The sequence below is a fragment of the Streptococcus sp. FSL L8-0526 genome, assembly GCF_038007145.1.
Taxonomy (GTDB): domain Bacteria; phylum Bacillota; class Bacilli; order Lactobacillales; family Streptococcaceae; genus Streptococcus; species Streptococcus thermophilus.
The window spans coordinates 230,685-288,355 of sequence record NZ_JBBOWP010000001.1 but is presented as its reverse complement, the minus strand read 5'-3'; the positions used below and the strand labels follow the sequence as shown (position 1 = coordinate 288,355).

Sequence of the window (57,671 nt, the reverse complement as noted above, 5' to 3'; positions counted from 1 at the left end):
CCTTCCTTTGATTGGTATTGCTATTTTTTTCATTTTTATGATGAATCAAGGTGGTAACCCCGGTGCCATGAACTTTGGCCGTAATCGTGCTAAAATTCAGTCAAAAGAAAATATTAAAGTTCGTTTTACAGATGTAGCCGGTGCAGAAGAAGAAAAAGAAGAACTTGTAGAAATAGTAGATTTCCTCAAAAATCCACGTAAATATAAAGCTTTGGGTGCACGTATTCCTAAAGGAGTCCTCCTCGAAGGCCCTCCAGGAACAGGTAAAACCCTCCTTGCTAAAGCTGTGGCTGGTGAAGCTGATGTACCATTCTTTAGCATCTCAGGTTCTGATTTTGTTGAAATGTTTGTCGGTGTCGGAGCTAGCCGTGTACGTAGTCTGTTTGAAGATGCTAAAAAGGCAGAGCGTGCTATTATCTTTATTGATGAAATTGATGCTGTTGGTCGTCGTCGTGGTACCGGAATGGGAGGTGGCAATGATGAGCGTGAACAAACCCTTAACCAATTGTTGATAGAGATGGATGGGTTTGATGGTAATGAGAATATTGTTGTCATTGCTGCAACTAACCGTAGTGATATTCTTGATCCAGCTCTTCTACGTCCGGGACGTTTTGACCGCAAAGTTCTTGTTGGACGCCCTGATGTAAAAGGTCGTGAAGCCATCTTGAAAGTACATGCTAAGAATAAACCATTGGCTGAAGATGTCAACCTTAAGGTTGTTGCTCAGCAAACTCCAGGTTTTGTTGGAGCTGACTTAGAGAATGTCTTGAATGAGGCTGCTTTAGTTGCGGCACGACGTGGTAAGACTAAGATTGATGCTAGTGATATTGATGAAGCAGAGGATCGTGTCATTGCTGGACCAGCTAAGAAAGATCGCCAAGTTTCGGAACATGAACGTAAAGTTGTTGCCTACCATGAGGCTGGTCACACGATTGTTGGATTAATACTCTCTAGTGCTCGTGATGTTCACAAAGTTACTATTGTTCCCCGAGGTCGTGCGGGTGGCTATATGATTTCTTTACCAAAAGAAGATCAAATGTTGTCATCTAAAGATGAACTGAAAGAACAATTAGCGGGCTTGATGGGAGGACGCGTTGCAGAAGAAATTATTTTTAATCTTCAAACTTCTGGTGCTTCCAACGACTTTGAGCAGGCAACACAGTTAGCACGTGCAATGGTTACTGAATATGGTATGAGTGAAAAACTTGGACCAGTCCAATATGAGGGTAACCACGCGATGACCCCAGGTCAATTTACGCCAGACAAGTCTTACTCAGCTCATACAGCTCAACTCATCGACGAAGAAATTCGATCACTTTTAGTTGAGGCACACGACAGAGCGGCTGAAATTATCAATGCGAACCGAGACACACATGCTCTTATTGCAGAAGCTTTGCTTAAGTATGAAACACTTGATGCTGCACAAATTAAATCAATTTATGAGACTGGTAAGATGCCGGTAGATTCAGAAGAAGATAACCATGCTTTATCTTTTAATGAAGTTAAAAAGAGACTTGAAAACAAAAATAAAGATGACGAAGAGTAGAATTTTTCGGCTCTTTGTCAACTGTAGTGGGTTGATGAAAAGTTACAACCTGGAGAGGACCAAATTGGTTCTCCCCTTTTTGATGTTCAAAACAATTAAAATTCTAGTTTTAAAGTTGTCAAAGTTCCGGAAGCTAAAAGCATTTCGCTTGATGACTTTGATGAGGTTAATGGTAGCTTCTATTTTTGCGTTTGAGTGGGGAAGTTCCAGTGCATTCATAATCTTGTCCTTATCTTTCAAAAAGGTCTTAAAAAGAGTTTGAAAAATAGGATTTACAGAAGAAATTGTTTCTTCAATAAGACTAAAGAAATGTTCCGTTTGTTTCTCTTGAAAATGAAAGAGTAGGAGTTGATAGAGATTGTAGTGCTGTCTAAGTTCTTGTGAGTATGAAAGGAGCTTTTCTAGAACCTTTTTATTGGTCAAGTGTGATCGAAAAGTTGGTTGATAAAATCGTTTATCACTGAGTTTACGGCTATCCTGTTGGATGGGTTTCCAGTAACGTTTCAGTGCTTTATATTCGTGCAATCTCCGATCAAACTGATTCATAATTTGTATGCATACGTGATTCATTGCTCGATTGAGATGCTGGACAATGTGAAAGCGGTCGAGAACGATTTTTGCATTTGAAAAAAGTTTTTTAGCAATATCGTAGTAGGGACTAAACATGTCTATGGTAATAACTTTCACACGACATCTCACCTGTCTAGAATAATGAAGTAAATGATTGCGAATAGTTGCTTGAGTCCGTCTATCTAGGATAGCTACGATCTTTCTTGTATCGTAGTCCTGTGCAATAAAGCTCATCTTACCTTTCTTGAAGCAGTACTCATCCCAGCTCATGTGTTCTGGAAGGTGGTTAAGATCAGACTTTAACTCGAACTCTTTAAAATTATGGATGACTGTCGAAGTAGAGACCGATAAAGTTTCGGTGATAGCCGTCATAGAGACTTTCTCGATTAATTTTTGAGTGATTTTATGGTTGACGATCGTTGAAATTTGGTGGTTCTTTTTGAACTAAGGAAGTCTCTGCGACAGCCATTTTTCCGTATACTTTACAACGAAAGCGGCGTTTTCTCAATCGAATAAGAGTTTTGTAGACCGCACACTCTAGATAGGGAATTTTAAATTCTTTTTGGAAGTCAAATTTAGCCATTTGTCCTTGACAGTCGAGACACATAGGAGCAGGGTAATCTAGCTTAGCAATGATTTTTTTATGTGTTCCAGCATCCAAATAATCCAAGAATATGATGTTCTTGTCTCTAATTCCGAATATGTTTGTTATAAAATCTAATTGTTCCATTAGGTTCTTTCTAATGATGGTTTGAGGTTCTTTCTAATGATGGTTTGGTCACTTTTCATTATAGGTTGAACTGCATCCCAAAAGTTAGATAGAAAAATCTAACTTTTAGGGTGTTTTTATTATGAAATTAACTTATGAAGATAAAGTTCAAATATATGAATTGAGAAAGCAAGGAGAAAGCTTTATCCGACTTTCAAATCAATTTGGGGTGAACATTTCTGGTCTAAAATATATGGTGAAATTAATTGACCGTTATGGAATAAAAATCATCAAAAAGGGAAAGAATCGTTACGATTCACCAGAATAAAAACAAGAAATGATTGATAAAATTCTACTTGAAGGTCGTTCACAAAAAAGTGTAAGTCTTGATTATTGTCTTCCAAGTGGTGGCATGTTGCCTAATTGGATAGCACAATACAAAAATGGGTATACTCTTCTTGAGAAAAGAAGAGGGAAAGTACCTAAAATGGGGCGTAAACCAAAGAAGAAATCCGAAGAGATGACAGAGCTAGAGCGACTTCAAGAGGAGAATGAACGCTTACGTACCGAGGTGGCCTACCTAAAAAAGTTAAAAGAGTTAGAGGAAAGGGACGAAGCCTTACAGCGAGAAAGGCAGAAACAATTAGAGAAATGATTTCAGGAGGATTTCGACTCGATTTACTTCTTGAAACAGCACGTTTAGCTCGCTCGACTTACCATTATCAGTTGAAACAACTAGATGGGCACGACAAAGATAAAGAGACTAAAGGCGAAATTCAAGAAATTTATTATGAGCATAAAGGAAATTATGGCTATCGCCGAATAACTCTTGAATTGAGGAATCGTGGTTTTGTAGTGAACCAGAAGAAGGTCCAACGTCTGATGAAGCTCCTTGGTTTAAGTTCCCAAATTCGTCGTAAATGCAAGTATTCTTCATACCAAGGAGAAGTTGGCAAGAAAGCAGATAACCATAGTGACCAAGGTTGGCAATACAAACATCAGTATTATCATCAATTTTTAGAGGATAAAAGGATCCAATCGTCCATGTCACGTAAGGGGAAATAGTCCAGACAATGGTATGATGGAGTCCTTCTTTGGTATTCTTAAGTCTGAGATGTTTTGTGGTTACGATTAGACATCTCAGTCACTTGAGCAATTGGAACAAGCTATTGTAGACTATATTGATTACTACAACAACAAACGTATTAAGGTAAAAATAAAAAGATTTAGTCCTGTGCAATACAGGACTAAATCCTTTGTATAAATTAGTTGTCTAACTTTTTGGGGTCAGTACAGGTCTTATGGGATTTTTTAATCTTTTTTCTACTTTTAATGAAAAAAGTTCGCTAATAACAAAAAATTATAAAAAAGGTTCTAAAACTTTTAAAAAAGCTATTGACAAGTTTAAGAAGGGATGATATTATAAAAAAGCTGTTTCGCAAGAGACGGCTAGCACGAAGAAGAGAAAAAAACTTCAAAAAAAGTGTTGACAAGCTATTCTATCTTTGCTAGAATATAGAAGTTGTCTCAAGAGAGGCAAAGACCTTTGAGAACTGAATAAGAAACCAAGTGCAGGGTTATGATAGAAGAATTATAACCTGTCAATTTACAAGAATAAATCGTCAGACGACGGTAATGAGTTAACGCTCGAACAATTATTAAAGTATTAATGAGAGTTTGATCCTGGCTCAGGACGAACGCTGGCGGCGTGCCTAATACATGCAAGTAGAACGCTGAAGAGAGGAGCTTGCTCTTCTTGGATGAGTTGCGAACGGGTGAGTAACGCGTAGGTAACCTGCCTTGTAGCGGGGGATAACTATTGGAAACGATAGCTAATACCGCATAACAATGGATGACACATGTCATTTATTTGAAAGGGGCAATTGCTCCACTACAAGATGGACCTGCGTTGTATTAGCTAGTAGGTGAGGTAATGGCTCACCTAGGCGACGATACATAGCCGACCTGAGAGGGTGATCGGCCACACTGGGACTGAGACACGGCCCAGACTCCTACGGGAGGCAGCAGTAGGGAATCTTCGGCAATGGGGGCAACCCTGACCGAGCAACGCCGCGTGAGTGAAGAAGGTTTTCGGATCGTAAAGCTCTGTTGTAAGTCAAGAACGGGTGTGAGAGTGGAAAGTTCACACTGTGACGGTAGCTTACCAGAAAGGGACGGCTAACTACGTGCCAGCAGCCGCGGTAATACGTAGGTCCCGAGCGTTGTCCGGATTTATTGGGCGTAAAGCGAGCGCAGGCGGTTTGATAAGTCTGAAGTTAAAGGCTGTGGCTCAACCATAGTTCGCTTTGGAAACTGTCAAACTTGAGTGCAGAAGGGGAGAGTGGAATTCCATGTGTAGCGGTGAAATGCGTAGATATATGGAGGAACACCGGTGGCGAAAGCGGCTCTCTGGTCTGTAACTGACGCTGAGGCTCGAAAGCGTGGGGAGCGAACAGGATTAGATACCCTGGTAGTCCACGCCGTAAACGATGAGTGCTAGGTGTTGGATCCTTTCCGGGATTCAGTGCCGTAGCTAACGCATTAAGCACTCCGCCTGGGGAGTACGACCGCAAGGTTGAAACTCAAAGGAATTGACGGGGGCCCGCACAAGCGGTGGAGCATGTGGTTTAATTCGAAGCAACGCGAAGAACCTTACCAGGTCTTGACATCCCGATGCTATTTCTAGAGATAGAAAGTTACTTCGGTACATCGGTGACAGGTGGTGCATGGTTGTCGTCAGCTCGTGTCGTGAGATGTTGGGTTAAGTCCCGCAACGAGCGCAACCCTTATTGTTAGTTGCCATCATTCAGTTGGGCACTCTAGCGAGACTGCCGGTAATAAACCGGAGGAAGGTGGGGATGACGTCAAATCATCATGCCCCTTATGACCTGGGCTACACACGTGCTACAATGGTTGGTACAACGAGTTGCGAGTCGGTGACGGCGAGCTAATCTCTTAAAGCCAATCTCAGTTCGGATTGTAGGCTGCAACTCGCCTACATGAAGTCGGAATCGCTAGTAATCGCGGATCAGCACGCCGCGGTGAATACGTTCCCGGGCCTTGTACACACCGCCCGTCACACCACGAGAGTTTGTAACACCCGAAGTCGGTGAGGTAACCTTTTGGAGCCAGCCGCCTAAGGTGGGACAGATGATTGGGGTGAAGTCGTAACAAGGTAGCCGTATCGGAAGGTGCGGCTGGATCACCTCCTTTCTAAGGAAAAACGGAATGTACTTGAGTTTCTTATTTAGTTTTGAGAGGTCTTGTGGGGCCTTAGCTCAGCTGGGAGAGCGCCTGCTTTGCACGCAGGAGGTCAGCGGTTCGATCCCGCTAGGCTCCATTGAATCGAAAGATTCAAGTATTGTCCATTGAAAATTGAATATCTATATCAAATTCCATATGTAAGTAATTACATATAGATAGTAACAAGAAAATAAACCGAAACGCTGTGAATATTTAATGAGTTAGGTCGAAAGGCCAAAAATAAGGTTAAGTTAATAAGGGCGCACGGTGGATGCCTTGGCACTAGAAGCCGATGAAGGACGTGACTAACGACGAAATGCTTTGGGGAGCTGTAAGTGAGCAATGATCCAGAGATGTCCGAATGGGGAAACCCGGCAGGTAATGCCTGTCACTCATTACTGTTAAGGTAATGTAGAGGAAGACGCAGTGAACTGAAACATCTAAGTAGCTGTAGGAAGAGAAAGCAAAAGCGATTGCCTTAGTAGCGGCGAGCGAAACGGCAAGAGGGCAAACCGAAGAGTTTACTCTTCGGGGTTGTAGGACTGCAACGTGGACTTAAAGATTATAGAAGAACTACCTGGGAAGGTAGGCCAAAGAGAGTAATAGCCTCGTATTCGAAATAGTCTTTATACCTAGCAGTATCCTGAGTACGGCGAGACACGAGAAATCTCGTTGGAATCTGGGAGGACCATCTCCCAACCCTAAATACTCTCTAGTGACCGATAGTGAACCAGTACCGTGAGGGAAAGGTGAAAAGCACCCCGGGAGGGGAGTGAAATAGAACCTGAAACCGTGTGCCTACAACAAGTTCGAGCCCGTTAATGGGTGAGAGCGTGCCTTTTGTAGAATGAACCGGCGAGTTACGATATGATGCGAGGTTAAGTTGAAGAGACGGAGCCGTAGGGAAACCGAGTCTTAATAGGGCGCATTAGTATCATGTCGTAGACCCGAAACCATGTGACCTACCCATGAGCAGGTTGAAGGTGAGGTAAAACTCACTGGAGGACCGAACCAGTGCACGTTGAAAAGTGCTTGGATGACTTGTGGGTAGCGGAGAAATTCCAAACGAACTTGGAGATAGCTGGTTCTCTCCGAAATAGCTTTAGGGCTAGCGTCGATGTTAAGTCTCTTGGAGGTAGAGCACTGTTTGGGTGAGGGGTCCATCCCGGATTACCAATCTCAGATAAACTCCGAATGCCAATGAGATATAATCGGCAGTCAGACTGCGAGTGCTAAGATCCGTAGTCGAAAGGGAAACAGCCCAGACCACCAGCTAAGGTCCCAAAATATATGTTAAGTGGAAAAGGATGTGGGGTTGCACAGACAACTAGGATGTTAGCTTAGAAGCAGCTATTCATTCAAAGAGTGCGTAATAGCTCACTAGTCGAGTGACCCTGCGCCGAAAATGTACCGGGGCTAAAACATATTACCGAAGCTGTGGATACCTTTATAGGTATGGTAGGAGAGCGTTCTATGTGCGAAGAAGGTGTACCGTGAGGAGTGCTGGAGCGCATAGAAGTGAGAATGCCGGTATGAGTAGCGAAAGACAGGTGAGAATCCTGTCCACCGTAAGACTAAGGTTTCCAGGGGAAGGCTCGTCCGCCCTGGGTTAGTCGGGACCTAAGGAGAGACCGAAAGGTGTATCCGATGGACAACAGGTTGATATTCCTGTACTAGAGTATATAGTGATGGAGGGACGCAGTAGGCTAACTAAACCAGACGATTGGAAGTGTCTGGCCAAGCAGTGAGGTGTGATATGAGTCAAATGCTTATATCTTTAACATTGAGCTGTGATGGGGAGCGAAGTTTAGTAGCGAAGTTAGTGATGTCACACTGCCGAGAAAAGCTTCTAGCGTTAATTATACTCTACCCGTACCGCAAACCGACACAGGTAGTCGAGGCGAGTAGCCTCAGGTGAGCGAGAGAACTCTCGTTAAGGAACTCGGCAAAATGGCCCCGTAACTTCGGGAGAAGGGGCGCTGACTGATGGTCAGCCGCAGTGAAAAGGCCCAAGCAACTGTTTATCAAAAACACAGCTCTCTGCTAAATCGTAAGATGATGTATAGGGGGTGACGCCTGCCCGGTGCTGGAAGGTTAAGAGGAGTGCTTAGCGTAAGCGAAGGCATGAATTGAAGCCCCAGTAAACGGCGGCCGTAACTATAACGGTCCTAAGGTAGCGAAATTCCTTGTCGGGTAAGTTCCGACCCGCACGAAAGGCGTAATGATTTGGGCACTGTCTCAACGAGAGACTCGGTGAAATTTTAGTACCTGTGAAGATGCAGGTTACCCGCGACAGGACGGAAAGACCCCATGGAGCTTTACTGCAGTTTGATATTGAGTATCTGTACCACATGTACAGGATAGGTAGGAGCCTATGACCTCGGGACGCCAGTTTCGAGTGAGGCGTTGTTGGGATACTACCCTTGTGTTATGGCTACTCTAACCCAGATAGGTTATCCCTATCGGGGACAGTGTCTGACGGGCAGTTTGACTGGGGCGGTCGCCTCCTAAAAGGTAACGGAGGCGCCCAAAGGTTCCCTCAGAATGGTTGGAAATCATTCGCAGAGTGTAAAGGTATAAGGGAGCTTGACTGCGAGAGCTACAACTCGAGCAGGGACGAAAGTCGGGCTTAGTGATCCGGTGGTTCCGTATGGAAGGGCCATCGCTCAACGGATAAAAGCTACCCTGGGGATAACAGGCTTATCTCCCCCAAGAGTTCACATCGACGGGGAGGTTTGGCACCTCGATGTCGGCTCGTCGCATCCTGGGGCTGTAGTCGGTCCCAAGGGTTGGGCTGTTCGCCCATTAAAGCGGCACGCGAGCTGGGTTCAGAACGTCGTGAGACAGTTCGGTCCCTATCCGTCGCGGGCGTAGGAAATTTGAGAGGATCTGCTCCTAGTACGAGAGGACCGGAGTGGACTTACCGCTGGTGTACCAGTTGTTCTGCCAAGAGCATCGCTGGGTAGCTATGTAGGGAAGGGATAAACGCTGAAAGCATCTAAGTGTGAAGCCCACCTCAAGATGAGATTTCCCATGATTTTATATCAGTAAGAGCCCTGAGAGATGATCAGGTTGATAGGTTAGAAGTGGAAGTGTGGTGACACATGTAGCGGACTAATACTAATAGCTCGAGGACTTATCCAACGAAAGTAACTGAGATATATTGACAACGATTTGGTTTCTTGATACAGTATAGATATTCAATTTTGAGTTGAGAATACTCAGAGTTAAGTGACGATAGCCTAGGAGATACACCTGTTCCCATGCCGAACACAGAAGTTAAGCCCTAGTACGCCTGATGTAGTTGGGGGTTTCCCCCTGTTAGATACGGTAGTCGCTTAGCAAAAAGGGAGTTTAGCTCAGCTGGGAGAGCATCTGCCTTACAAGCAGAGGGTCAGCGGTTCGATCCCGTTAACTCCCATAGGTCCCGTGGTGTAGCGGTTATCACGTCGCCCTGTCACGGCGAAGATCGCGGGTTCGATTCCCGTCGGGACCGTTCAAGTAGAAATATTTGAGACTCGTTAGCTCAGTTGGTAGAGCAATTGACTTTTAATCAATGGGTCACTGGTTCGAGCCCAGTACGGGTCATATATGCGGGTGTGGCGGAATTGGCAGACGCACCAGATTTAGGATCTGGCGCTTAACAGCGTGGGGGTTCAAGTCCCTTCACCCGCATTAGAAAAAAAGTTAGCCGGCTTAGCTCAGTTGGTAGAGCATCTGATTTGTAATCAGAGGGTCGCGTGTTCAAGTCATGTAGCCGGCATTAAATGCGAACGTAGTTCAGTGGTAGAACACCACCTTGCCAAGGTGGGGGTCGCGGGTTCGAATCCCGTCGTTCGCTTGAGGAGCCGGGGTGGCGGAACTGGCAGACGCACAGGACTTAAAATCCTGCGAAAGGAAACTTTCGTACCGGTTCGATTCCGGTCCTCGGCATAACTTAATAATGAGCACCCTTAGCTCAACTGGATAGAGTACCTGACTACGAATCAGGCGGTTAGAGGTTCGACTCCTCTAGGGTGCATTTTTATCGGGAAGTAGCTCAGCTTGGTAGAGCACTTGGTTTGGGACCAAGGGGTCGCAGGTTCGAATCCTGTCTTCCCGATTCACGGCGGTGTAGCTCAGCTGGCTAGAGCGTCCGGTTCATACCCGGGAGGTCGGGGGTTCGATCCCCTTCGCCGCTATATATGGATTACTTGGACCTTTAGCTCAACTGGTTAGAGCACTCGGCTCATAACCGAGCGGTCGTAGGTTCGAGTCCTACAAGGTCCATATATTATTTATAATATTGGGAGGATTACCCAAGTCCGGCTGAAGGGAACGGTCTTGAAAACCGTCAGGCGTGTAAAAGCGTGCGTGGGTTCGAATCCCACATCCTCCTTATAATTCTTATAATTAACGCGGGATGGAGCAGCTAGGTAGCTCGTCGGGCTCATAACCCGAAGGTCGTAGGTTCAAATCCTGCTCCCGCAATATGGCTCGGTAGCTCAGTTGGTAGAGCAATGGATTGAAGCTCCATGTGTCGGCGGTTCGATTCCGTCTCGCGCCATTTTGTTGTTAAGCGGGTGTAGTTTAGTGGTAAAACTACAGCCTTCCAAGCTGTTGTCGCGAGTTCGATTCTCGTCACCCGCTTTATTTTGAAACAAATATCCAAGCATCTAGCTTGGGCGCGTAGCTCAGATGGTTAGAGCGCACGCCTGATAAGCGTGAGGTCGGTGGTTCGATTCCACTCGTGCCCATATTGGAGAATTACTCAAGAGGCTGAAGAGGACGGTTTGCTAAATCGTTAGGTCGGGTAACCGACGCGGGGGTTCGAATCCCCCATTCTCCGTATTATGACGAATTATCATTTAGATAATTCGTTTTCTTTTTTATAGAGGTGGCAAAATGAAAAATAGTTTTTATCGATTTCTTCTATACGCGTTTGTTCTTATTCTATTTTTTGTAATGCTTATTTCTTTTGTTTTTAGAAATAATAAATTGTCCAGGGATGTTTCTTCTAATGTCTCGGGAGTTGTGTCTAAAGTAGATTCTGTTATTTCAGTTCCATTTACTGCATTAGCAAAGTCTCATGATATTATTTCTGATTTTTTGTCAACCTATTCTGAGAATCGTGATTTAAAGAAATCATTATCTACTTTAGAAAATCAATCTGCTGTCATCTCTAATTTACAAGAAGAAAATGACTCTTTGAGAGCTTCTTTAAATCTTTCGGATAAACTTAGTCGTTACAATGTAATTACTGCTGAGGTTTCAATGCGTCCATCTGTTACTTGGTTGAAGGAGTTAACGATTAATGTTGGAAAGTCTAAAAGTGTTAGTAAGTCTATGTTGGCGACTTCCAATGGTGGAGTAATTGGTTTTATAACTAAAATTTATGATCATAGTACAACTGTCTCTTTACTCTCTAATAGCTCAAATGATTCTTATATTGCTTCTAGTGTAAAAGGTGAGGATGGAAGTCAGATTTTTGGAATTATATCAAGTTATGATAATAAAAAGAAGCTTTTGGAAATGACTCAGCTAAATTCATCTTCTGATGTTAAAGTTGGTTCTGAAGTGGTAACAAGTGGCCTAGATGAAGTTTCAGTAAAAGATGTCCCAATTGGTAAGGTTGAATCTGTGATTGATTATGAAGGGAATCGTACGATTTTAGTTAAAGCTCATGCTGATTTTGATAAAATTTCTTATGTTACTCTTGTTGGAAAAGGTAAATAATATGAAGTTTTTCAAGTTTTCTGTTACTCCATACTGGTTGAGTATTATTCCTTTTCTCTGGGATGGTCATATTTCGATGCTACTTAACCATTATTTTTCTCCAGAATTATTTCTATCGTCCCACCTCTTTATTATCTATATATCCATCTTAACTCTCAGCCGTCCTTATAATTTTTCACTTCTATACCTTGTTTGTTTAGGATTCCTATATGATACATATTATTTCAAAACACTCGGTATAGTAATTATAACTCTCCCACTTTTATCCTATCTGTTTTCTCAACTATTGCGTTTTGTCAAGAGAAATGCTTATGTTGATTGCTTATTGGCTTTTTTATTCTTATTTCTCTTTGATACTTTAAATTTTGGTTTTGCCTTATATTATGGCTTCACAAATGAGTATATTAGTGATTTTATTATTTATCAACTCTGTCCTAGTCTAGTGTTTAATCTTTTGATTTTTATTTTGATCAAACCTTTTGTCGAAAAATTATTTTTGTATCTTTCAGTTGATAGATTTAAATAAAACTGTAATATTGGCGTAACAAAGTTTGCGCCATTTTTTGATACAATTAAGGAGTCTTATCGAAAAGGAGTAGTATTTTATATTATGAAAAAACGTATTCTTTCAGCAGTGTTGGTAAGTGGTGTAACTTTATCAGCAGCTGCATCAGTACATGCAGAGGATTATGATTCGCAAATCGCTGCTACAAATAACGCAATTAGTAACCTTGCTTCTCAACAAGAGGCTGCACAAGCACAAGTTACTACAATCCAATCTCAAGTATTAACTCTCAGAACACAAAAAACTGAATTGGAAGCTAAAAATGCCGAACTTGAAAAAGTATCTGCAGATTTGGAATATGAAATTCAAGAATTATCAAGTAAGATTGTAGCTCGTCAAGATTCTTTGGCGAAACAAGCTCGTAGTGCTCAACAAAATAACACTGCTACTAGCTACATTAACTCTATCTTGAACTCTAAGTCAATCTCTGAAGCTATTACTCGTATCACAGCTATTTCAAAAGTTGTTACAGCTAATAATGATTTGTTGACTAAACAAGAGTCAGATCAAAAAAAGCTTGCTGCTAAACAAGAAGAAAATCAAGCTGCAATTAATACTATTGCAGCTAATAAGTCAGAACTTGAAACAACAGAAGCTAGTTTGACAACTCAACAAGCAGAACTTGAAGCAGCACAAGTTACTTTGGCTGCTGAATTGGCAACAGCTCAAAATGAGAAGACATCACTTGTCTCTGCTAAATCAACTGCTGAATCTGTAGCAGCCTCGACGGCTGCATCAGTGGCACAGTCTCAAGCAATTGCTGAATCAGAGGCAACTGCACAAGTTGTAGCTTCTTCAGAAGCAGCAGCATCAGTAGCTTCTTCAGAAGTAGCAGCTACTTCTGAAGCTGTAGCTCAGCCTTCAGAGGCATCAGTTTCTGAAACATCGACAGCTTCTGAGGCTGCACAGGAGCCGGCTTCATCAGAAACATCAGAAGCACAACTAGAATCAGCTGCACCAGCTTCTTCAGAAGCTCCTGCTAGAGTAGCACCTGTCGCAACATCTCAAGCTGCACCAGCTTCTTCAGAAGCTCCTGCTAGAGTAGCACCTGTCGCAACATCTCAAGCTGCACCAGCTTCTTCAGAAGCTCCTGCTAGAGTAGCACCTGTCGCAACATCTCAAGCTGCACCAGCCGCTGAAACACATAAAGTGTTAGCAGCATCAAGTCCTAATACATATCCAGTTGGACAATGTACTTGGGGTGCGAAATCATTGGCTTCATGGGTTGGTAATAATTGGGGTAATGCTAAAAACTGGATTGCTAGTGCGCAAGCAGCTGGTCACTCAGTAGGTACAACTCCAGTAGCCGGTGCGATTGCGGTATGGCCCAATGATGGTGGTGGTTATGGTCACGTAGCTTATGTTACATCAGCATCAGGTGTAAATTCAATTCAAGTTATGGAATCGAATTATGCTGGTAACATGTCAATCGGTAACTACCGTGGTACATTTGATCCAACATCATCAGCGCATGGTGGTTCTATATTTTATATTTACCCATAATGAGTACAACAAAAGCGATTCGGCTATTCTCGAATCGCTTTTATTTTATATAAATAATATATTCAGCCTGAGAAAATAATGGTGTTTGAAAAAAATTCTAGACTAAGGGGAAGTATTTTTATCCTTGTTAAGTTCATGTGACACCATTTATTTGGCGTTGAAAATCAACTTAAAAAAAGGTAGAATGGTCTAGTAGATATTTTGGAGGAAATCATGTCTTATACGAATTTAAAGTTATTTGCTTTGTCGTCTAACCAAGAATTAGCAGCAAAAGTTGCTGATAAAATTGGTATTGAACTTGGAAGATCAAGTGTTCGTGAATTTTCAGATGGTGAGATTCAAGTTAATATTGAAGAGTCTATTCGTGGTCATCACGTTTTTATTCTTCAATCTACAAGCTCTCCTGTAAATGATAATTTGATGGAAATCTTGATTATGGTTGATGCGCTAAAACGTGCTAGCGCTGAGACAATCAATGTTGTTATGCCTTATTATGGATATGCACGTCAAGATCGAAAGGCACGTTCACGTGAACCAATCACATCTAAGTTGGTTGCTAATATGCTCGAGGTAGCAGGTGTTGACCGTCTTTTGACAGTTGACCTTCATGCTCCTCAAATTCAAGGATTCTTTGATATCCCGGTGGATCATTTGATGGGAGCGCCTCTTATCGCAGATTATTTTGATCGTGCTGGTCTTACGGGTGATGATGTGGTTGTTGTTTCTCCAGATCATGGTGGTGTTACTCGTGCGCGTAAACTTGCTCAATGTTTGAAAACACCAATCGCTATCATTGATAAACGTCGTAGTGTTGATAAAATGAACACTTCTGAGGTTATGAATATCATTGGTAATGTTGAAGGGAAAACATGTATCTTGATTGATGATATGATTGATACTGCGGGTACCATCTGTCATGCAGCGGATGCACTTGCTGAAGCTGGTGCTACAAATGTCTTTGCATCATGTACTCACCCTGTATTGTCAGGTCCAGCTCTTGATAATATTCAAAAATCTGCTATTGAAAAGCTTGTTGTGCTTGACACGATTTATCTTCCAGAAGAGCGTTTGATTGATAAAATTGAACAAATTTCTATTGCTGATTTGATTTCTGAAGCAATCATTCGTAGTCATGAAAAACGCCCATTGTCACCATTGTTCGAAATGGGTCATAAATAGATTAAAGCGGCTTTTTGTCAACTGTAGTGGGTGACGAAAAGCTAACATCTAGAGAGGATCAGATAGGTCTTCTCTTTTTGTATGTTAAGAGTGATGAAAACACGTTTTCTAAAGTTAATAAAATTTCTAAAACCGAAGCCCAGACGTCTAATATCTTTGATAAGCTTATTGGTCCCCTCCAATTTTGCATGTGAGGACTGTGTTTTTGGTATATTTTTGATGTATCGTTTGTGTCTAAGAAAGGTCCTAAAGACTGTTTTGAAGTAATAATTGACCTTGCTTATTTTCACCTCTATGGGTTGAAAAAAAACTCATTCACCCTCTTATCCTGAAAGTGAAAAAGCAAAGGTTGATAGAGGTTGTAATAATTAGCGAGCTCTTCTGAGAAATTCAGTATCTTCTCAACGGCTTCATGTGGGTTTAAGGTTTGACAAAAGGTCTTCGAGTGAAATGATTTACAAGATAACTTACGGCGAGTCACCAGTGATTTTTAAAGATCGATAAGGTAGTGGATTCTTATTGAACTGGTTCATAATGGCAATTCTTGTCTTTAAAAAGGCTTGATCAAGCTGCTGGATGATGTGGAAACGATCAATAATGATTTGGGCATTTAGGAAAAGTCTTCGAACTAGTGGAATATAAGCTCCTGACATGCCCATCGTGATAAACCTTACCTTTTGTCGGATAAGATTAGAGATTTGGTGGTTTTTCTCAACGATTAATGTCTCAGCCACCGTGACTTTTCTACAATCTTTACACTGGAAGCGATGTTTCTTCAGGCGTAGTAGTGTTGGAGTTTCAGTTTTGCTTGAATCTCGATGTAGGTATCTTTTTCGAGAACAAGAGAAGTAATGATGTTAAGGTCTTTAACTCTGTGGTATTTTTAATAGATCTCATGAGTTCTTGCTAATGATGGTTTAGTCAATTTTCATTATAGTTCTTATGGGACTTTTTGTGTATACTTAAAAAGCTCCATAATCTCTACAGTGGTTTTACCCCCTACAGAAATTATAGAGCCATTAAAGCTAGCCTAGGACAGTTTTTTTGGTGTTTAAATGCGTTTGAGTTTTTGATATAATGTTAGGCATAATTGCAAAGAGGTGACTGTGATGGATTTAACACAACGTTTTAATAAAAATTTAGATAAGATTGAAGTCTCAATGATTCGTCAGTTTGACCAATCAATTTCAGATGTTCCAGGTATTAAAAAGTTGACGCTTGGAGAACCTGATTTTACGACTCCAGATCATGTGAAAGAAGCAGCTAAAACTGCGATTGATGCGAACCAGTCACACTATACAGGTATGGCTGGACTTCCTGATTTGCGCCAAGCTGCTGCGAATTTTGTTAAGGAAAAATACAATCTAACTTATAATCCCGATAATGAAATTTTGGTAACTATTGGGGCCACAGAAGCTCTTTCTGCGACTTTAACAGCTATTTTGGAGCCAGGTGATACGATTCTTTTGCCTGCACCAGCCTATCCAGGATATGAGCCGATTGCAAATCTAGTTGGGGCTAAAATTGTTGAAATTGATACAACAGCTAATGATTTTGTTTTGACACCGGAGATGTTAGAAAAGGCAATTTTAGAGCAAGGGGATAAGCTTAAGGCTGTTTTACTTAACTACCCAACCAACCCAACAGGTGTGACTTATTCACGCCAACAGATTGAAGATATTGCTGAAGTTCTGAAAAAATATGATATTTTTGTTGTTAGTGATGAAGTATATTCAGAACTAACTTATATAGATCAACATGTTTCTATTGCTGAATATTTGCCTGAGCAAACTATTTTAATCAACGGCTTGTCGAAATCTCATGCGATGACAGGATGGCGTATTGGTTTAATTTTTGCACCAGCAAGTTTGACGGCTCAGTTGATTAAGAGTCACCAGTATTTGGTGACGGCTGCAGCTACTATGGCACAATTTGCAGCTATCGAAGCATTATCTGCTGGTAAGGATGATGCACAACCAATGAAAGTTGAGTATTTAAAACGTCGGGATTATATTCTTGAAAAAATGACTGAACTTGGTTTCAAAATTATTAAACCTGATGGTGCCTTCTATATCTTTGCTAAGATTCCAGAAGGATATAATCAAGACTCCTTTAAGTTCTGTCAAGACTTTGCTCGTGAAAAAGCTATTGCTATTATTCCTGGCGTTGCTTTTGGGAAATATGGCGAAGGTTATGTTCGCTTGTCGTATGCAGCTAGCATGGACACTATTGAAACAGCTATGACTCGTTTGAAAGAGTTTATGGAAGAACATGCAGAAGCTTGAGAGTAGGGGACTTATCCTCTTCAATCGTAATTATCGTGAGAATGATAAGCTGGTTAAGATTTTTACCGAACAAGCTGGTAAACGGATGTTTTTTGTTAGAGGTGGTGGGTCAGGTAAATTGAGTGCTGTGATTCAACCTTTAAACATCGCTGAATTTATGATGACTGTAAATGATGAAGGTTTATCTTTCATAGAGGATTATAGTCAGGCAGAGTCTTTTAAGGCAATTACAAGTGATATTTTTAAGCTGTCTTACGCGACCTATTTAGCTGCCTTGACTGATGCTGCTATTGCTGACGGTGTGGTAGATGCACAATTATTTGCATTTTTAGAGAAAACCCTTGAGTTAATGGAAGAGGGCTTAGATTATGAAATATTGACTAATATTTTTGAGATTCAAGTTTTGGACCGTTTTGGCGTACGATTGAATTTTCATGAATGTGTCTTTTGTCATGGTGTTGGTCTTCCTTTTGATTTCTCGTATAAGTTCTCAGGTTTACTTTGTCCCAATCATTACGAAGAAGATGCAAGGCGTAGTCATTTGGACCCTAATGTGCCTTATCTTTTGGATCGTTTCCAGGGTCTTTCGTTTGAAGAATTGAGAAGCATATCTGTTAAGGATGAAACGAAACGAAAGTTGAGACAATTTATTGATGATCTTTATGATAGTTATGTTGGGATTCATCTTAAAAGCAAGAAGTTTATTGATAATCTAAATTCTTGGGGTCATATTATGAGTAAAGAAGATAGTGCTGATTAAGCATTGTCTTTTTTGTTTCACGTGAAACAGGAATGTAGCGGTTTTCAGTCTCAGGGGTTAAAATGCAGGTCAGTTCGTGCTATAATAAGAGGACAATAAGCTGAAAGACTCTGCTGGGGATAGTGACCGAGGGATGTCTATCTTTGATACAGAGTGATTTATTGATAGAATTTGAGTCTATTGTTTAAGAGCAGAGGATGAGAGGGAGAATGCTATGCATGTAATTGCAGTGGATGCTATGGGTGGCGATAACGCGCCACAAGCGATCGTAGAGGGAGTTAACAAAGCTTTAGCAGAGTTCAAAGATATTGAAATCCAGCTTTATGGTGACGAAGCTAAAATCAAAAACTATTTGACAGCGAATGAACGTGTGAGCATTGTACATACTGATGAAAAGATAAATTCGGATGATGAGCCCGTCAAAGCTATTCGAAAGAAAAAGAAAGCTTCGATGGTTTTGGGTGCACAAGCTGTTAAGGAGAAAGCAGCGGATGCTGTAATCTCTGCAGGGAATACAGGTGCTCTTTTGGCCGCCGGTCTTTTTGTTGTTGGACGTATTAAGGGAGTTGAAAGACCAGGTCTTATGTCAACGATGCCAAGTTTTACTGGTCAGCCATTTGATATGCTTGATCTAGGAGCTAATGCTGAAAATACAGTTAATCACTTGCTTCAATATGCTATTTTAGGCTCTTTCTATGCTAAAAATGTACGTGGAATTGCCACCCCTCGTGTAGGGCTCCTTAATAATGGGACTGAGAAAACAAAGGGGGATAGTCTTCGTAAGGAGGCTTTTGAGCTTTTATCCAAGGAAGCAAGCATTAACTTCATTGGTAATGTCGAGGCGCGTGAAATCATGTCTGGAGCTGCTGATGTGGTAGTGGCTGATGGTTTCACAGGAAATGCGGTTCTTAAGGCAATTGAAGGAACTGGACTTGGCATAATGAAGAGTCTTAAGTCAGCCATAATGAATGGTGGTCTCAAAGCTAAGTTGGGTGCCTTCCTATTGAAGGATAGACTTAAAGGTATGAAAGAGACGATGGATTACTCAAGTGCCGGTGGAGCTGTTCTTTTTGGGCTCAAGGCTCCTGTAGTAAAATGTCATGGATCTAGTGATGTTAAAGCAGTCTACTATACCATTAAGCAGGTTCGTACGATGCTCGATACTAAGGTGGTGGAGCAACTAGTTGACGCTTTCGACCCGAAAGAGGAGGATAACTGATGAGTAGAGTAGAAATTCTTCAGGAAATGCAGCTCGTTATTCAAGAGCAATTGGATAGAAAGGACATTGTTTTAACCGAAGCTACCAAATTGAATGACTTGGGTGTAGATTCAATAGAGCTTATGGAATTCATTATTAATTTGGAGGATGAGTTTTCCCTAGAGATTTCTGATAATGCCATTGATCATATGGATAAGGTATCAGATTTGTTAGACTATTTGTCTGAGCAATTGAATAACAAATAAGAAAACTAGACTCTAGTTGTTAGATTCTAGAGGAATACAATAATGAAGCAACTATATGTTGCATGTTTTCATTTTATTGGAGTGAGATAAAAAGCTAAAAGTTACATTGATTTAGCACTATCTCACTCCTTTTTTCTATACTTTTTTATTAAAAAAACTCTAACCAACACTAAAAATCCGAACGTTATTTGTTTAATAAAACAAAAAAGTTTGATATATGTTTGTTTTTGGATTTTTGTGTGATATAATTAAGATGAACAAACTTGAAAGGCGAACGATTCTATGTCAAACCAACTGATTTATACTGGGAAAGCTAAAGATATTTATAGTACAGAAGACGAAAATGTGATTAAGTCGGTCTATAAGGACCAGGCAACCATGCTTAATGGTGCTCGTAAGGAGACCATTAAAGGGAAAGGCGTGCTTAATAATCAGATTTCGTCTCTTATTTTTGAAAAATTGAACGCTGCGGGTGTGGCTACTCATTTTATCGAACGTATCTCTGATACAGAACAACTTAACAAGAAGGTTACAATTATTCCTTTGGAGGTTGTGCTTCGTAACGTGACTGCGGGTTCTTTCTCAAAACGTTTCGGTGTGGAAGAAGGTCTGGACTTGAAAACTCCAATTGTTGAATTTTACTACAAAAACGATGATTTGGATGATCCATTTATCAATGATGAGCATGTGAAGTTTTTGGATATTGCTAATGATGAGCAAATTACTTATATCAAGGAGGAAACACGTCGTATCAACGAATTGCTAAAAGATTGGTTTGAGCAAATTGGTCTTCGTTTGATTGACTTCAAATTGGAGTTTGGTTTTGATAAGGATGGCAAGATTATCTTGGCAGATGAATTTTCACCAGATAACTGTCGTCTTTGGGATGCGGAAGGGCACCATATGGATAAGGATGTTTTCCGTCGTGATCTCGGTAGCTTGACAGATGTGTATGAAGTTGTATTGGAAAAATTGCAAGGATTGAAGTAAAGTTTTACTTGGTCGTCACTACAATCTTTTAGTGGAAATAGATAAAGGAAATAAAATGGATAAACGTATTTTCGTTGAGAAAAAAGCTGATTTTCGTGTGAAATCTCGCTCTTTATTAAAAGAATTACAGCATAATATTCAGTTGAAAACCTTGAATAATCTTCGTATTGTACAAGTTTACGATGTCTTTAATTTGGCAGAGGATTTGTTTGCCCGTGCGGAAAAATATATCTTTTCTGAGCAAGTGACCGATACTGTTTTGGATGAAGCTACAGTTAAGACTGACCTTGAGAAGTATGCTTTCTTTGCTATCGAAAGCTTGCCTGGTCAATTTGATCAACGTGCAGCATCTTCACAAGAAGCTTTGCTTTTGCTTGGTAGCTCAAGTGATGTAACGGTTAATACTGCTCAATTGTACTTGGTTAACAAGGACATTGCTGCTAATGAATTGGAAGCTGTTAAAAATTATCTATTGAATCCAGTGGACTCTCGTTTCAAAGATATCACTGTTGGTATTGCTAAACAGGATTTCTCTGAGTCTGACAAAACGATTCTAAACTTGGATTTCTTTGAAACTTATACAGCAGAAGATTTTGCACAGTATAAGGCAGATCAAGGATTGGCCATGGAAGTGGATGACCTGCTCTTCATTCAAGATTACTTCAAATCAATTGGACGTGTGCCAACTGAGACTGAACTTAAGGTTTTGGATACTTACTGGTCTGACCACTGCCGCCACACAACTTTCGAGACTGAGTTGAAAAACATCGACTTCTCAGCTTCTAAATTCCAAAAACAATTGCAAGCAACTTATGACAAATATATTGCCATGCGTGATGAGTTGGGACGTGCAGAAAAACCTCAAACCTTAATGGATATGGCGACTATTTTTGGTCGTTATGAGCGTGCCAATGGCCGTTTGGATGACATGGAAGTTTCTGACGAAATCAATGCCTGCTCAGTTGAAATTGAAGTAGATATCAATGGTGTCAAAGAACCATGGCTTCTTATGTTCAAGAACGAAACTCATAACCACCCAACGGAAATCGAACCATTTGGTGGAGCGGCTACTTGTATCGGTGGTGCCATTCGTGACCCATTGTCAGGTCGTTCATACGTTTACCAAGCTATGCGTATTTCAGGTGCCGGTGATATTACAACACCAATCGCTGAAACACGTGCTGGAAAATTGCCGCAACAAGTCATTTCTAAAAAAGCGGCTCATGGTTATTCTTCATATGGTAACCAAATTGGTCTTGCAACAACTTATGTTCGTGAATACTTCCACCCAGGTTTCGTTGCCAAGCGTATGGAGCTAGGTGCAGTTGTCGGTGCAGCTCCTAAGGAGAATGTTGTCCGTGAAAAACCTGAAGCTGGAGATGTGGTTATCTTGCTCGGTGGTAAGACTGGACGCGACGGTATCGGTGGTGCGACAGGTTCTTCAAAAGTTCAAACGGTTGAATCAGTTGAAACAGCTGGTGCTGAGGTTCAAAAAGGTAATGCTATCGAAGAACGTAAGATTCAACGTCTTTTCCGCAATGGTGAAGTAACACGTCTTATCAAGAAATCCAATGACTTTGGTGCTGGTGGTGTCTGTGTGGCTATCGGTGAATTGGCAGATGGTCTTGAAATTGATCTAGACAAAGTGCCATTGAAATACCAAGGTTTGAACGGTACCGAAATTGCCATCTCTGAATCTCAAGAACGTATGGCTGTGGTGGTTCGTCCAGAAGATGTAGATATCTTCGTTGCTGAATGTAACAAAGAAAATATTGATGCAGTTGTCGTTGCAACCGTGACTGAAAAACCAAATCTCGTCATGCACTGGAATGGTAAAACAATTGTTGATTTGGAACGTCGTTTCCTTGATACAAATGGTGTGCGTACAGTAGTAGATGTTAAGGTGGTTGACAAGGATGTCAAGCTTCCAGAAGAACGCAAAACCTCTGCTGAAACCCTTGAAGCAGATACGCTTGAAGTTTTGGGTGACCTTAACCATGCAAGTCAAAAAGGTTTACAAACTATGTTTGATAGCTCGGTTGGTCGTTCAACAGTCAATCACCCACTTGGTGGTCGATACCAAATTACTCCAACTGAAGCTTCTGTTCAAAAATTGCCAGTCCAATATGGCGTGACAACAACTGCCTCTGTCATAGCCCAAGGATTTAACCCATACATCGCAGAATGGTCTCCATATCATGGTGCTGCATATGCAGTCATCGAAGCAACAGCTCGTTTGGTTGCTGTTGGTGCAAATTGGTCTAAGGCTCGTTTCTCTTATCAAGAATACTTCGAACGTATGGATAAAAAAGCAGAGCGTTTTGGTCAACCAGTATCAGCTCTTCTTGGCTCAATCGAAGCTCAGATTCAACTTGGTTTGCCATCTATTGGTGGTAAGGACTCTATGTCAGGCACCTTTGAAGAATTGACAGTACCACCAACCTTGGTTGCTTTTGGGGTGACAACAGCAGACAGTCGTAAGGTCCTTTCTCCAGAATTTAAGGCTGCTGGTGAAAATATCTACTACATCCCAGGTCAAGCTTTGGCCCAAGAGATTGATTTTGATCTCATCAAGTCTAACTTTGCTCAGTTTGAAGCTATCCAAGCTGATCACAAAGTGACAGCTGCATCAGCTGTCAAATATGGTGGTGTCATTGAAGCTCTTGCACTTGCAACGTTTGGGAACCATATCGGGGCGACTGTAACCCTTGAAAATCTTGAGACTGCCTTAACAGCTCAATTGGGAGGATTCATCTTCACATCTCCGGAAGAGATTGCAAGTGTTGGCAAGATTGGACAAACAGTAGCTGACTTTACACTTGCTGTCAACGGTGTAACGCTTGATGGACATAAACTTGACAGTGCCTTTCAAGGTAAATTGGAAGAGGTTTACCCAACTGAATTTGCACAAGCAACTGAGTTAGAAGAAGTACCTGCTGTGACATCAGATACTGTTATAAAAGCTAAAGAAGTAGTTGAGAAAACAGTGGTTTACATCCCAGTATTCCCAGGTACTAACTCTGAGTATGACTCTGCTAAGGCCTTTGAAAAAGAAGGTGCCAAAGTCAACTTAGTACCATTTGTAACATTGAATGAAGAAGCGATTGTCAAGTCTGTTGACACCATGGTTGACAATATTGAAAAAGCTAACATTATCTTCCTTGCAGGTGGCTTCTCAGCAGCGGATGAACCAGATGGAGCAGCTAAATTTATCGTTAACATCTTGCTCAATGAAAAAGTACGTGCAGCTATTGATAGCTTCATCGAACGTGGTGGTTTAATCATCGGTATCTGTAACGGGTTCCAAGCTCTTGTCAAATCAGGTCTCCTTCCATACGGTAACTTTGAAGATGCAAGCAGTACTAGTCCAACCCTCTTCTACAATGATGCCAACCAACACGTGGCTAAGATGGTTGAAACACGTATTGCCAATACTAACTCACCTTGGCTTGCTGGAGTGAAAGTTGGTGACATCCATACCATCCCAGTATCACACGGTGAAGGTAAATTTGTCGTGACGACTGAAGAATTTGCGGAGCTTCGCGATAATGGTCAAATCTTTAGCCAATATGTTGACTTCGAAGACAAACCTAGCATGGATTCTAAATATAATCCAAATGGTTCTGTCAATGCTATTGAAGGTATCACAAGCAAGAACGGTCAAATTATTGGTAAGATGGGACACTCAGAACGTTTCGAAGATGGTCTCTTCAAAAATATTCCAGGAAATAAAGAACAGCACCTATTTGCGTCAGCGGTTAAATACTTCACTGGAAAATAATAGAGCGAGTTTAGCGCACTCAGTAATGATATTTTTCGCTGTAGCGATATTCTTAGAGAACTGGAGAATTTTGCAAAATCGAGATCAAATTGGAAGAATGAGACGCTAGAGATAGCTACACTCGTTCGTGTTACCTAAGAAAAATATCACAAATAAAAGGTATATAAAATGACATACGAAGTTAAATCTCTTAATGAAGAATGTGGTGTTTTTGGAATTTGGGGTCACCCAGATGCTGCCAAATTAACTTATTTCGGACTTTATAGTCTTCAACACCGTGGCCAAGAGGGGGCAGGAATCCTCTCAAATGATGCGGGTCAATTGAAGCGTCATCGTGATATGGGGCTTCTCTCAGAAGTTTTCCGTGATCCAGCCAACTTAGACAAGCTGACTGGTAAGGCTGCTATCGGTCATGTTCGTTATGCGACTGCCGGTGAGGCTTCTGTAGACAATATTCAACCATTCATGTTTAAGTTTCACGATGGACAGCTTGGTCTTGCTCATAATGGGAATTTGACTAATGCAGTGTCACTAAGACGTGAGTTGGAGAAGAATGGGGCCATTTTTAGCTCAACTTCTGATTCAGAAATCTTAGCTCACTTGATTCGTCGTAGCCATAACCCATCATTTATGGGAAAAGTAAAAGAAGCTCTGAACACTGTCAAAGGTGGATTTGCTTACCTTCTTATGATTGAGGACAAGCTTATTGCAGCTTTGGATCCAAATGGCTTCCGTCCACTTTCTCTTGGTAAGATGGCCAACGGTGCTATCGTGGTTTCATCTGAAACATGTGCCTTTGAAGTAGTTGGTGCAGAATGGATTCGCGATATAAATCCAGGTGAAGTTGTGACAATTGATGATAATGGCATTACTTACGATACCTATACAACAGATACGCAATTGGCTGTTTGTTCGATGGAGTATATATACTTTGCTCGTCCTGATTCAAACATTCAAGGTGTGAATGTCCATACTGCTCGTAAACGTATGGGAGCTCAATTAGCACGTGAGTTCAAGCATGAAGCGGATATTGTGGTCGGTGTGCCCAATTCATCGCTTAGTGCGGCCATGGGATTTGCTGAAGAATCAGGCTTGCCAAATGAAATGGGCTTGATTAAAAACCAATACGCCCAACGTACCTTTATCCAACCAACACAAGAATTGCGTGAGCAAGGAGTTCGTATGAAACTCTCTGCCGTATCAGGTGTTGTTAAAGGAAAACGTGTGGTCATGATTGACGATTCCATTGTTCGTGGAACAACTTCCCGTCGTATCGTTCAACTCTTGAAAGAAGCAGGGGCGACTGAGGTTCACGTGGCTATCGGAAGTCCACCCCTTGCTTACCCATGTTTCTACGGTATCGATATTCAAACACGTAAGGAATTGATTGCTGCCAATCACACAGTAGAAGAAATCCGTGAAATCATTGGTGCGGATAGCTTGACTTACTTGTCTATCGATGGCTTGATTGATTCCATTGGAATTGACACAGATGCACCAAATGGTGGCCTTTGTGTGGACTACTTCAATGGCAAATATTCAACACCATTGTATGACTACGAAAAAAGCTATTTGGAAAGTTTGGAAGAACACACTTCTTTCTATTAAGAGCAGTGCAGAAGAAAAAGAGGAAAAATTATGTCTAAAAATGCTTACGCGCAGTCTGGTGTAGACGTTGAAGCAGGTTATGAAGTTGTTGAACGTATCAAAAAACACGTTGCCCGTACAGAGCGTGCAGGTGTCATGGGAGGTCTTGGTGGCTTTGGTGGTATGTTTGACCTTTCAAAAACAGGTGTCAAAGAGCCCGTTTTGATTTCAGGGACAGATGGTGTCGGAACTAAACTCATGCTTGCTATCAAGTATGATAAGCATGATACTATCGGTCAAGACTGTGTGGCTATGTGTGTTAACGATATTATCGCTGCAGGTGCTGAACCCCTTTACTTCCTTGACTACGTAGCAACTGGTAAAAATGAACCAGCTAAATTGGAACAAGTCGTTGCTGGTGTGGCTGAGGGTTGTGTGCAATCTGGTGTGGCCCTCATTGGTGGTGAGACTGCTGAGATGCCTGGTATGTATGGCGAAGACGACTATGACTTGGCTGGTTTCGCAGTAGGTGTCGCTGAAAAATCACAAATCATCGACGGTTCAAAAGTAGCCGAAGGTGATGTGCTTCTTGGACTTGCCTCAAGCGGTATCCACTCAAATGGTTACTCACTCGTTCGTCGTGTTTTTGCTGATTACACAGGTGAAGAAGTCCTCCCAGAACTTGAAGGCCAAAAACTTAAAGACGTTCTTCTTGAACCAACTCGTATCTACGTCAAAGCAGCTTTGCCATTGATTAAAGAAGAATTGGTTAACGGTATTGCCCACATCACAGGTGGTGGTTTCATCGAAAATGTACCACGTATGTTCTCAGATGACTTGGCTGCTGAGATTGACGAAAGCAAGGTCCCAGTACTTCCAATTTTCAAAGCTCTTGAAAAATATGGTGAAATCAAACATGAAGAAATGTTTGAAATCTTCAACATGGGTATTGGTCTCATGCTTGCGGTGAAACCAGAAAATGTGGAACGTGTCAAAGAACTTCTTGACGAACCTGTTTATGAAATCGGTCGAATTGTGAAGAAGGATGGCGCAAGTGTGGTGATTAAATAATGGCTAATAGGATTGCTGTGTTTGCCTCTGGCAACGGCTCAAACTTCCAGGTGATTGCGGAACAATTTCCAGTAGAATTTGTCTTTTCAGATCACCGTGATGCCTATGTCTTAGAACGTGCCAAAAATCTAGGTGTGGCTAGCCATGCCTTTGAACTCAAGGAATTTGACAATAAAGAAGCTTATGAAGAAGCCATCGTCAAACTCTTGGATGAACACCAGATTGACTTGGTTTGTTTGGCCGGTTATATGAAAATCGTCGGTCCTACCTTGCTAGCAGCTTATGAAGGCCGTATCATCAATATTCACCCGGCTTATCTTCCTGAATTTCCGGGAGCTCATGGCATTGAGGATGCTTGGAATGCAGGTGTTGACCAGTCTGGCGTGACTATTCACTGGGTGGATTCTGGCGTTGATACCGGTAAGGTCATCAAACAAGTCCGTGTCCCACGCCTTGAAGGTGATACCCTTGATACTTTCGAGACTCGCATCCACGAAACAGAGTACAAGCTCTATCCAGAAGTCTTGGATAGTTTGGGAGTAGCGAGAAAATGAGGAAGTGCTAGAGTTGAATGAAAATTTTCGACTGTAGCAGAGAAAGAACTTTAAAAAAGGAAAATAAAATGACTAAACGCGCACTGATTAGTGTCTCAGATAAAGCGGGCATTGTTGAATTTGCCCAAGAACTCAAAAAACTTGGTTGGGATATCATCTCAACAGGTGGTACCAAAGTTACCCTTGACAATGCTGGTGTTGACACCATTGCCATTGACGATGTAACTGGTTTCCCAGAAATGATGGACGGTCGTGTGAAGACTCTTCATCCAAATATCCACGGTGGTCTCCTCGCTCGTCGTGACCTTCATAGCCACCTTCAAGCGGCTAAGGACAATAATATCGAACTTATCGACCTTGTTGTGGTAAACCTTTACCCATTCAAGGAGACTATTCTCAAACCAGACGTGACCTATGCTGACGCAGTTGAAAACATCGATATCGGTGGGCCATCAATGCTTCGTTCAGCGGCTAAAAACCACGCTAGCGTAACAGTTGTTGTAGATCCTGCTGACTATGCTGTTGTTCTTGACGAATTGTCAGCAAACGGTGAAACAACTTACGAAACTCGCCAACGTTTGGCAGCGAAAGTATACCGTCACACAGCTTCATACGACGCTTTGATTGCAGAATACTTCACAGCTCAAGTGGGTGAAACAAAACCTGAAAAACTCACTTTGACTTATGACCTTAAGCAACCAATGCGTTACGGTGAAAACCCTCAACAAGACGCAGACTTCTACCAAAAAGGTTTGCCAACGGCTTACTCAATTGCTTCAGCAAAACAGCTTAACGGTAAAGAATTGTCATTCAACAATATCCGTGACGCTGATGCTGCTATCCGTATCATCCGTGATTTCAAAGACCGTCCAACAGTTGTGGCTCTCAAACATATGAACCCATGTGGTATCGGTCAAGCTGATGACATCGAAACAGCTTGGGACTACGCTTATGAAGCTGACCCAGTGTCAATCTTCGGTGGTATTGTAGTTCTTAACCGTGAAGTGAATGCTGAGACAGCTAAGAAAATGCATGGTGTCTTCCTTGAAATCATTATTGCACCAAGCTATACAGATGAAGCGATTGAAATTTTGACTACCAAGAAGAAAAATTTACGTATCCTTGAGTTGCCATTTGATGCTCAAGATGCTAGTGGAGTGGAAGCGGAATACACTGGTGTTGTTGGAGGTCTCCTTGTTCAAAACCAAGACGTTGTTAAAGAAAGTCCAGCTGACTGGCAAGTGGTTACTAAACGCCAACCAACTGATACAGAAGCGACAGCTCTTGAGTTTGCTTGGAAAGCCGTCAAGTACGTCAAATCAAATGGTATCATCGTGACTAACGACCACATGACACTTGGTGTTGGCCCTGGCCAAACTAACCGTGTGGCTTCCGTCCGTATCGCTATTGACCAAGCCAAAGGGCGTCTTGACGGTGCTGTTCTTGCTTCAGATGCCTTCTTCCCATTTGCAGATAACGTGGAAGAAATCGCCAAAGCAGGTATCAAGGCTATTATCCAACCAGGTGGCTCAGTACGTGACCAAGAGTCTATCGAAGCAGCTGATAAATATGGATTAACGATGATCTTTACAGGCGTTCGTCACTTCCGTCATTAAAAATTTACGAAGCATCTAAGTAATTGGATGTTTTTAAGATGCCTTAAGCTTTCTTTAAGCTATCCAAGCTATACTAAGGTCATCCTAAAAAACTTTTTTTCATAAATCTCCTAAAATGAACTGTACCCCAAAAGTTAGACAGAAAAATTTAACTTTTGGGGTGTTTTTATTATGAAATTAACTTATGAAGATAAAGTTCAAATATATGAATTGAGAAAGCAAGGTCAAACCTTCAACCAACTTTCAAAACGATTTGGTGTGGATGCTTCTGGATTAAGATATATGACGAGATTGATTGAACGTTACGGAATAGAAATTATCAAGAAAGGTAAGCATTGTTACGATTCACCAGAATTAAAACAAGAAATGATTGATAAAGTGCTACTTGAAGGTCGTTCACAAAAAAGTGTAAGTCTTGATTATTGTCTTTCAAGTGGTGGAATGTTGCCTAATTGGATAGCACAATATAAGAAAAATGGGTATACTCTTCTTGAGAAAAGAGGAGGGAGAGTACCTAAAATGGGGCGTAAACCAAAGAAGAAACCCGAAGAGATGACAGAGTTAGAACGTCTTCAAGCAGAAAATGAGTACCTGAGAGCGGAGAATGCTATTCTAAAAAAGTTGAGATAACTCCGATTGAGGGACGAAAAGGAGCAAGAAGAAAAACAGAAATTGTTCAAGGATTGGTAACAGAGTTTCCTTTAGATATCCTTCTAAACATTATCAAACTTGCTCGTTCAACCTATTATTACCACTTAAAGCAACTGAATCAAGTAGATAAAAATCAATCTATCAAAGTGGAAATACAAGCCATTTATGATGAACATAAGGGAAATTACGGATATCGTCGAATAACTCTTGAATTGAGGAATCGTGGTTTTGTAGTGAACCAGAAGAAGGTCCAACGTCTGATGAAGCTCCTTGGTTTAAGTTCCCAAATTCGCCGTAAACGCAAGTATTCTTCATACCAAGGAGAAGTTGGCAAGAAAGCAGATAACCTTAGTGACCAAGGTTGGCAATACCAACATCAGTATTATCATCAATTTTTAGAGAATAAAGGGACCCAACCGTCAATGTCACGTAAGGGAAATAGTCCAGACAATGGTATGATGGGATCCTTCTTTGGTATTCTTAAGTCTGAGATATTTTATGGTTACGAGAAGACGTTTCACTCACTTGAGCAATTGGAACAAGCTATTGTAGACTATATTGATTATTACAATAACAAACTAATCAAGGTAAAACTAAAAGGACTCATTTCTGTGCAATACAGAACTAAGTCCTTTGTGTAAATTAATTGTCTAACTTTTTGGGGTCAGTACAAGAGCTCAGCATCCGCTGGTTTTTTTCTTTCAGTGTATTAAAAAACAACCGTTCTCACGATTGTTCAATAAATTTAAATCTTTTCAAGGACAGATTGGGTTACCCAAGTCTTGAGATTTCCGATTTGGACGAGGATGCCATCGCTAGGTGGGTCAATGGCAAGAACTTTGAAGTTACCTGGAATAGTAAAGGTCTCACCAGGATTGAGGTACTGGTCTGATGTTGGATTACCTTGTACATCAACTTCAAGAACGGGGCTAGGGTCAACGATATTGTGTTTGGTTGGTGTACCTCCAGCTAAATCTTGGCTGGTGATGGTATTTCCTGACACAGAGGTGACACGGAAGGTACCTGTGAATCGGACTGAATCGCCAACTTTTATAGAAGAATTAGTAAGATTTCTATTTTGAGTTCCTGATTCGAGGTCTTTAAAATGGATATATCCAGACACTTGACTCTTATGGAAGCTACGTTTGTGATATTTCTCAGGCCCCTGACCCGCATCGTAGTTGTATTCTTCAATAGTTACCTGATCACCATGTACTTCTGCAACCCAAGCGACATGCCCCATGTGACCAGCTCCATTAACACCAGCTGAGAACCAGGCGATGCTCCCTACGGCAGGATTCATGTCAACACGGTGGCCATTCGCACGTGCGATATTACCCCAAGTGATGGCATTTCCATAACCTATAGGTAAGGTGAATCCATTGGTGTTGCTAAGGCGGTAGGCCGCAAAGGAAGTACACTGACGCCAGTACATAGTCCAAGGGTCCACGCCGAAGCCACCATATTTCCAAGAAAAAGGGTAGTCATCTCCGAGGACAGCTGCCTGAGCAGAGCCGCTGCACGAAACCGAAACAGTCGCTAGACAAGCTAGCAGTATGAGATAATTGAGTAATTTTTTCTTCATTTCAACCTCCACCTACCTATTCGCAGTTTTTCAGGAAAATGAAGATGATTTTTGAATTTAAGTCTCTCTTAAGATATTTAGACTATACTATCATTAATCCTAAATAACTTTTTTCATTTTCATAATCTCCTAAGAGGCGGTCCAAGTGGTCGCCTTTTTTATGTTCAAATTTGGCTACACACCCATATCTCCGAACAAATATGTTATAATAGTTACATATAATTCGTGAAAATAACTAATTTTTCCGAATGATGGTCGTTAACGGGCATTTGCCCCTAGTCTTATTTGATATTGAGGTATCTTTCAAATGAAACTTTTGGTTGTTGGTTCTGGCGGTCGTGAACATGCGATTGCCAAGAAATTATTGGAGTCTAAGGACGTTGAGCAGGTTTTCGTGGCTCCTGGTAATGACGGGATGACATTGGACGGTCTTGATTTGATCAATATCGGAATTTCCGAACATTCTAAGCTTATTGACTTCGCAAAAGCGAACGATATTGCTTGGACCTTTATCGGTCCAGACGATGCCCTTGCGGCTGGTATCGTGGATGATTTCAATGCGGCAGGACTCAAAGCCTTTGGTCCGACCAAGGCTGCGGCTGAACTTGAGTGGTCTAAGGATTTTGCTAAGGAAATCATGGTCAAATATGATGTTCCAACAGCAGCCTATGGCACATTTTCAGATTTCGAGGAAGCTAAAGCCTATATTGAGGAAAAAGGCGCTCCAATCGTCGTCAAGGCAGACGGTTTGGCTCTAGGTAAAGGTGTCGTCGTTGCTGAAACAGTTGAGCAAGCAGTAGAAGCCACTCACGAGATGCTTTTGGACAATAAATTCGGTGACTCAGGTGCGCGTGTGGTCATCGAGGAATTCCTGGACGGGGAAGAGTTCTCTCTCTTTGCATTTGTCAATGGGGACAAGTTCTACATTATGCCAACGGCTCAAGACCACAAACGTGCTTATGATGGTGACAAGGGACCTAACACTGGTGGGATGGGTGCCTATGCGCCAGTTCCTCACTTGCCACAGAGCGTGGTTGACACAGCGGTTGACACTATTGTCAAGCCGGTTCTTGAAGGCATGATCAAAGAAGGTCGTCCCTACACTGGTATCCTTTACGCTGGTCTTATCTTGACAGCTGACGGCCCTAAAGTCATCGAGTTCAACTCTCGCTTTGGTGATCCTGAAACGCAAATCATCTTGCCTCGTTTGACATCTGATTTTGCGCAAAATATCACTGACATTTTGGATGGCAAAAAGCCAGCAATCACTTGGACCGATAAGGGTGTGACACTTGGTGTGGTTGTAGCATCAAACGGTTACCCACTCGCTTATGAGAAAGGCGTCAAGCTTCCAGCCAAGACAGAGGGCAACATCATCACTTACTATGCAGGTGCTAAATTCGCTGAAAATAGCCAAGACCTCCTTTCAAACGGCGGACGTGTCTACATGCTGGTCACAACAGCAGACACCGTTAAAGATGGTCAAAATATCATCTACAGCGAACTCAACAACCAAAACACAGAAGGCTTGTTCTACCGTACAGATATCGGTAGCAAGGCTAACAAATAATAAGTGACCGTAGGTTGTAAAAGGCGAGCGAAAGCGAGCCAAACTAAGATAATGGTTACCGTGGTGAAAAGACCAGAACAGATCCTGTTCTGGTCGGGGGAACTTTGAGACCCTAGGCTAAAAGTTTAGGGATGAAACCGAAGGTTTGCTTCCGTCCCCACCACCTAAGACCATTATCAAAAAAAGAAATAATATAAGAAAGGGAATGTTCAGTTAGTTTTCCTAACCGAACACGGGACTAAATCCCTAGGAAAAAAGATAAAACTGCCTAGACGTAACGTCGTCATTAGTTTCTCAATTTTTCTACGGGAGTTTTCGCAAGCGAATCGTCCCTTTGTATCTTAATATGAAACCAGTAATTTCCATCATCATGGGCTCAAAATCCGACTGGGCAACCATGCAAAAAGCCGCTGAAGTCCTCAATAACTTCGGTGTCGTTTACGAAAAGAAAGTTGTTTCTGCACACCGTACACCGGACCTCATGTTCAAACATGCCGAAGAAGCCCGTAGCCGTGGCATCAAGGTCATCATCGCTGGTGCGGGTGGTGCAGCTCACTTGCCAGGGATGGTAGCAGCTAAAACTACCCTTCCAGTCATTGGCGTGCCTGTCAAATCTCGTGCTCTTAGCGGTGTGGATTCACTTTATTCCATCGTTCAGATGCCAGGTGGAGTACCAGTCGCAACTATGGCGATCGGTGAAGCAGGTGCGATCAACGCAGCCCTCTTTGCCCTTCGTCTTCTCTCGGTAGAAGACAAGGCTATTGCAGAGACACTTGCTAACTTTGCTGAAGAACAAGGAAAAATCGCAGAGGAGTCTACAAATGAGCTTAACTAAAACCATTGGTATCATCGGTGGTGGCCAGCTTGGTCAGATGATGGCCATTTCTGCTATCTATATGGGCCACAAGGTTATCACCCTTGATCCTGCATCAGATTGTCCATCTTCTCGTGTGTCTGAGGTTATCGCGGCACCCTACGATGATGTAGATGCTCTTCGTCAGTTGGCGGACCGCTGTGATGTTCTCACTTATGAATTTGAGAATGTCGACGCTGACGGTCTTGACGCTGTCATCAAGGATGGACAACTTCCACAAGGAACAGAACTGCTTCGCATTTCACAAAACCGTATCTTTGAGAAGGACTTCCTTTCAAACAAGGCTCAAGTAACGGTGGCACCTTACAAGGTCGTGACCTCTAGCCTTGATTTGGAAGATATTGATCTTTCTAAAAATTACGTCCTCAAGACTGCGACAGGTGGTTACGATGGCCACGGTCAAAAAGTCATCACATCAGCCGAAGATTTGGAAGAGGCAAATGCACTTGCTAACTCAGCTGAGTGTGTCTTGGAAGAGTTCGTCAACTTCGACCTTGAAATTTCGGTTATCGTGTCTGGTAACGGCAAGGATGTGACGGTTTTCCCAGTTCAGGAAAATATCCACCGCAACAACATCCTCTCTAAGACTATCGTTCCAGCTCGTATTTCTGATAGACTAGCAGACAGAGCTAAAGCTATTGCTGTGAAGATTGCTGAGCAACTTAACCTCTCTGGTACCCTTTGTGTAGAAATGTTTGCGACAGCTGATGACATCATTGTCAACGAAATTGCGCCACGCCCACACAATTCAGGGCACTACTCAATCGAAGCCTGCGACTTTTCACAATTTGACACACATATCTTGGGCGTTCTCGGAGCACCACTTCCAGCAATCAACCTCCATGAACCTGCTGTTATGCTCAACATCCTCGGCCAACACGTCGAAGCAGCTGAGCGTTATGTCACAGAAAATCCAAGCGCCCACCTCCACATGTATGGTAAACTAGAAGCGAAGCACAACCGAAAGATGGGTCATGTGACTTTGTTTAGTAATGAGCCAGATAATGTGGTTGAGTTTGGGAAAGGAATTGATTTTTAGATAAAAATAGCAATTCTAGGACTCGAAGTCATTGGAATGACTTATGCTACGCCTTTCAAAAAGCTGGCCACCAAGTAGAACATGTATTGAGGGAGTAAGCGAGACAATGCTCAAAAATCTCTCTCGGTTGACCTGCTAGATGGTCGCTATCATTCCAAGGGTGAAAACAAACATGACACCTATGAGGTACATGTGGCGAAAGCTCATTCAGAATACGATTTTATTTTTCTGAGTGTGAGTCATGGCTTTGTCAAAGAAGCTGTGGAAATCTTGCGAAAAAATAATGTCAAAGGTACCCTTGTTTTCTTCTGTAATTTCTGGGATACTCGAAAAGAGGTAGAGGAGTGGGCAGGAGACTACGTTTATATTCTAGCTTTTCCAACTGCTGGAGGCCAAGATGCGGGATGACCATTTGGATGGCGTCTTGTTCGACAATTTAATACTAGAAGGTGGGCAAAAAGCACAGATTTCTAACGATACTGATTTGACGACTTTACTAACTTCTGCTGAAAAATCTTAGACCTCTAAAGAAGAAAGACTGAAGTGGGCAGTTGCTACGGCTGTATTTCTAGTTTTATTTTTGATATTTGCATTTTTTAGATAATTTGAAGGAGAAACAATAACATGATCGAACGTTACTCTCGCCCAGAAATGGCGAACATTTGGACTGAAGAAAATAAATACCGTGCTTGGCTTGAGGTGGAAATCTTGGCTGACGAAGCATGGGCTGAGTTGGGGGAAATCCCCAAGGAAGAAGTGGCTTTGATTCGTGAAAAGGCGGACTTTGACATCGACCGTATTTTAGAAATTGAGCAGCAAACTCGTCACGATGTGGTTGCTTTCACACGTGCGGTTTCTGAAACTCTTGGCGAAGAGCGTAAGTGGGTTCACTATGGTTTGACTTCTACCGACGTGGTAGATACTGCCTATGGTTACCTCTACAAACAAGCCAACGATATTATCCGCAAGGATCTTGAAAACTTCCTTAATATCATCGCTGACAAAGCGAAGGAACACAAGTATACGATCATGATGGGTCGTACGCATGGTGTGCACGCTGAGCCTACAACTTTTGGTCTCAAATTAGCGACTTGGTACAGCGAAATGAAGCGTAATATCGAGCGTTTCGAGCATGCGGCTGCTGGTGTGGAAGCTGGTAAGATTTCTGGTGCGGTTGGTAACTTTGCCAACATCCCACCATTTGTTGAAAAGTATGTCTGCGACAAGCTTGGTATCCGTGCTCAAGAAATCTCTACACAGGTGCTTCCTCGTGACCTTCACGCTGAGTACTTTGCAGTTCTGGCCAGCATCGCAACTTCTATCGAGCGTATGGCAACTGAAATTCGTGGTCTTCAAAAATCTGAACAACGTGAAGTGGAAGAGTTCTTTGCTAAAGGTCAAAAAGGATCTTCAGCAATGCCTCACAAACGTAACCCTATTGGTTCTGAAAACATGACAGGTCTTGCACGTGTCATCCGTGGTCACATGGTAACAGCTTATGAAAACATAGCCCTTTGGCACGAACGCGATATCTCTCACTCATCAGCTGAGCGTATCATCGCACCAGACACAACCATCTTGATTGACTACATGCTTAACCGTTTTGGAAACATCGTTAAGAACTTGACAGTCTTTCCAGAAAACATGATCCGCAACATGAACTCCACATTTGGTCTTATCTTCAGTCAACGTGCTATGCTTACCTTGATTGAAAAAGGCATGACGCGTGAACAAGCTTACGACCTTGTTCAACCTAAGACAGCTCAATCATGGGATAACCAAGTAGACTTTAAATCACTTTTTGAAGCAGACCCAGAGGTAACTTCTCGCCTCACTCAAGAAGAAATCGACGAAATCTTCAACCCAGTTTATTATACTAAACGTGTTGATGAAATCTTCGAACGCATCGGTTTGGGTGACTGATTTATATGAACAAGAAAAAGCAGGACCGCCCTGCTTTTTTATGGTGATATCTATGTCACTATTTTTGTTCTCTTTTTTGCTTTACAATAGGGTCATCGCAAGAAAACTGTCAGGAAGGAGGAGTTTATCATTCTTAAAAGGACGATTTAACTGTTTGCCGGAACTTAGTCTCTTAATAGTAATCCTTGCTTATAATATCATCCGGATTATGAATGATTTAGGAAGTATCAAAGTTCCTTCTTGGTTTTTAGATATGGATATTCCTAATGGGTGCTTACTATTACTTATTTTGCTTATCGTTTTAAAAAGTGATGAAAGAGAATAATATTTTAAGTAACCTTTAAGTTCATTAAGATATATTATAACCATCCTAATAAAGCAGCTAGCTTTTGTGAGCTAGAGGTGAACATAATTTTTTCATAACAAATTTCCCCGAAGAAAGTCTAGCAATCTAGGCTTTTTTCTTCTTTTTGATGTTTTATTAGGATATTTTAAGAAAACACTTGAAAACCCTTCTAGAAAAAGATGATATAGTTATATAAAGATTCTATTGGACAAGTGGTCACCTTTGAAGATTAGGTTGGGAAGCCTGTACAATCGTATCTTTTCAGTGGTCTTTGGACTGCTGTGAAAATCCCTCAGTTTTTTTTGTGCTGCGATTTAAGGTTTCTTTAAGGTAGGGGGGTTATACTGTAAATCTCCTAAATAACTTTTACTGAATACTGTTCAGTAAGTCTCGTTGGCTTACACTTTTTGTAGAACAACGAACTTTTCTTTTTCATAATCTCCAAAAGAGCTCAACATGATGTGTTGGGTTCTTTTTTTGGTTACTAAAAAAAAACGCCCTTAGGCGTTTTAAGTATAGATTACATTTCGTCTGGAGCTTCAACACCGAGAAGGCGAAGGGCTTCTTTGAGGACTGTTGCTGTTGCGTAGCAAAGAGCCAAACGGCTGTCACGTTCTGGGCTTTCGTCCAAGATACGTGTGTGCGCATAGTATTTGTTAAAGGCTTGAGCCAAGCTGATAGCAAATTTAGCAACGATAGATGGTTCAAAGTTGTCTGATGCACGGTTGATGATACGTGGGAAGTCTTGTAAGAGTTTGATGATTTCCCAGCTTTCAACGTCGTTTAAGCTGTATGTAGCATCTGCAGATGGCGTGAATTCAGCCTTGCGCAAGATAGATTGGATACGAGCGTGTGCATATTGAACGTAAGGTCCAGTTTCCCCTTCGAAAGATACCATAGCATCAAGATCAAAGTCATAACCATTCATGCGGTCTGTTTTAAGGTCATAGAACTTGATAGCTCCAACACCAACAGCGTGAGCAACAGCTTCCTTGTTAGGTAAGTTTGGATTCTTAGCTTCGATTTGAGCTTGGGCACGGTTAATAGCCTCAGCGATAGTTGGCTCAAGCAGGATAACGTTACCTTTACGAGTCGACAATTTCTTACCGTTCTTAGTTACAAGACCAAAGGCAACGTGAGTCATGTCGTCAGACCAGTTGTAGCCCATTGCTTTAAGAACAGCTTTCAACTGTTTGAAGTGGGCAGATTGTTCATTACCAACTACATAGATGGCTTTGGCAAAATCATAAGTACGTTTACGGTAGAGGGCAGCAGCTAAGTCACGTGTGATGTAGAGTGTTGCACCATCTGATTTTTTGATGAGGGCTGGGTGTTCGATACCGTATTTTTCAAGGTTAACCACTTGGGCACCTTGGGATTCTTGGAGAAGTCCTTTCTCTGTCAAAATGTCTACGACTTCATCCATCTTATCATTGTAGAAAGCTTCACCATTGTAGCTATCAAATGAAACACCGAGTTCATCGTAGAGACGGTTGAATTCCACTAAGCTTTCGTCACGGAACCATTGCCAGAGGGCAGTTGCTTCCTCATCATCAGCTTCCAATTTACGGAACCATTCACGAGCTTCTTCGTCTACAGATGGGTCTTTTTCAGCTCCGGCATTGATACGCACATAAAGTTGAAGGAGTTCATTGATGGGATTGGCTTTGACAGCTTCCTCGCTACCCCATTTCTTATAGGCAACAATCAGCATACCAAATTGTTTACCCCAGTCACCCAAGTGATTAATGCGGACTGGTTTGTAACCTTGTTTAGCCACGATGTTGGCAAGAGCATCAGCGATAACCGTTGAACGCAAGTGACCGATAGAGAAAGGTTTAGCGATGTTAGGACTAGACATATCAAAGGCAATGTTACGGCCGTTACCGATGTTTTGGTCAGCGTAGTGGCTACCTTGAGCGATGACTTGTCCAAGAACGTCCGCTGAGATTTTTGATTTATCGAGGAAGATGTTAATATAAGGACCAATAGCTTCAACCTTTTCAAAGTTTGAGGCATCAATTTTTTCAGCGATGTCTGCTGCAATCATTTGAGGAGCCTTGCGCAAGACTTTTGCCAATGAAAAGGCAGGAAAGGCTATGTCTCCCATGTCAGCATTTTTAGGGGTTTCAAGCAGATTTTGAATGTTTTCTTGTTCCAACTCAGGAACAACTTTAGCAATTTCTGCTGCAATGAGTTCTTTAGTATTCATAGGTACTCCATTTCAAATCTTGTCATTCAAATCTATTTTACCATTATTTTAGTTAATAGGGTAGAGACAAGAAAGTATCTCTTGAGAAGTATTTCATGAAAAAATACCCCTGTTATCGGTTAGAATAAGCACACCCTTTGAAAATAAAGGGTCTGTAACTGCTAACTCATATTCTAATTTAAATTTGCTTACCTTTTTGCTTACTTTTAGATAGATTTTAGTGCTTGCTCATAAAATGACGTCGCTTTTTTAGCGTTCTCTTTTGATAAGTGACTGTAAGTGTCCATAGTCATTGAAAGAGTAGAATGTCCTAGGCGGTGTTGCAACTCCTTATAAGGAATACCCGAATTAAGGAATAAACTAGCATGAGTATGTCGAAAGCCGTGGAAACCTATGTTATTTACCCCAGCGCGTTTAAAATGCGACTTAAGTCTTCCCGCTAATGATTTATAATTTGGGTAGGCATTGATGAAATCAGAGAAAACCACTGTTTCAGTCCTACCTAGTTTCCAAGATTCTTGAGTTTGCTTGTGTTGGTATCTTTTCATCATGGTTACGGTTTGCTTATCTATGTCGATATCTCGATAACCAGATTTTGACTTTGGACTATTTAACTCCAGTTCACAGTTTAAAGTCTTTGTTATATGGACAACCGAATTATCAAGGTCAATATCAGACCATGAGAGAGTCAAAGCCTCGTTAACACGGCAACCAGTGGCAAGTAAGAACTTGTATAGCGTAATGTCATAATAATTTTTATATTTAGAGTTGTCTAAACTATCAAGGTAGGTAAGAAATTGTTTTAGCTCGTCATTGTTGAAATGCTTAACTTTGGCTTTCTTATCTTTTTGAGTGTTTCGAGGTAAAACAACATTATTAGCTGGGTTAGTGGGAATAACTTGTAAAATCACTCCATACTATAATATACGTTTGTTAAGGGTGTGAATTTTACTGTAATGAAGATAAGCGCCAGCCTCACCAGTATTTGCACTGTTTGCCAGCTTATTCATAGTGGACTGAATGAGTGGGGTTGTCAGCTTATCCAGTTTAAACTCACCAAACAATGGTAAAACATGGTTATTTAAGAGCCCTTTTTGTGTGTTCCTTGTATTGGCTTTAACTGTATTTTTATAGCTATCCCACCATGAAATAGCTAATTCCTCGTATGTTTCTATCGCTACTTCTTTGTAACGTGTTGAGCCATTGGCTTTGAAATCAAATTGCGCTTGTTGGGCTTTGGTCTTGAGTTCTTTCTTTGTCCTAGCGGTTACTTTGGTTGTAACTTTCTTTCCAGTGATTACATCAACACCAAGATATATATTAGCACGATAGACGGTTGAGCCGTCTTCTTTCTTTATCTCGTTAATTTTCATGATAAACCTTTCTAAACATCAGCAGGCAAGCCGTAATAAGGTTTTTAGATTGGTTGAATGTTTAAGAGATAGTGTTATATCAGTTAGAACTTAATCGAATAGTGAGCGAACAATTAAATAGCGAGCTGATAAAGAATGAAGTTCGAGTGAAGTAAGAGAAAGATAACCCAAATTAGTCTCTCCTTAGTTTTTGGATAAGCAAACGTTTCTCAAACAGCATATCAATAAGCGCTAAAATTTCATGGTCTAGTCGCTCTAGCGCTTCTTTTTCAGCGTCAGAATATTCTTCTTTACTTTCAATCTGAAAAAATACTTTTTTTAAGTTATCATAAAACTCCCCCAGTCCCTCATTTTGGATAATGCTATCTATTTGCTTTGCAATATCATTGTCTTTGGCGTAATCGGAAAGATCTTGAATTTCTTTGATAACAGCTTTTTTTGTTTTAGTTATTTGCTTTTCTTGTTCTTCATCAATGTAACCAAGCAAATAACCAACACTAACTCCGAAGAAGTCTGCTAATTGTTGGGCTTTCTCGAGTTTGATTTGGCTTTCACTATTTTCAAGGCGTTGTATTGTACGTTTAGGAATGTTCACTGCCTCAGCTAACTCTTGTTGAGTCATTCCCCCGTTTTTACTTTTTCTTAGCTCTTTTATTCTATTCATAATTTACCTTTCATAAAAACAGTTTAACATAAAACGTCAAAAAGTGGAACTTTTTGTTTATTTTTAATATTTTTTAGTTGACATACGACGAAAAGTGGAATATTATAAAATTACAAAACCGCCAATTTATGGCGCAGGAGGTGAGAATAATTGTTGATTACGAGCAAACAAGCAAAAGCGATTCGGAGAAAGCAAGCCGATGAAAATTTAACATCGAAGCAAACAAGCGAAAATATTGGGATATCTCAGTTTACATATCGAAAAATTCGAAATGGTGCAGAGGTACGCCCTACGGTTTATCAAAAAGTCATGGAATGGCTAGCAGAAGATTATTAAGAGCAACAAAAAAAGCCTACGAGAGCGTCCAAACTACCGAGGCTTTTTTCCGACAATTACTAAAAAATAAATTACAGCAGGCAAGCCGTAATAAGGTTTTTAGTTTTGATAATCAGAGATACCTCAATTATACCATGAATTGCTGGTATCGCATACCCCTACTTAGAGCGCTACCTCTTAAAAATAGCGATTAAAGAAAACGATTGAGGTAAAGAAAATGATGAAGAAAAACACAATCACAGTTAAACAAAGCAATGAGCTAGGTTTTAAATTGACGGACGTTAAAACTGGTTTGCAAGCACTACGCAACTACGCTAACACTCTTATGCTTGCGAAACACGCTGGAGCAGATAATGGACTACTGCGCTATGAAACAGATAACTTTCTAGAAAAAGTCTTTGATATGGTTGAAATTTATTCTAACGAGTTAGATAGGGTTGCTTTTTACCTACTCGAATGCGACAACCCAGAGGAATTAAAAGCATACGAGGCAGAGGAAAAAGGAGAGTAAGCCATGACTACTGAATTAAATTTATCTGCTAGCCAGTTTATTATCCTAGCTATTATTTTATCGCTTGCCGTAACTGTTTTATGGCTTAAAAAAAGCTATTTTCAGCTTGATATAGAGCCCGTGACAGATAACACCGCGCGCAACGTAGGCACACGCTACGGAGCTTATATTCAATCACAAGGCAAGTATTATAACTAGAAAGAGGAACATCATGACCGAAAAATTTAACTTACCAGCCGAAAGAGCTAAAAGCTTTGGCTTAGAACTCGAAGAGGCTTATAACACTATGGTGGCTTTTTCCCTTGAAAATAAATTTGATTGTTACCCACCACAAGACCGCAAGAAGTTAGAAAGTGTGTTTGAATTTTTAATGAACGCCACTGATATGTGGATGAATGGGCAAATTATGGTAAGTAGCCAAGAAAGAGGTGTGAATGAAAAGAAATAGACCGCAAGAGGTTGAAATGGCGGTTTTAGCTCTCCTAAAGAAAGGGAATGATAATACTACGACTGGTGGAGAGCTAGCCACTATCACGGGTTACAACACTCGTCTAATATCCAGTGCAATTAGTAACCTAATTATTCACTATGGTGTTCCTATCATTGGCGCTAGGGTTGGTACCCGTAATGGGTACTATATAGCAGAAACCAGAGAAGAACTATTAGAAGGGCTTGTATCTCTAAAAAAACAAGTTAAGAACGAGCAAAAAAGGTTAGACGTTCTAATGTCTATCGAGGACGTGACTAACTACAAGAAAATACTAGAAAGGGGCTAATATGCAAGTATTAAGCGAAGAATACCAAAAGGAGCTCGCCCAAGGGGTTATATCGGTACTAGATAAAGCCCTAGAGGGCTATTCTAAGCTCGATAAACACCAGTTAGGGCTAATCACTGCCCAGCAAGCTATGGACGAACTAGGACTTAAATACAACACCCTAAGACGTTGGGAAGAGGCAGGGCTTAAACGCTATCAGCCACCAGTGGAAGACACGCGCAAAGTCTATTACCGTGTCAGTGATATTCTAGCTTTTCTGGGCATCTATAACTAGAAGGAGGGTGTAAGTATGCCTATTTATGAAAGTAAGGGCTTCGGTAATGACTTAAATTTATCCGATAAAAAAGCACCCTTTGACTATATCGCAGAATTTAGACCTAGGACAGTTCCCAAAGGTGTAAAAATTGACGATTTTAAGCGTAATTCAGCCCTCTATTGTATTGCTGGCATGGTGAAACAAGACGAGAATGGCAACTACAAGCGCAATAATGCTAGTTTAATTTACCGTGATTTGATTTTCTTAGACTATGACGAGCTAGAGGCTAGCACAGACTTTCCTAGCGTTGTAAATAACGCCTTACATGGCTATTCTTACATCATTTACCCAACTATTAAGCACACCAAAGAAAAGCCACGTTATAGGCTTGTGGTAAAACCTAGTGACACAATGACAGAACAGACTTATAGGCAGACTGTCCAAGAGATAGCGGACAAAATCGGGCTACCTTTCGACAGTACAAGCCTAACATGGTCGCAGTTACAAGGGTTACTAGTAACCACTGGAGACCCTGCTGACTATGAAAAGATTGTAAATAGAGGGCGTGACTATCCCGTAGCAAATACGGTTACAGCTAGTCAGAAACCACACTATCACACACCACGACAAAGCGGTAATAAAACAATTACCATGCGCGTGCTTGACACCCTATTACATGGCTTTGGTGACGAGGGTGGACGTAATATTGCGGTAACTAGGTTTGTGGGGCTATTACTATCAAAGTGGGTTAATGCAGACGTAGCCACTGCCTATGAGCTAACAACCATAGCAAATAGCGTTACTAATAATCCTTTACCAGTCGAGGAACTAGCGAGAACTTTTGAAAGTATTGTGAAAGCTGAAATCAGAAAGAGAGGTGTCAATGGAAATTAACATTGATGATTTGCAAGAAAAACTAGATGAAAGTAATGCTATTGAGCCACCTAAGTCTATGAATGAGTTAATGGAACGTATCTATCAAGCGGGGGAATTATGGTGCGAGGAACATAAAGAACTTGACCCTAAAAAAAGAATGGTTTGGGTGTTAAAACTCCACTGCCACCTATTTATACGGTTGCTAAGGAATTAAGTAAGATTGTGACTTTTACATTTATTACCAAGTCTAACACCCCTGACAATAGTTTGCTTTATATGTATGACCTAGACGAGGGTATTTATACCGCTAGCGCGGACGAGTTCAATGTTTTGTGTAAGACGTTTGATAATAGAATAAAGCCGAACGACTGGAAACAAATAAAAATGATGGTACGTACCATGACGAAGATAAGCAGACCGCTAGAAAGTGCTAACTTAGTACCAGTGCAGAATGGTATTTTAGATTTGAAGAACAAGGAGTTACTGCCATTTAATCCTAAGTATGTTATCACTAGTAAAATAGCCACTGCTTATAAGCCACCTAAGTCTATTCCTAAGGATAGAGAGGGTAACATGTTTGATGATTGGTTAAATTCTATTGCTTGTGGTGATAGTGAGCTTGTAACACTCTTTTGGCAAATTATCCAAGAGGCTATTAATCCAAATTATACACGTAACAAGTTCGCTATCTTCTACGGTGACGGTAATAACGGTAAGGGAACGTTTCAGCGCTTGCTTATTAACCTAATCGGTGAAAGTAACGTGTCAGCTTTAAAACCTGCACAGTTTAGCGACAAGTTTAATCTTGAGACGCTTGTAGGTAAGGTGTGTAACATTGGTGACGAAGCACCTAACGACTACTTAAAAAACCCATCTGACCTAATGAGTATTACTAGCGGTGACACTGTACTGGTTAACCCAAAAGGGAGACCAGCCTTTGAAGCGACATTTAAGCTATTCAATATCTTTTCGGGTAACTATATTCCTAACGGTGGGAATAAAACCAAAGGATGGTATAGACGGATTATGATTGTACCGTTTAATGCTGACTTTAATGATCAAACCGAAAAGCCTTGGATAAAAAACGAGTTCCTAGCAGATAAAGACGTTTTAGAATATGTTCTATATAAAACTGTTAATCAAGAGCCTTTCACTCATTTTATTGAGCCTAAGGTAGTTAAGGACTTGTTAGAGGAATATCAAGAAGATAATGATTACTTACTTGATTTTCTAAAAAACGAATATATTCCTAAAGGTTGGCATGAGTTAGACGTTGTACCAGTCTTTCTAGCCACGAAACGCCTAGGAGAGTACGCCGAAGATATGGGAATACAGAAGCCTAATCTATACGGAGCAGGTAAAGAAATCGCTAGAAAACTACGAAACTTAACCCCAAATAACTATGTTGTTAAAAAAGCGAGGGTAAAGGCTGGCGATATTCAAGTATTAGACCCTAATGGATTTGATAAAAGAAAGCTAAGTAATGCACAACGCTCAATCGTCAAAGAAAAATAATGTTCCCTTGTTCCATTGTTGTTCCATAGTTTGCACAACAAGGGAACACCCCTAAACGCTTGATACATAAGGGATTAGGCCTATTCTGTTCCTTTGTTCCCCTATTTATAATGTTTTTAATATATAAAATATATATAATAACTATATATAAGAGAATATAAAAAAGAATAGAACAGGGAACAACATCCCCTTAAACCCTTGCTACTACTGGCCTCGTGTGTGTTCCCAACAATGGAACAAAGAGGAATAACAATGGAACAAATCGCTATTTTTTTAAAAAAGGATATCAGAAACAATGAAAATTAAACTATTTAAAAGAGAACACGCATCAGACGGAATACATGAAAAACTTGGTTTTGAAAAGTTTAGAATTGAAAATGACGTAGAGTTTGAAACTCGTATCAATGACTTTATGATTGATAAAAACGTTGTAAGTGTGCAAAGCCTAAAGGAGAGTGTCTTTGTAACTTATGCTGATTAAGTAAAGGAGAAACATCATGACACTTAAGAAACATACAGACAACGCTAGGGCATTCACTTTCAGACATGAGTTTGAAACTGTTGACCATGCTAACGTAACATCTACTGCTATCCTTGGTTATATGGTCGGAACGTATAAACAACCGACAATAGATATCACAATCAGCAAGAACGAGGCTAATAACGCCTATACAATGCTTATTGATTATGTATCAGATAGTAACCTATCTGAGCCATTCAACCGTGTTTGTGATAGCTTTGAGAGCTATTCTAAAGGTTGCAGTGAAGCATAGATAATAAAGCGCTTGGGTTATCTGAGTGCTTTTAAATTGTTGAAAAAAGTTGATATAAAACGCCCTAATTATGGGAAAATGTGGGAATAAATGCCATTGATAGATAGTAGAAAATAGCGGAATGTTATTAGTAAAGCAATATTTTTGATAATGGATTGAATAAATGGAATAGTTAGGCTATAATGAGGCATAAAAACCAAGTATAAAAAGGTAAAGATATGGGTATCATTAAGAAATATAAGTGGTATATATTGCCATTAGCTATCCTTGTAATTGTTGTTGCTATCGTAACCACGAAACCAAGTAAGAAAACAAAGGAAGTAAAACACAAATCTACGACAGTTACAAAGGTATCAAACCATAGTACGTCAAGTTCGTCTAAAGAAACACCTAGCGAAACGTCTCAAACGCAGGAACAACCAACACAAATCGAGCAAGCACCTAGCGAAACGTCTCAAACGCAGGAACAACCAACACAAATCGAGCAAGCACCTATCACACAAGATGACGGAGTAACACCACCACAAGACACGTTAAAACAAGCTCAAGAACAGTATGGATACATACCGGGTTATGGTGGCGTACCTGCAGACTCACCCGAAGTTGCGCGTGAGCAAGCTGAGAATGAGGCACGTCAACGATGGCATGATGGCCAAATTGAATGGGGTATTCAACAAGGCTATCTTAACCCAGACGGTAGCCCAAAAGAGACAAACTAAAACACCTCTAATAAGCCCGTAGCACGCCCCAAACAAAGAATAGCCCGACAATACTCGGACTATTTTTAAATTGTACCCCCGCCCCCTATATTGCCGTCTGGAGAGCCACGACAAGGTGTCGTCTTACATCACGCGCAACTTTTTCCGGTTTTTTATAGGGTGTCATGGGGTACGGATTAGGGGGTGAAGTTGCTTGGTTAAAAATCCTTACTATCGGCAGAACAAAGGGCATTTACCCAGCGACCCGCCGAACTATTTGGGAGCAGTCACGAGGGAGACTTGGCGCAAAATCGTTCCGTTTTTTTAGAAAATACACAAAAGGTAGAGCGTATTGATATGTTCTTGATAGTATATAAAAAGAGATAATATAATACTAACCTATGATGAATTTAAAGAGGCTATGGACAACGGTTTTATTAAAGGTGATACTGTCCAGATTGTCCGAAAGAATGGTAAGATCCATGACTACGTTTTAGACGGTGAACGAGTTGAGCCACGCGAAATATTGAGCTTAGAAAAGGTATCGGATATAATAAAGGAACTAGCGGACGAGTTAGGCTAGGCGTTAGTAAGACATATATAGAAAAAATCATACGAGTAGTCAATATTCATTCAGAACTACTTAAAAGATGAAGTGAACGCTCTTAAAGAGAAGTTGGAAAATTTGCAGGAACAAATCAAAGATCAAAAAAGGATAGAAGAACAAGAAAAACCAAGGGAATGGTGGGGACTATGGAAATGAGGGGGATCAAATGAGTCATTCGGAACAAATGATTGAAAACCAGTTAATACAAATCTTAAGTGAGAAAGAAAATCAGTGGACTTATCGTCCGGACTTGAAGTCGGAAGAAGCACTTTGGCAAAACTTTAGAAGCCATTTGAACCGAATAAATTTAGCAGTATTGGGAGAGCAACTATTAACGGACAAAGAATTTAATCAAGTTAAAGTCGAGTTTTCACGTTTGACCGGAACGCCTTTTTTAGCTTCTCAATGGCTTAGAGGAGAAAACGGGGTGGCTCAAATTTTATTAGAGCGAGAAGATGGGAAAAAAGTGACTTTAGAAGCCTTTAGAAATAAGGACATCTCAGGAGGAACTTCTTCTTATGAGGTAGTGAACCAAGTGGTCCCAGATTCCTCTAGAGTAGATCGTGGAGATGTGAGCTTGCTGATTAATGGGCTCCCAATCATTCATATTGAGCTCAAAAAAGAGTCCGCTAAAGACGGTTTCATGCAAGCTTATTATCAAATTCAGCGTTATGCAGAAGATGGATTTTTTAAAGGGATTTACGCAACTACTCAAATCATGGTGATTTCAAATAAAGTCGATACCCGATACTTTGCAAGACCTAGTGAAGATACCGCTGAAGCCTATGCTCGGATGAAGAAGTTTTTATTTAATTGGCGGACTGAAGACAATCAAACGGTTTCCGATTTGTTTGATTTTACTCGTACAGTTTTGCGGATACCCGATGCCCATGAATTGATTAGCCAATATACCATTCTCGTCGATGATCAAAAAAATCAAAAATTCCTCATGGTTTTAAGGCCTTACCAAATTCATGCTATTCGTAAGATTCGTCAAAAAGCGGCACAGCATGAAGGAGGATTCATTTGGCATGCGACAGGTTCAGGAAAGACTATTACCAGTTTTGTCGCAACGAAATTATTAGCTCAAAATGCGATCGGTGTCGATCGTACGGTTATGGTTGTTGATAGAAAAGACTTAGATGCTCAAACGCAGGATGAGTTTACGAAGTTTGCCTCGGAATACCATACCGGACAAACGACCGGAAATTCGGTAGCCAATACTTTGATTGTTGGTATCAAAAATCAAAAACAGTTGGCTCAAAACCTCCTTTCATCAAAAAATAATAATACGATTTTAGTGACCACGATTCAAAAACTCTCTGCAGCTATGCGAAGCGCCCAACAAGAGAGTGAAGAAAAAGGCTCCAATCAATTTGAGAAGCTACGGAAAGAACATATTGTTTTTATTGTTGATGAGGCTCATCGTGCGGTTAGTGATGAGGAAATGAAGCGAATTAAGAAAATATTACCCAATTCAACCTGGTTTGGATTAACGGGGACACCTATTTTTGAAGAAAATAAAAAGCAAGAAAATGGAACCTTTGCCAGAACGACGAGCCAGCAATACGGGCCACTCCTACACTCCTATACAATCAAAAATGCCATGGATGATGGGGCTGTGTTAGGCTTTCAAATCGAATATCATTCACTGATTTCAGAAGAGGATCAGGAGGTGATTGTCACCCAACTCAATAAAGGAAAGTTGCCAGACGATGCCCTCCAACAAGAAAAATTATTGCCTACGGAACTTTATGAAACAGATGAACATATTCGTACCATGTTACAAAAAATCTTTAATCGGAGAAGTGTGGTCAAAAAGTTCAAGGTAAAGAATGGTTTTCCTACGATGTCAGCCATTCTTACCACTCACTCGATTGCCCAAGCCAAACATATTTACCGGATTTTAAAGGAAATGAAAGATAATGGGACACTCTTGAATGGGCGACAATTTGATGAACGTCATCAACTGATTGATAAAGATTTCCCAAGAGTAGCTATTACTTTCTCAACCAATCCGGATCAATTAGAAAAAAATGAACAAGACGATGAATTAGTAGAGATCATGAAAGAGTATGCGAAACAATTTGATGCTTCTCCTTATAAAGATGAGGAACTCTACAATCAAAATATTAATAAACGGTTGGCCCGTAAGGAAAAGCAATATCAATCGGATGGTCAGTGGCTAGATTTTGTTATTGTTGTCGATCGTTTATTGACAGGCTTTGATTCTCCAACCATTCAAACCTTATATATTGATCGAGAAATGAACTATCAAAAGCTCCTTCAAGCGTTCTCAAGAACCAACCGTATTTATCCAGGAAAAGATTCTGGGTTGATTGTCTCTTTTAGAAAGCCCTTCACCATGAGAGAAAATGTGCGAAACACGTTTCGTCTATTCTCAAATGAAAAGCAAAACTTTGATCAACTGATTCCAAAAGAATATGAAGAAGTCAAAAAAGAATTTATCGAATGTTTAATACTTTATAAACAAAGCGAAGCTGACCTATCAGATAATCCCAATGATCTTAAAACGATGATTGCGCAAGTGAGTGCTTATCAAAAGCTAGAAAAGAGTTATAAAGCGCTCCGAAGCTATGATCAATACGAAGAGGACTTTGAAGAATTTTCAGAAGTAGTGGAGCAGTTGCCACAATATCAAGGAAAAACGGAAAATATTAAAACAAAGATTAAAGAAATGATCGAGGATGAGGAGCATCCTGAGGAGGACTTTGAGAAGCTTTTACAAGAGATTGCTTTTTCTTCGCAGCTCAATGCGACACATAAAGACGTCGTGGATAGTTTTTATATTAATCAACTTTTGAAAGCGATCCAATTAAACGAAGCAGGGGCCGTTGAAAAATTTGAAAAAGAAATCCAACAAAAGGATCCTCAAATCCAAAAGATGTATCACACCTTGAAAGATCAACTCGTCAATACTACTGAAGAGATTGATGTGGCTCAATTAAAAGAGACTTCGATTCAAAATGAAATTCAAAGACAACTTCAAAAAGAAGCTGAAGAATTTGGATTATCCTTCGACATTTTACAGTATGCAATGAACGAATATCAAAGCGATAAGAAAACGATCCCTTATTTAACCCATTTACTGGATTCGATGACTCTTAGTAAAGAAGAGTTCGAAGCCAAAACGGGTGAAAAATATAGAAGAAGAACAAAAGTTTTAGAAGAACGACTACAACAAAACTTTGAAAAACTTCAAAGATGGAAGGAAGAATCATAATGGCGACAAGTTTAAACCAACAACTATGGGCTTCTGCGGATATCTTACGTGGGAAGATGGATGCAAGTGAGTACAAAAACTACTTACTAGGATTAATTTTCTATAAGTACTTGTCTGATAAGCAGCTTAGAGAAGTTTATGAACAAGAAAATGGAAAAACAGATACCTTCCCAGAACGCTCCACTCTGTATGCAGGGTTCATGGAGTGGTACAAAGAAGACAAAGACGATTTAGTCGAAAATATCCAACCCAGAATAGGTTACTTTATCCAACCCGATCGATTGTTTTATCACTACCGCATCAAAGCTGATAACTATGAATTTAACTTGACAGACTTACAAGCAGGTTTTAATGAGTTGGAACGTCAAGGAGAAGAATTCAGTGGATTGTTTGCGGATATTGATTTAAACTCCACAAAATTAGGCTCAAATGCACAACAACGTAATGTGACGATTACTGAGGTTTTACGTGCCTTAGATGAGATTGATTTATTTGAACACAATGGCGATGTGATTGGGGACGCTTATGAATATTTAATCGGGATGTTTGCGGCAGGTGCAGGTAAAAAAGCAGGAGAGTTTTATACCCCTCAAGCTGTTTCACGCATCATGTCAGAAATTACGTCGATCGGACAAGAATCTCGAGCGCCTTTTCATATTTACGATCCTGCGATGGGTTCGGGTTCTTTGATGCTTAATATCCGTCGCTATCTCATCCATCCAAATCAAGTCCATTATCATGGCCAAGAGCTAAATACGACGACCTTTAACTTAGCACGTATGAACTTAATCCTTCATGGAGTAGATAAAGAACGCATGAACCTGAATAACGGGGACACTTTAGACGCTGATTGGCCGTCAGAAGAGCCTTATCAGTTTGATTCTGTGGTCATGAACCCTCCTTATTCTGCGAAATGGTCAGCGTCAGATAAGTTTCTCTCTGATCCTCGCTTTGAACGTTTTGGGAAATTAGCGCCTAAATCTAAAGCGGACTTTGCCTTTCTCCTTCACGGTTTTTACCATTTGAAAGAATCGGGAACAATGGGGATTGTCCTGCCTCATGGCGTTCTCTTTAGAGGAGGCGCAGAAGGAACCATACGTCAGGCCCTTTTAGAGATGGGAGCTATTGATGCAGTCATTGGCTTGCCGGCCAATATCTTTTTTGGAACGAGTATTCCGACAGCGGTTATTATTTTGAAGAAAAACCGTTCTCGTCGTGATGTCTTGTTTATCGATGCTTCTCAAGATTTTGAAAAACAAAAAAATAAAAATGTCCTGTTGGATGAACATATTGATAAAATTGTTTCTACCTACAAAAAACGAGAAGATATTGAAAGATATGCTCATGTTGCAAGTTTTGATGAGATCCAAGAAAATGACTTTAACTTAAATATCCCTCGTTATGTCGATACCTTTGAGGAAGAAGGACCGGTTGATTTGGTTGAGGTGAATACCAATCTCCTTAAGATCAATGAAGAATTAGTTCAACAAGAACAAACGCTCTTATCTTTGATTGACGATTTTTCAGAAAGTGAAGAGAATAAAGCCTTGATTGAATCGATGCGTCTTCTTTTGGGAGGTGGGCATGATGAGTAAAAAGAGTCCAGAATTGCGATTTAAAGGATTCACGGATGATTGGGAAGAGCGTAAGTCAAAAGAAATTTTTAAAGCTAAGGTTCGAAAAGGAGAACCTAATCTACCAGTATTATCTGTTACTCAAACATCTGGTGTTGTTTATAGAGGTGAAGTGGGAATAGATATTAAATATGATGTTTCAACATTAAAGAATTATAAAGTAATTGAACCAAATGATTTTGTTATTAGCCTTCGTTCATTTCAAGGTGGATTTGAATTATCAGATAAACTGGGTATCACTAGCCCAGCGTATACAATTTTTGTTCCTAAGTACCCAGAAGAACAAAATAATTTATTTTGGAGAATTCAATTTAAAAGATTTCAGTTTATTGAATCTTTAAAGACAGTTACTTTTGGAATTAGGGATGGAAAATCTATAAGTTTTAATGAGTTTGGTGACTTAAAAATTAAATTTCCAAGTAACATTTTAGAACAACAAAAAATCGGTTTATTCTTTAAACAGTTAGACGATACTATCGCTCTTCATCAACGTAAGTTAGATTTGTTGAAAGAACAGAAAAAAGGCTTTTTACAAAAGATGTTCCCTAAAAATGGTGCAAAAGTTCCTGAATTGCGATTTGCGGGGTTTGCTGACGATTGGGAAGAGCGTAAGTTCAAAGATATTCTAAAAACACACTCGTTTCGTTCGTACTTGGCTGATATTTCAGAGAATGGTGAGTACGAAGTTATTCAACAAGGTGATAAGCCAATTGTTGGATATTCTGATGGTAAACCTTTTACCAATTACAAAGATATAACTCTGTTTGGGGACCATACAGTTTCATTATATAAGCCTAAAAGACCATTCTTTGTTGCTACTGATGGCGTGAAAATTTTAAGCGCAGATAATTTTGAAGGTGATTACCTTTATACAACTCTAGAACGTTATAAACCTAAGCCACAAGGATATAAGCGTCATTTTACAATTTTGAAAAACCAAGATGTGTGGTTTACGGGAAATATGGAAGAACAGCAAAAAATCGGCACTTTCTTCAAACAACTCGACAAGACTATCACTCTTCATCAACGTAAGTTGGATTTACTCAAGGAACAGAAAAAAGGCTTTTTACAAAAGATGTTTGTTTGATATTTCTTTGTCTGTTTGTTTTCTTATCGTAAATTGGGAGCAATTAAAAAGGTTAAAAAGTTGTTTTCAAAAAATAACAGATGAAAAAAAGGCAAAAAAATAATGATATTTTGGCCTTTAACTCCGATTAATTCTGTGGTATTCTTAATAGGTCTCATAAGTTCTTCCTAATGGTAGTTTCGTCGCTTTTGATTATAGTTCTTATGGGACTTTTTTGTGTACACTCAAAAAGCTCTATAATATCTACAGTAGTTTTACCCACTACAGAAATTATAGAGCCATATAATAAAGGAGCTAGGCGAGGACAACTAAAAAAGCACCTTACTGGTGCTAGTTTCTTGCCTGCTGAACTCGTAAATTGATTGATACCCTAAAGGGTATTTTTTGCTTTCCTTTTTGCTAACTTTTGGGGTAAGCAAATAGCAACTTATGGGGTATGAATTACTAGAATAGCTATCAAAATCGCTTTGTCATCACTCTAATTAAACTTATGAAATAGTAGGGGGCATTTCATGAAAAAATACAAAAATTTTGTTATAATATGCAAGGAATGTACATAAAAAGAGGAAAGATAATGAAGAGAGATCGTCAAGCTGTTATCAAACAGATGATTTCAAGAGATAAGATTGGGACACAAGAGGAAATTAAGCAACGCCTAGAGGCGGAAGGTATCACGGTTACACAAGCTACCTTGTCACGTGATTTACGTGAGATTGGCCTGTTGAAGCTTCGTGATGAGGAAGGTAAACTTTACTATAGCTTGTCTGAGCATGTGCTTCCAAGTTTGGATCCTACGGTTAAGGACTATGTTAAATCAGTTTCCCGTGCTCAGTTTATGCTGGTTCTCCATACAGAATTGGGTGAAGCAGATGTCTTGGCAAATATAATTGATAGTGATGAAAATCCTGAAATTTTAGGAACCGTTGCTGGCGCAGATACCCTATTGGTAATCTGTAAGGACGCAGTGGTTGCTGAAAGATTGGAAAGTGAGTTTCACTGATGAACACTCCTCATCAGGATTTCCAAAAAGCCAAAGAAGAGTTAATTGACCTCCTCAAACACCATGAGGCGGTTCTTGCTTTTCAAGAGGCTGAGGAATCTATTGGACAGATTCCTCAGATCAGTGATCTGGCTAGACAGATGAAGGCCTATCAACAAGAAGCGGTGCTTTTTCAAAAGATCGAGAAACAACGTGCCTATGAGGAGGCTGGTGAGCAGGCAGATTTAATTCAGCATGAGTTGGAAAATTTTCCCATTGTTCAGGATTACCGTCAAAAGATGCAAGACGCCAGTGACTTGATTCAATATGTGACCAAGTCTATCGAAGAAAGGATTAACGAGGAGTTAAGACATGGCTAAGGAAAAAATATCTCCAGGAATGCAGCAGTATTTGGATATCAAGAAAAATTATCCAGATGCTTTTTTGCTGTTTCGGATGGGGGATTTTTACGAATTATTTTACGATGATGCTGTCAAGGCTGCCCAGATTTTGGAAATTAGCCTAACTAGCCGTAATAAGAATGCAGATAATCCCATTCCTATGGCAGGTGTGCCTTATCATTCAGCTCAAGCATACATTGATGTTTTGGTTGAGATGGGCTACAAGGTAGCCATTGCTGAGCAGATGGAGGATCCTAAGCAGGCTGTCGGTGTGGTGAAGCGTGAGGTTGTTCAGGTTATCACACCAGGTACAGTGGTTGACAGCTCTAAACCTGATAGTGCCAACAATTTCTTGGTGGCCATTGACAAGGTTGGAAGTCGTTTTGGTCTTTCCTATATGGATGTGTCAACGGGTGAATTTTTTGCGACAGAGTTGGATGATTTTAGTTCAGTTTGTAGTGAAATTCAGAACCTTAAGGCACGTGAAGTAGTGGTTGGATATGATCTACTTGAAACTGACGAACAAGTTTTAGTGAACCAACTTAACCTACTTCTCTCCAAGGAAACAGAAGGTTACGATGATGTTCACTTGATTGGTAATAGCTTGACAGATTTGGAAAGCAGTGTGGCAAGTAAACTTCTCCAGTATGTTCATCGCACTCAGATGCGTGAGCTCAGTCATTTACAAAAAGCTCAGCACTATGAGATAAAGGATTACTTGCAGATGTCCTATGCGACCAAGTCAAGCTTGGATTTACTGGAAAATGCTAGAACGGGCAAGAAACACGGTTCTCTTTTCTGGCTCTTGGATGAAACCAAGACAGCCATGGGAATGCGTCTCTTGCGAACTTGGATTGATCGTCCTTTAGTGAATCAAGCCACCATCATAGAGCGTCAGAATATTATCCAAGTTTTCTTGGACAATTTCTTTGAGCGTAGTGACTTGACCGAGAGTCTAAAAGGTGTTTACGATATTGAGCGTCTGGCCAGTCGTGTTTCCTTTGGCAAGGCTAATCCTAAAGATTTGATTCAGCTAGGTCATACCTTAGCTCAGGTTCCGGTCATTAAGGCAATCTTGGAGTCCTTTAATGACGATGCCTTGTCAGGTCTTTTACAAGAGTTAGATGCTTTGCCAGAATTAGAGAGTTTGATTCGTTTGGCTATTGATCCTGATGCTCCAGCAACAATTACAGAAGGTGGTATTATCCGTGATGGTTTTGATGAGACCTTGGACAAGTATCGCAAAGTGATGAGCGAGGGGACGTCATGGATTGCGGATATCGAAGCCAAAGAACGTGAAGCGTCTGGTATTACAACACTAAAAATTGATTATAACCGTAAAGATGGTTATTATTTCCATGTGACCAACTCTAACCTTAGCTTGGTTCCTGACCATTTCTTCCGTAAGGCGACACTGAAAAATTCGGAGCGTTTTGGAACTGCTGAGTTGGCTAAGATTGAAGGTGAAATGCTAGAAGCGCGTGAAAAATCGTCAACCCTAGAGTATGATATTTTCATGCGTGTCCGTGAGCAAGTTGAACGCTATATCGACCGTTTGCAGTCTTTGGCTAAGGCCATTGCGACAGTCGATGTGCTTCAGAGTTTGGCTGTTACAGCGGAGAAAAATCATTATGTTCGTCCTGTTTTTAATGATGAGCATCGTATCGCTATTGATCGGGGCCGTCATGCGGTGGTTGAGAAGGTTATGGGCGTTCAGGAATACATTCCAAATACGATTACCTTTGACAGTCAGACCAATATTCAGCTCATCACAGGACCAAATATGAGTGGTAAATCTACCTATATGCGGCAGTTAGCCTTGTCAGTAGTTATGGCTCAAATGGGGGCTTACGTACCAGCAGATAGTGTTGATTTACCAATTTTTGACGCCATCTATACACGTATAGGTGCCGCAGATGACCTGATTTCAGGTCAGTCGACCTTCATGGTTGAGATGATGGAGGCTAATCAGGCCATTAAGCGAGCGACACCTAATTCCTTGATTATTTTTGATGAGTTGGGGCGTGGGACAGCCACTTATGATGGTATGGCTTTGGCCCAGTCTATTATTGAGTTTATTCATGACAAGGTGGGGGCTAAGACCATGTTTGCTACCCATTATCATGAGTTGACTGCGCTATCAAACAGTTTGACACACCTTGTCAACGTCCATGTTGCGACACTTGAAAAGGATGGCGAAGTGACTTTCCTCCACAAAATTATCGATGGTCCAGCCGATAAATCTTATGGTATTCATGTAGCTAAAATTGCAGGTTTACCAACAGATTTATTGAACCGTGCTGACACCATATTGAAACAATTAGAAGGAGAGACAGTTGTAATCCAACCTCAGGAAAAGGTATCTTCTCAAGAAAAGCCTGCCACTGAAACGCATGTCAACGAGCAAATCTCTCTCTTTGATGACTTTACTGAAAATCCGGTTCTTCAAGAGTTGCGTGATTTGGACATTTACAACATGACACCGATGCAAGTCATGATGGCTGTAGCAGATTTAAAGCAGAAACTATAAAAGAAGCTTGTCGATTGACAGGCTTCTTGTCTTTTATAGGTGTTTCAATTCTTGATTGAGTTGTTCAATATCC

General features: G+C 40.7%; 42 protein-coding genes, 18 tRNA genes, 3 rRNA genes and 6 pseudogenes (2 of these 69 cut by a window edge). 62 read left to right on the top strand and 7 right to left on the bottom strand.

The genetic code is table 11. The annotated features are described in order from the left end of the window. Positions 1-1,546, top strand: partial view of an ATP-dependent zinc metalloprotease FtsH gene (gene ftsH / locus NSQ85_RS01585; RefSeq protein ID WP_179974109.1) — the 3' portion only. It extends 422 nt beyond the left edge of the window; 1,546 of the gene's 1,968 nt are visible here — the last part of the coding sequence; the start codon falls outside the window, past its left edge; its stop codon occupies positions 1,544-1,546. Between the two features lie 42 nt (positions 1,547-1,588). Here ftsH and NSQ85_RS01580 read toward each other — a convergent pair. Then, positions 1,589-2,846 (bottom strand): ISL3 family transposase gene (locus NSQ85_RS01580; protein ID WP_179974110.1). Its coding sequence is split into 2 segments (ribosomal slippage): positions 1,589-2,557 and positions 2,559-2,846, totalling 1,257 coding nucleotides; the frame shifts between segments, so codons are not numbered across the junction. Between the two features lie 121 nt (positions 2,847-2,967). Here NSQ85_RS01580 and NSQ85_RS01575 point away from each other — a divergent pair. From NSQ85_RS01575 to NSQ85_RS01450, 26 genes and pseudogenes are all read left to right on the top strand, one after another. Beyond that, positions 2,968-4,089: pseudogene (locus NSQ85_RS01575) on the top strand (IS3 family transposase). Positions 4,090-4,490: 401 nt separating this feature from the next. Next, positions 4,491-6,038, top strand: a 16S ribosomal RNA gene (locus NSQ85_RS01570). Between the two features lie 54 nt (positions 6,039-6,092). Further along, positions 6,093-6,165, top strand: a tRNA-Ala gene (locus NSQ85_RS01565). 147 nt (positions 6,166-6,312) lie between these two features. After that, positions 6,313-9,212 (top strand): 23S ribosomal RNA (locus NSQ85_RS01560). 83 nt (positions 9,213-9,295) lie between these two features. Further along, positions 9,296-9,411, top strand: a 5S ribosomal RNA gene (gene rrf, locus NSQ85_RS01555). Together the 16S, 23S and 5S rRNA genes with 18 tRNA genes alongside form the textbook arrangement of a ribosomal RNA operon. A 5-nt stretch (positions 9,412-9,416) precedes the next feature. Next, positions 9,417-9,489 (top strand) — tRNA-Val (locus NSQ85_RS01550). Positions 9,490-9,491: 2 nt separating this feature from the next. Next, a tRNA-Asp gene (locus tag NSQ85_RS01545) sits at positions 9,492-9,564 on the top strand. 19 nt (positions 9,565-9,583) lie between these two features. Next, positions 9,584-9,656, top strand: a tRNA-Lys gene (locus NSQ85_RS01540). A gap of 5 nt (positions 9,657-9,661) precedes the next feature. Next, positions 9,662-9,743, top strand: a tRNA-Leu gene (locus NSQ85_RS01535). Between the two features lie 15 nt (positions 9,744-9,758). Further along, positions 9,759-9,831: transfer RNA gene (locus NSQ85_RS01530), tRNA-Thr, on the top strand. Between the two features lie 6 nt (positions 9,832-9,837). After that, a tRNA-Gly gene (locus NSQ85_RS01525) sits at positions 9,838-9,909 on the top strand. Positions 9,910-9,915: 6 nt separating this feature from the next. Then, positions 9,916-10,001: transfer RNA gene (locus NSQ85_RS01520), tRNA-Leu, on the top strand. Between the two features lie 14 nt (positions 10,002-10,015). Continuing rightward, positions 10,016-10,089: transfer RNA gene (locus NSQ85_RS01515), tRNA-Arg, on the top strand. Between the two features lie 7 nt (positions 10,090-10,096). Next, a tRNA-Pro gene (locus tag NSQ85_RS01510) sits at positions 10,097-10,170 on the top strand. A 5-nt stretch (positions 10,171-10,175) separates the two neighbouring features. Next, positions 10,176-10,249 (top strand) — tRNA-Met (locus NSQ85_RS01505). A gap of 14 nt (positions 10,250-10,263) precedes the next feature. Further along, a tRNA-Ile gene (locus NSQ85_RS01500) sits at positions 10,264-10,337 on the top strand. Between the two features lie 19 nt (positions 10,338-10,356). Beyond that, a tRNA-Ser gene (locus NSQ85_RS01495) sits at positions 10,357-10,446 on the top strand. Positions 10,447-10,464: 18 nt separating this feature from the next. Beyond that, a tRNA-Met gene (locus NSQ85_RS01490) sits at positions 10,465-10,538 on the top strand. 3 nt (positions 10,539-10,541) lie between these two features. Then, positions 10,542-10,614: transfer RNA gene (locus tag NSQ85_RS01485), tRNA-Phe, on the top strand. A gap of 12 nt (positions 10,615-10,626) precedes the next feature. Beyond that, positions 10,627-10,697 (top strand) — tRNA-Gly (locus NSQ85_RS01480). Positions 10,698-10,730: 33 nt separating this feature from the next. Then, positions 10,731-10,804: transfer RNA gene (locus NSQ85_RS01475), tRNA-Ile, on the top strand. A 4-nt stretch (positions 10,805-10,808) separates the two neighbouring features. Beyond that, positions 10,809-10,896, top strand: a tRNA-Ser gene (locus tag NSQ85_RS01470). A 56-nt stretch (positions 10,897-10,952) separates the two neighbouring features. Beyond that, positions 10,953-11,783, top strand: coding sequence for a rod shape-determining protein MreC (mreC, locus tag NSQ85_RS01465; protein ID WP_179974111.1), 831 nt, complete (start codon positions 10,953-10,955; stop codon positions 11,781-11,783). A 1-nt stretch (position 11,784) separates the two neighbouring features. Next, complete coding sequence (gene mreD / locus NSQ85_RS01460; protein WP_179974112.1) at positions 11,785-12,309, top strand: rod shape-determining protein MreD; 525 nt, start codon at positions 11,785-11,787, stop codon at positions 12,307-12,309. 84 nt (positions 12,310-12,393) lie between these two features. Continuing rightward, positions 12,394-13,851 carry a CHAP domain-containing protein gene (locus NSQ85_RS01455; protein ID WP_340780989.1) on the top strand — a complete coding sequence of 486 codons (1,458 nt, stop codon included), beginning with the start codon at positions 12,394-12,396 and terminating at the stop codon, positions 13,849-13,851. A 213-nt stretch (positions 13,852-14,064) separates the two neighbouring features. After that, complete coding sequence (locus tag NSQ85_RS01450) at positions 14,065-15,030, top strand: ribose-phosphate diphosphokinase (protein WP_011680585.1); 966 nt, start codon at positions 14,065-14,067, stop codon at positions 15,028-15,030. A gap of 48 nt (positions 15,031-15,078) precedes the next feature. Here the strand turns inward: NSQ85_RS01450 and NSQ85_RS01445 are convergent. Beyond that, positions 15,079-15,927: pseudogene (locus tag NSQ85_RS01445) on the bottom strand (transposase). Between the two features lie 212 nt (positions 15,928-16,139). Here NSQ85_RS01445 and NSQ85_RS01440 point away from each other — a divergent pair. The 11 genes and pseudogenes from NSQ85_RS01440 to NSQ85_RS01390 all read left to right on the top strand — a co-directional run bounded on the left by NSQ85_RS01440 (position 16,140) and on the right by NSQ85_RS01390 (position 30,430). Beyond that, positions 16,140-17,315, top strand: a complete 1,176-nt coding sequence (locus NSQ85_RS01440) for a pyridoxal phosphate-dependent aminotransferase (protein ID WP_179974114.1) — start codon at positions 16,140-16,142, stop codon at positions 17,313-17,315. Continuing rightward, positions 17,302-18,075: a DNA repair protein RecO gene (recO, locus tag NSQ85_RS01435; protein ID WP_179974115.1), complete on the top strand. Its 774-nt coding sequence runs from the start codon at positions 17,302-17,304 to the stop codon at positions 18,073-18,075. Before NSQ85_RS01440 ends, recO begins: the two co-directional genes overlap by 14 nt. A gap of 214 nt (positions 18,076-18,289) precedes the next feature. Further along, positions 18,290-19,294: a phosphate acyltransferase PlsX gene (plsX, locus tag NSQ85_RS01430; protein ID WP_179974116.1), complete on the top strand. Its 1,005-nt coding sequence runs from the start codon at positions 18,290-18,292 to the stop codon at positions 19,292-19,294. Beyond that, on the top strand, positions 19,294-19,539 hold the full coding sequence (locus NSQ85_RS01425; RefSeq protein ID WP_179974117.1) for a phosphopantetheine-binding protein: 246 nt from the start codon (positions 19,294-19,296) through the stop codon (positions 19,537-19,539). The genes plsX and NSQ85_RS01425 overlap by 1 nt, the downstream gene beginning before the upstream one ends. A gap of 282 nt (positions 19,540-19,821) precedes the next feature. After that, positions 19,822-20,529, top strand: coding sequence for a phosphoribosylaminoimidazolesuccinocarboxamide synthase (gene purC, locus NSQ85_RS01420; RefSeq protein WP_179974118.1), 708 nt, complete (start codon positions 19,822-19,824; stop codon positions 20,527-20,529). Between the two features lie 55 nt (positions 20,530-20,584). Beyond that, positions 20,585-24,310: a phosphoribosylformylglycinamidine synthase gene (locus tag NSQ85_RS01415; RefSeq protein ID WP_340780987.1), complete on the top strand. Its 3,726-nt coding sequence runs from the start codon at positions 20,585-20,587 to the stop codon at positions 24,308-24,310. Between the two features lie 168 nt (positions 24,311-24,478). After that, complete coding sequence (gene purF / locus NSQ85_RS01410) at positions 24,479-25,918, top strand: amidophosphoribosyltransferase (protein WP_179972471.1); 1,440 nt, start codon at positions 24,479-24,481, stop codon at positions 25,916-25,918. Positions 25,919-25,945: 27 nt separating this feature from the next. Then, complete coding sequence (gene purM, locus NSQ85_RS01405) at positions 25,946-26,968, top strand: phosphoribosylformylglycinamidine cyclo-ligase (protein ID WP_282473546.1); 1,023 nt, start codon at positions 25,946-25,948, stop codon at positions 26,966-26,968. After that, a complete protein-coding gene (gene purN, locus NSQ85_RS01400; RefSeq protein ID WP_180482339.1) occupies positions 26,968-27,522 on the top strand; it encodes a phosphoribosylglycinamide formyltransferase in 555 nt (184 codons plus the stop codon). Before purM ends, purN begins: the two co-directional genes overlap by 1 nt. Before the next feature lie 68 nt (positions 27,523-27,590). Further along, positions 27,591-29,138, top strand: a complete 1,548-nt coding sequence (purH, locus tag NSQ85_RS01395) for a bifunctional phosphoribosylaminoimidazolecarboxamide formyltransferase/IMP cyclohydrolase (RefSeq protein ID WP_340780984.1) — start codon at positions 27,591-27,593, stop codon at positions 29,136-29,138. A 171-nt stretch (positions 29,139-29,309) separates the two neighbouring features. Then, positions 29,310-30,430 (top strand): annotated as a pseudogene (locus tag NSQ85_RS01390) (IS3 family transposase). 104 nt (positions 30,431-30,534) lie between these two features. Here the strand turns inward: NSQ85_RS01390 and NSQ85_RS01385 are convergent. After that, a complete protein-coding gene (locus tag NSQ85_RS01385; protein ID WP_179974122.1) occupies positions 30,535-31,374 on the bottom strand; it encodes a CHAP domain-containing protein in 840 nt (279 codons plus the stop codon). Positions 31,375-31,681: 307 nt separating this feature from the next. On the opposite strand from NSQ85_RS01385, the gene purD reads away from it, so the two are divergent. The 6 genes and pseudogenes from purD to NSQ85_RS01355 all read left to right on the top strand — a co-directional run bounded on the left by purD (position 31,682) and on the right by NSQ85_RS01355 (position 37,105). Beyond that, positions 31,682-32,944, top strand: a complete 1,263-nt coding sequence (gene purD, locus NSQ85_RS01380; protein ID WP_179974123.1) for a phosphoribosylamine--glycine ligase — start codon at positions 31,682-31,684, stop codon at positions 32,942-32,944. A 346-nt stretch (positions 32,945-33,290) separates the two neighbouring features. Further along, positions 33,291-33,779 carry a 5-(carboxyamino)imidazole ribonucleotide mutase gene (gene purE, locus NSQ85_RS01375; RefSeq protein WP_179974124.1) on the top strand — a complete coding sequence of 163 codons (489 nt, stop codon included), beginning with the start codon at positions 33,291-33,293 and terminating at the stop codon, positions 33,777-33,779. Beyond that, positions 33,766-34,857: a 5-(carboxyamino)imidazole ribonucleotide synthase gene (purK, locus tag NSQ85_RS01370; protein WP_179974125.1), complete on the top strand. Its 1,092-nt coding sequence runs from the start codon at positions 33,766-33,768 to the stop codon at positions 34,855-34,857. Before purE ends, purK begins: the two co-directional genes overlap by 14 nt. Next, positions 34,858-35,368, top strand: a pseudogene (locus tag NSQ85_RS01365) (ketopantoate reductase family protein); the annotation flags it as partial. Between the two features lie 113 nt (positions 35,369-35,481). Then, positions 35,482-36,780 (top strand): adenylosuccinate lyase, encoded by a 1,299-nt coding sequence (gene purB / locus NSQ85_RS01360; RefSeq protein WP_179974126.1) that lies wholly within the window; start codon positions 35,482-35,484, stop codon positions 36,778-36,780. 52 nt (positions 36,781-36,832) lie between these two features. Beyond that, positions 36,833-37,105 carry a hypothetical protein gene (locus tag NSQ85_RS01355; protein ID WP_179973734.1) on the top strand — a complete coding sequence of 91 codons (273 nt, stop codon included), beginning with the start codon at positions 36,833-36,835 and terminating at the stop codon, positions 37,103-37,105. A 541-nt stretch (positions 37,106-37,646) separates the two neighbouring features. Here the strand turns inward: NSQ85_RS01355 and argS are convergent. The 3 genes and pseudogenes from argS to NSQ85_RS01340 all read right to left on the bottom strand — a co-directional run bounded on the left by argS (position 37,647) and on the right by NSQ85_RS01340 (position 41,375). Further along, the gene (gene argS, locus NSQ85_RS01350; RefSeq protein WP_340780978.1) at positions 37,647-39,338 is read right to left on the bottom strand and encodes an arginine--tRNA ligase; all 1,692 of its coding nucleotides are present in this window, start codon (positions 39,336-39,338) and stop codon (positions 37,647-37,649) included. Positions 39,339-39,544: 206 nt separating this feature from the next. Continuing rightward, positions 39,545-40,711, bottom strand: a pseudogene (locus tag NSQ85_RS01345) (tyrosine-type recombinase/integrase). 172 nt (positions 40,712-40,883) lie between these two features. Then, on the bottom strand, positions 40,884-41,375 hold the full coding sequence (locus NSQ85_RS01340; RefSeq protein ID WP_084825694.1) for a helix-turn-helix domain-containing protein: 492 nt from the start codon (positions 41,373-41,375) through the stop codon (positions 40,884-40,886). 150 nt (positions 41,376-41,525) lie between these two features. On the opposite strand from NSQ85_RS01340, the gene NSQ85_RS01335 reads away from it, so the two are divergent. The 18 genes and pseudogenes from NSQ85_RS01335 (at position 41,526) to mutS (ending at position 57,598) form a co-directional block, all read left to right on the top strand. Further along, complete coding sequence (locus tag NSQ85_RS01335; protein WP_084825695.1) at positions 41,526-41,711, top strand: hypothetical protein; 186 nt, start codon at positions 41,526-41,528, stop codon at positions 41,709-41,711. Positions 41,712-41,928: 217 nt separating this feature from the next. Further along, on the top strand, positions 41,929-42,222 hold the full coding sequence (locus NSQ85_RS01330; RefSeq protein WP_179974131.1) for a hypothetical protein: 294 nt from the start codon (positions 41,929-41,931) through the stop codon (positions 42,220-42,222). A 3-nt stretch (positions 42,223-42,225) separates the two neighbouring features. Then, positions 42,226-42,420 (top strand): hypothetical protein, encoded by a 195-nt coding sequence (locus NSQ85_RS01325; protein WP_179974132.1) that lies wholly within the window; start codon positions 42,226-42,228, stop codon positions 42,418-42,420. A gap of 13 nt (positions 42,421-42,433) precedes the next feature. Then, on the top strand, positions 42,434-42,670 hold the full coding sequence (locus NSQ85_RS01320) for a hypothetical protein (RefSeq protein WP_023909301.1): 237 nt from the start codon (positions 42,434-42,436) through the stop codon (positions 42,668-42,670). Further along, positions 42,657-42,998, top strand: coding sequence for a hypothetical protein (locus NSQ85_RS01315; protein WP_340780972.1), 342 nt, complete (start codon positions 42,657-42,659; stop codon positions 42,996-42,998). Before NSQ85_RS01320 ends, NSQ85_RS01315 begins: the two co-directional genes overlap by 14 nt. A 1-nt stretch (position 42,999) precedes the next feature. Next, the gene (locus NSQ85_RS01310) at positions 43,000-43,272 is read left to right on the top strand and encodes a MerR family transcriptional regulator (RefSeq protein WP_179974133.1); all 273 of its coding nucleotides are present in this window, start codon (positions 43,000-43,002) and stop codon (positions 43,270-43,272) included. A 15-nt stretch (positions 43,273-43,287) separates the two neighbouring features. Further along, positions 43,288-44,148, top strand: a complete 861-nt coding sequence (locus NSQ85_RS01305) for a primase alpha helix C-terminal domain-containing protein (protein ID WP_340780970.1) — start codon at positions 43,288-43,290, stop codon at positions 44,146-44,148. Next, positions 44,138-45,645 (top strand): annotated as a pseudogene (locus tag NSQ85_RS01300) (DNA primase family protein). The gene NSQ85_RS01305 and the pseudogene NSQ85_RS01300 overlap by 11 nt, the downstream one beginning before the upstream one ends. 295 nt (positions 45,646-45,940) lie before the next feature. Continuing rightward, positions 45,941-46,126 carry a hypothetical protein gene (locus NSQ85_RS01295; protein ID WP_179974135.1) on the top strand — a complete coding sequence of 62 codons (186 nt, stop codon included), beginning with the start codon at positions 45,941-45,943 and terminating at the stop codon, positions 46,124-46,126. A 16-nt stretch (positions 46,127-46,142) separates the two neighbouring features. Beyond that, entirely contained in the window at positions 46,143-46,418 is a 276-nt protein-coding gene (locus tag NSQ85_RS01290) for a hypothetical protein (RefSeq protein ID WP_179974136.1), read from the top strand. Positions 46,419-46,636: 218 nt separating this feature from the next. Next, complete coding sequence (locus NSQ85_RS01285) at positions 46,637-47,137, top strand: hypothetical protein (RefSeq protein WP_340780968.1); 501 nt, start codon at positions 46,637-46,639, stop codon at positions 47,135-47,137. 370 nt (positions 47,138-47,507) lie between these two features. Further along, on the top strand, positions 47,508-47,699 hold the full coding sequence (locus NSQ85_RS01275) for a competence regulator inhibitor paratox (RefSeq protein ID WP_340781522.1): 192 nt from the start codon (positions 47,508-47,510) through the stop codon (positions 47,697-47,699). A 190-nt stretch (positions 47,700-47,889) separates the two neighbouring features. Further along, positions 47,890-50,967 (top strand): type I restriction endonuclease subunit R, encoded by a 3,078-nt coding sequence (locus tag NSQ85_RS01265; protein WP_340780967.1) that lies wholly within the window; start codon positions 47,890-47,892, stop codon positions 50,965-50,967. Beyond that, positions 50,967-52,562, top strand: coding sequence for a type I restriction-modification system subunit M (locus NSQ85_RS01260; RefSeq protein WP_340780966.1), 1,596 nt, complete (start codon positions 50,967-50,969; stop codon positions 52,560-52,562). The genes NSQ85_RS01265 and NSQ85_RS01260 overlap by 1 nt, the downstream gene beginning before the upstream one ends. Beyond that, complete coding sequence (locus tag NSQ85_RS01255) at positions 52,552-53,688, top strand: restriction endonuclease subunit S (protein ID WP_340780964.1); 1,137 nt, start codon at positions 52,552-52,554, stop codon at positions 53,686-53,688. The genes NSQ85_RS01260 and NSQ85_RS01255 overlap by 11 nt, the downstream gene beginning before the upstream one ends. 571 nt (positions 53,689-54,259) lie before the next feature. Further along, entirely contained in the window at positions 54,260-54,688 is a 429-nt protein-coding gene (gene argR, locus NSQ85_RS01250) for an arginine repressor (RefSeq protein WP_024704313.1), read from the top strand. Then, entirely contained in the window at positions 54,688-55,047 is a 360-nt protein-coding gene (locus tag NSQ85_RS01245; RefSeq protein WP_340780963.1) for a YlbF family regulator, read from the top strand. Before argR ends, NSQ85_RS01245 begins: the two co-directional genes overlap by 1 nt. After that, a complete protein-coding gene (mutS, locus tag NSQ85_RS01240) occupies positions 55,040-57,598 on the top strand; it encodes a DNA mismatch repair protein MutS (protein ID WP_340780962.1) in 2,559 nt (852 codons plus the stop codon). The genes NSQ85_RS01245 and mutS overlap by 8 nt, the downstream gene beginning before the upstream one ends. A 33-nt stretch (positions 57,599-57,631) precedes the next feature. Here the strand turns inward: mutS and NSQ85_RS01235 are convergent, their stop codons facing one another. Continuing rightward, positions 57,632-57,671, bottom strand: partial view of a DUF3021 domain-containing protein gene (locus tag NSQ85_RS01235; protein WP_340780961.1) — the 3' portion only. Its footprint extends 416 nt past the window's final position; 40 of the gene's 456 nt are visible here — the last part of the coding sequence; the start codon falls outside the window, past its right edge — the gene reads right to left on this strand; it ends in the stop codon at positions 57,632-57,634.

Excerpts from the sequence above, each read along its gene's own strand:
- NSQ85_RS01290 (WP_179974136.1), top strand. The coding sequence starts at position 46,143 with ATGACACTTAAGAAACATACAGACAACGCTAGGGCATTCACTTTCAGA.
- NSQ85_RS01320 (WP_023909301.1), top strand. The coding sequence starts at position 42,434 with ATGACCGAAAAATTTAACTTACCAGCCGAAAGAGCTAAAAGCTTTGGC.
- purD (WP_179974123.1), top strand. The coding sequence starts at position 31,682 with ATGAAACTTTTGGTTGTTGGTTCTGGCGGTCGTGAACATGCGATTGCC.
- NSQ85_RS01285 (WP_340780968.1), top strand. The coding sequence starts at position 46,637 with ATGGGTATCATTAAGAAATATAAGTGGTATATATTGCCATTAGCTATC.
- NSQ85_RS01255 (WP_340780964.1), top strand. The coding sequence starts at position 52,552 with ATGATGAGTAAAAAGAGTCCAGAATTGCGATTTAAAGGATTCACGGAT.
- NSQ85_RS01295 (WP_179974135.1), top strand. The coding sequence starts at position 45,941 with ATGAAAATTAAACTATTTAAAAGAGAACACGCATCAGACGGAATACAT.
- NSQ85_RS01265 (WP_340780967.1), top strand. The coding sequence starts at position 47,890 with ATGAGTCATTCGGAACAAATGATTGAAAACCAGTTAATACAAATCTTA.
- NSQ85_RS01415 (WP_340780987.1), top strand. The coding sequence starts at position 20,585 with ATGGATAAACGTATTTTCGTTGAGAAAAAAGCTGATTTTCGTGTGAAA.
- NSQ85_RS01440 (WP_179974114.1), top strand. The coding sequence starts at position 16,140 with ATGGATTTAACACAACGTTTTAATAAAAATTTAGATAAGATTGAAGTC.
- argS (WP_340780978.1), bottom strand. The coding sequence starts at position 39,338 with ATGAATACTAAAGAACTCATTGCAGCAGAAATTGCTAAAGTTGTTCCT.
- NSQ85_RS01340 (WP_084825694.1), bottom strand. The coding sequence starts at position 41,375 with ATGAATAGAATAAAAGAGCTAAGAAAAAGTAAAAACGGGGGAATGACT.
- plsX (WP_179974116.1), top strand. The coding sequence starts at position 18,290 with ATGCATGTAATTGCAGTGGATGCTATGGGTGGCGATAACGCGCCACAA.
- NSQ85_RS01315 (WP_340780972.1), top strand. The coding sequence starts at position 42,657 with ATGAAAAGAAATAGACCGCAAGAGGTTGAAATGGCGGTTTTAGCTCTC.
- mutS (WP_340780962.1), top strand. The coding sequence starts at position 55,040 with ATGGCTAAGGAAAAAATATCTCCAGGAATGCAGCAGTATTTGGATATC.
- NSQ85_RS01425 (WP_179974117.1), top strand. The coding sequence starts at position 19,294 with ATGAGTAGAGTAGAAATTCTTCAGGAAATGCAGCTCGTTATTCAAGAG.
- NSQ85_RS01450 (WP_011680585.1), top strand. The coding sequence starts at position 14,065 with ATGTCTTATACGAATTTAAAGTTATTTGCTTTGTCGTCTAACCAAGAA.
- purK (WP_179974125.1), top strand. The coding sequence starts at position 33,766 with ATGAGCTTAACTAAAACCATTGGTATCATCGGTGGTGGCCAGCTTGGT.
- NSQ85_RS01330 (WP_179974131.1), top strand. The coding sequence starts at position 41,929 with ATGATGAAGAAAAACACAATCACAGTTAAACAAAGCAATGAGCTAGGT.
- NSQ85_RS01325 (WP_179974132.1), top strand. The coding sequence starts at position 42,226 with ATGACTACTGAATTAAATTTATCTGCTAGCCAGTTTATTATCCTAGCT.
- mreD (WP_179974112.1), top strand. The coding sequence starts at position 11,785 with ATGAAGTTTTTCAAGTTTTCTGTTACTCCATACTGGTTGAGTATTATT.
- mreC (WP_179974111.1), top strand. The coding sequence starts at position 10,953 with ATGAAAAATAGTTTTTATCGATTTCTTCTATACGCGTTTGTTCTTATT.
- purN (WP_180482339.1), top strand. The coding sequence starts at position 26,968 with ATGGCTAATAGGATTGCTGTGTTTGCCTCTGGCAACGGCTCAAACTTC.
- purH (WP_340780984.1), top strand. The coding sequence starts at position 27,591 with ATGACTAAACGCGCACTGATTAGTGTCTCAGATAAAGCGGGCATTGTT.
- purC (WP_179974118.1), top strand. The coding sequence starts at position 19,822 with ATGTCAAACCAACTGATTTATACTGGGAAAGCTAAAGATATTTATAGT.
- purF (WP_179972471.1), top strand. The coding sequence starts at position 24,479 with ATGACATACGAAGTTAAATCTCTTAATGAAGAATGTGGTGTTTTTGGA.
- NSQ85_RS01355 (WP_179973734.1), top strand. The coding sequence starts at position 36,833 with ATGTCACTATTTTTGTTCTCTTTTTTGCTTTACAATAGGGTCATCGCA.
- NSQ85_RS01305 (WP_340780970.1), top strand. The coding sequence starts at position 43,288 with ATGCCTATTTATGAAAGTAAGGGCTTCGGTAATGACTTAAATTTATCC.
- NSQ85_RS01245 (WP_340780963.1), top strand. The coding sequence starts at position 54,688 with ATGAACACTCCTCATCAGGATTTCCAAAAAGCCAAAGAAGAGTTAATT.
- NSQ85_RS01310 (WP_179974133.1), top strand. The coding sequence starts at position 43,000 with ATGCAAGTATTAAGCGAAGAATACCAAAAGGAGCTCGCCCAAGGGGTT.
- NSQ85_RS01455 (WP_340780989.1), top strand. The coding sequence starts at position 12,394 with ATGAAAAAACGTATTCTTTCAGCAGTGTTGGTAAGTGGTGTAACTTTA.
- NSQ85_RS01260 (WP_340780966.1), top strand. The coding sequence starts at position 50,967 with ATGGCGACAAGTTTAAACCAACAACTATGGGCTTCTGCGGATATCTTA.
- purE (WP_179974124.1), top strand. The coding sequence starts at position 33,291 with ATGAAACCAGTAATTTCCATCATCATGGGCTCAAAATCCGACTGGGCA.
- recO (WP_179974115.1), top strand. The coding sequence starts at position 17,302 with ATGCAGAAGCTTGAGAGTAGGGGACTTATCCTCTTCAATCGTAATTAT.
- NSQ85_RS01385 (WP_179974122.1), bottom strand. The coding sequence starts at position 31,374 with ATGAAGAAAAAATTACTCAATTATCTCATACTGCTAGCTTGTCTAGCG.
- purB (WP_179974126.1), top strand. The coding sequence starts at position 35,482 with ATGATCGAACGTTACTCTCGCCCAGAAATGGCGAACATTTGGACTGAA.